Genomic DNA, 57,671 nt, shown 5'->3' with positions numbered 1-57,671 from the left:
GGAATTTAATAGTGGCAACATAAAATATATAATTTATGAAAGTGCCACAGACATTGGAATCAAAATTTATGTAAACGGAAAACTATCTGATTGGCAGGGAACTTCTAAAGAAGGAAGCTTGTCTGTCTTATCAAACAGTACTTTCAAAAATATGGTTAAAGAATAAAATTGCTTTAATAAAAAAGAGCTGCGTTTTGCAGCTCTTTCTTTTTTATATATTCTATGTTTCTTTAACCGTAATAATCTTCACTGGACAAGCTTTTGCAGCGAGTTCACAACTTTCTACAATGGCATGATTTGGAGATTTTAAAGTTAAAAATCCTTTTGCATTCTGCGAATGAAGCAATACCGATTTTCCGTCTTTTTTCGACATCTGGAAATGAACTGGATCCATTTCGACGCAATAATTACAACCAATGCATTTGTCTCTCTGTAAAGTAATAATAACCATTATGCCTCAACGATTTTATATAGCTTGTCCGACATTCTGATTCTAAACGGAAGCTTGAAAGTGCAATCGTCTCCTTTTGTTGCTTTTTCTGCTGTAAGATCGTTCACAAACATTTCATCGATAATCATTTCCTGAGCTCCTGTACTTGGTCCTGTTACCAAAATTTTATCTCCGACTTTAATATCGTAAGCTTCAATTTTGAATTGTCCAACTTCGGCTTTTGGGAAATAATGTGTTCCTTTTCCAACATAAACTTTCTTTTGAGTTGCCGCAGATCCAGGAGTATCGCTCCATTCTCCTAATTCTTGTCCCAAATAATATCCTGACCAAAAACCGCGATTGTAAACGGTATTCAAAGCTTCCATCCAAACTACCGTTTTCTCTTTTGAGAAAGTGCCTTCGTAATATGCATCGATAGCTTCACGATAGGTTTTAATGACCGTTGCCACATATTCTGGCGCACGACCTCGACCTTCGATTTTTAAAACCTGAATTCCAGAATCAATTACTTGATCTAAGAAATCCAAAGTACATAAATCTTTTGGCGACATCATGTATTCGTTATCCAATTCGATTTCGAAACCCGTTTCTTGATCGATAACTGTATATTTTTTTCGGCAATTTTGTTTGCAGGCACCACGATTGGCAGAGGAATTATGTGAATGTAAACTCAAATAACATTTTCCTGAAACTGCCATACACAAAGCTCCGTGACCAAAAATTTCGATTTCTACTAAATTTCCGTTTGGCCCTTTGATCTGATCCTTTTCTATTTGTTCTGTGATTTTCTTTACTTGACGTAAACTCAATTCACGACTTAAAACCATCGTATCTGCAAATAAACTATAGAATCTAATGGTTTCGATGTTCGTTACATTCAATTGGGTCGAAATATGAACTTCCATTCCAATCGATCTTGCCATTGCAATTACAGCTTGGTCTGATGCAATTACAGCAGTAATATTAGCATCTTTAGCTTTTGTCAATAATGTTTTTACGACAGATAGATCGTGATCGTAAATAATGGTATTTAAAGTAAGATAGCTTCGAACATTTTTTTCTTCACATCGATTAGCTATTTCTTTTAAATCTTCAATAGTAAAATTAACGGTCGATCTTGCACGCATGTTGAGTTGTTCAACACCAAAATATACAGAATCACATCCATTGTCTAAAGCAGCCTGAAGCGACTCAAAGTTCCCAGCGGGAGCCATGAGTTCAATTGTATTGTTAATCGTCATTTTTGATTTATTATTCAAATGACAAAAATAATGTGGGTATAGATTAGATTCCTATGATTTATATCATAGTCTATGTTTTAAAAATTATTCGTAACAGATGAATATAACCCACGATTGAAACCGTGGGCTATATTTAATATTGATTTTTGGTTGCCCAAATGGCACGAATCTATAATTTGGTAAAAATACGGCTACGACATTTTAAATTAGGATTTTAAAAATCGCTAATTTAAAATTTTATACAATTTATCCGACAAACGTATACGGAAAGGAACCTCAAAAGTAACCTTATCACCAACTTTAGCAGATTGAGTTTCTGCACCATTAACAATGATCCTATTCAAAACCAATTCCTGATCTCCTGTAGTTGGACCAGAAATAAGGATTTTATCACCAATGTTTAATTCGTGATTTTCTACTGTAAATTGTCCAACTTGTGCTTTTACATAATAATGTTCTGCTTTTCCAAGAAGTACTTTTTTTACTTTTACTTTCTGACGGATATCAGCTGGCTTTTGCGCTGTAGCCAAAGCAGTTTCTGGCAATTCGCCTGAATGTTTGAATTTCAGATTTTCAGATTTACCTTTTCGAAATACTTTGTTTCCAACTTGTTTACCTGTTCTTAAACGAACTTGGTCAACCAAAGGCATATGTATGATATCCAAGCATTCTGTTGAACAGCAGTTTTCCATTGCTGCTTTACAATCATCACATTGAATAAACAATAAATGACAACCATCATTTTCGCAATTCGTGTGGTTATCGCAAGGTTTTCCGCATTGATGGCATTGTGAAATGATATCATCAGTAATTCTTTCGCCTAGACGATTATCAAATACGAAGTTTTTACCAATGAACTTGCTCTCTAGACCTTCTTCTTTCAACTGTTTAGCGTAATTAATAATTCCGCCTTCTAATTGATAAACGTTTTTGAAACCTTGGTGTTTAAAGTAAGCACTTGCTTTTTCACAACGAATACCTCCCGTACAGTACATTACCAGATTTTTATCGTCTTTGTGATCTTTAAGCTGATCGTTGATAATTGGCAAACTCTCTCTAAAAGTTTCAACATCTGGTGTGATGGCGTTTTTAAAATGCCCTACTTCACTTTCGTAATGATTTCTAAAATCAACCACAATCGTATTCGGATCATCTAAAATCTCATTGAATTCTTTGGCTTTCAAGTGAACGCCTATATTGGTAACATCAAAAGTGTCGTCGTTTAAGCCGTCTGCAACGATTTTGTGACGCACTTTGATTGTTAATTTCAAAAACGAATGGTCATCATGCTCTACAGCTTCATTCAAACGAATGCCTTTCATGAAATCATAAACTTCAAGAGTGGTTCTAAAAGCTTCCAAATTTTCGGCAGGAATACTCATCTGAGCATTTATTCCTTCACTGGCAACATAAATTCGACCTAATGCATCTAGGGCATTCCAGGCTACGAATAAGTCATTACGAAATTTTTGTGGATCTTGAATTTTGGCATACGCATAGAAAGACAACGTTAGTCGTTGTTTACCTGCATCATCGATCATGATGGCTCTTTCTTCTGCGCTCAAAGTGTTATACAGTTGCATGCTATAAACAGTTTTAAGTTAAGAATATATGTATTTTTAGATTTTTCTCTAAATCTGCGGCAAATTTAGGGTTTATTTTGAGATTAAAAATGATCTTGCCCTAATTATCTGATTTTTTTAACATCAAAAACAGAATTCTGCTCCCAACAATCTTTCTTTTTATTTTCTATTATCCTGTATAGCATGCTGCACTAAATCATCTACAGATACAGAACGGCTAATGTGCCCAAACAGAATTTCGAGATTTTCTGCCCGAAGACTGTCGCGAACGTCAGAGCGGGCTTCGGCAATTTTTAGGGTAATATTCTTTTTTTGTAAATCGACAAATAAATTCTTTAAGAAACGTGCGCCAGCAATATCAATACGTGGAGACGAATTGAGATCTAGTATTACTATTTTTAAAGAATCCTGTTCGCTGTAGATTTTTTCCAAGATTCGTTCTTTTATATATTCTGCATTGAAATAAAATATGGAAGATTCAACTCTAACAATCAATATGTTTTCTATTATCTCATTATCAGGATGTCTCTTTAAATCGGTGTAAATTCTTGTTCCTGGAATTCTGCCCAAAAAAGCTACGTGCGGTTTTGATGCAGCTTTGAGTAATAACAGCAAGGTCACGATTGTAGCCAGTAAAACTCCTGCAAGAATTCCCCAAATAAGCACTCCCGCAAGTGCAACCATAACTACAGCAAATTCTTGTTTGTTTATTTTATAGAGATGTTTCATTTCTTTCCAATCAAAAAGTCCTCTAATGGCAACTAAAACGATAGCAGCCAGAATTACGGTTGGAAGATTCTGAAGATATCCTGTTAAAAACAAGAGACAGCAGGCAATTGCACCTGAAGCAAATAAAAGCGACAACGGTGTTTTGGCGCCTGCAGCATCGTTTACAGCTGATTGTGACAAACCTCCTGCAACAGGATAACCGTGTCCCAATGAAACAGCTGCATTAGCGACTCCAAGTGCCAGAAGTTCCTGACGCGGATCTATAACATACCCGTTTTTTTGTGCCAATGTCCGGCCAGCAGAAACACTTTCTATGTAAGACAATAAGAAACAAGCCATCGCGAGCGGCAAAACTCCTTCAACATCTCGAATTCGGAGCGAAGGCAGATGAAACTCAGGAAGCCCAGTCGGAATAATTCCAACCGTATTAAACTCGGCATATTTTAGTGAGGTAACCGAAATAAGGATGATAGATAAAATGACAATCAATATTGCAACAGGAAACTGTGGCGCTATTTTTTCTCCTATGATTAATATTGAAATAGCGATTATTCCAAAAATAAAAACAGTAGTATTCATATCAGGAATTTGATGAAATAGAGTGACAATTCGTTCTAAAAAATTATCTCCTCCTCCTTTAACTCCAAACAATTTGGGCAGTTGCGTTAAACCAATAGTGATAGCCGCACCTGCTTTGAAACCAACCAAAACCGTTTCGCTAATAAAATTAATAATTCCGCTTAACCTCAACAGATAGGCAACAATCGCCATTCCGGAGAATACTAATGCAGTAAGAGAAGCAATCTCAGCCCAACGTTCTACATTCCCATTTGCCATACTTGCAATAGTTGTGCCTACTAATAAAGAAATTGCAGATGTTGGACCTATGGCAAGCTGTCGGCTGGTTCCAAACAAAGCATAAAATATTCCACCAATGAGATAACCATAAACTCCATATTGAGGAGGCAATCCCGCAAGAGTGGCATAGGCAAGAGATACAGGAATTCCGTAAGCAGCAAGAGTTACGCCTGCCATAAAATCTCTTTTGAGATCCTGCTTTTTATAATTTTTAATCCAGTCTTCAGCGGGCAAAAGTTTAGAAATCATATTCAAAAGCTTATTCTTTCTCTTCTAGCAATGCTTTTTTAACCTCATTAAGTTCAGCAATTTTTTCTGCACTTACTTTAGGATATTCCAAATCCATTTCGTCTAACGCATGAATTATTGCAGAAGCAATTGCAATTCGAGCATACGATTTATCATCAGCAGGAATTACGTACCAAGGTGATTTTTTGGTAGATGTATTTTTAATTAATTCCTCATACGCATGCATATAATCATTCCAATAGCCTCTTTCTTTGGCATCGGCTGCACTAAATTTCCAATTTTTATCAGGATTGTCAACCCTTTCAATAAATCTTTTCTTTTGTTCTTCTTTAGAAAGGTTTAGAAAAAATTTAATAACAACCGTTCCGTTTCTATTAAGGTATTTTTCAAAGTTTCGAATATCTTCAAAACGATCTTCCCAGATGTCTTTAGTAATCAATTTTTCAGGAATCTTTTGACTTCTCAATATCTGTTCATGAACACGAACTACTAATACTTCTTCATAATAAGAGCGATTAAAAATTCCTATTCGGCCTCTTTCTGGAAGATGTTTCTGGCAGCGCCATAAATAATCATGGTCTAATTCTTCTGAACTTGGTCCTTTAAAAGAAGAAACCTGACAGCCTTGCGGATTTATACCCGACATGACATGTTTGATCGCGCCATCTTTTCCGGCTGCATCCATGGCTTGAAAAATAATAAGAACCGACCATTTATCTTGTGCGTACAAAATATCCTGCATGGCAGCTAGTGCTTTGACTCCCATTTTTAATATTTTTCTAACCTGTGTTTTATCTCCTTCCATAGAGTAAGAAGTTGGTTTGTCCTCTAATGTGAAGTTCTTATCATCTCCAACACAATATTGCTCAGAAAATTTTTTTGCCCGATGTAATAATTCCTTTTTATTTAATTTTTTCAAATCATCATCATCTTCTTTTTGATGTTTTTTCTTGTTATTTTTTGACATGATTACAAAAGTTTTTGAATTATTATTTCTTGTTCATTGAATAATCTATTCTTACAAAAATGCAGTTTATCGGCAATAAATGGCCTTTCATCCGACTTTGCATTATTAACTGATAAACAGATAGATGGAATTTTAACTAAAATTAACAAAATTCGCACAATATTTAACCACCTAACCAAAAAAACGCTAACTTAGCTAATGCACTTTACTGGTTTTTAATTAGTTGTATTTAATGAATTTTATCTAAAAGAATTTAACAATGAACAAAATCTACTCCTCAGCAATCTTACTAAGTCTTTTGATGTTTTCTTGCAAAAAAGAAACACCACCAAGCCCCAAACCGTTAGAAATTTCAGTTACAACAGTTTTACAGCAAGATGTAAATTTAGAATCTGAATATACGGGGCAGACTTTTGGTCAATCGGATATACAAATTAACCCACGAGTTGATGGTATTATTGAAAGTATGAATTTCAAAGAAGGAAGTTTTGTTAAGAAAGGACAAGTCCTTTATACAATTGATCCTTTGCCATATAAAGCAAAACTTAACGAAGCACAAGGAATTGCGGCAGAGTCGCAGGCAGGATTAGCTAAAACCAAATCAGATTTGGATATGATTACTCCTCTGGCCAAAATGAATGCAGTGAGCCAGCGAGAATTAGTTTCGGCAAAATCGGCATATTCTGCTTCATTAGCTCAAATAAAAGCTTCCGATGCTTCTGTACAAAATGCTAAAATCGAATTGGGTTATTGCCAAATTTTAGCCCCAATTTCAGGATTAATCGGTATTTCTAAAGTCCGCGTTGGTGATTATGTAAGACCTGGTGCTATGTCTATTTTAAACACCATTTCTGATCTTGGCGACGTAAGAGTACGCTTTACTATAAGCGAACAGGAATTTCTGCGCCTTTTTAGAGAATTTAGCAAACCAAATTCTGCCTTAAAAGGCTCTGGCGCGATTGTCACTATAAAATTATCTGACGGTTCTGCCTATCCAGAAAAAGGAAAAGTAAGTTTTGCCGACAGACAAATCGACCCTTCTACGGGAGCTATCACATTTGAAGCAGCATTTCCTAATCCTGATAAATTACTTCGTCCGGGTCAATATGTAAAAGTCTCTTTGCTTACCGATATTCGCAAAGAAGCCATTGTAATTCCGCAACGAGCTGTTATCGAAGTTCAAGGAATCTATCAGGTTTATGTAGTGGGCAATGATAATAAAGTTCAAATGCAGATTGTAAAACCAGGTCCTTCTGTTAAAAACGGTTATATTATTGAAGAAGGATTAAAACCAGGTGATAAGATAGCCATGGGAGGTACTTCTTTGTTGAAAAACGGAAGTGTTATTACTCCTAAAATTGTTCAATGGCAATTGGGCGATCCAGAAACTGTAGCTACAAAGTAATCTAAATCACATACTATTATGGGAGAATTTTTCGTCCGAAGACCAATTGTTGCCATTGTAATTAGTATTATTATTGTGATACTTGGATTACTGGCACTGCAAAAAACACCTATTTCGCAATATCCGGATATCAATCCGCCAGTTGTAAAAATCACTACTTCTTTTACAGGAGCAAATGCGCTCAATGTAGAACAGGCAGTTGCTACTCCTATCGAGCAAAAAGTGAATGGTGTTGAAAACATGTTGTACATGAAATCAGTTAATACTTCTGATGGTGCTTGTACCATTGAGGTAACTTTTGACGTAGGTACAAATTTGGACAATGCCAATATGCTAACGCAAAACAGACAAAACCAGTCTGCTCCGTTTATGCCTTCAAGCGTAAAACAGCAGGGTGTGGTGGTAAAAAAGTCCCTTTCATTCCCTATGATGTTATTTACCATTACATCCAATAATCCAAAATATGATGCCAAGTTTTTAAATAACTACGCCAGTATCAATGTTGTTGACCAGCTTGCTCGTATAAAAGGAGTTGGAGAGGTTGCTCTTTTTGGAGGAAGTGATTATTCTATGCGTATTTGGCTAAAGGCAGATATAATGAATAAACTCGGCGTAACGGTTGAAGATGTTAAAAATGCTCTGAATGCACAAAACATGATTAGCCCAGGAGGAAAATTTGGAGCTGAACCCGCACCTCCAAATACCGAATTTACATATGGTGTAACACTCCAAGACCGATTGGTAACCGAACAAGAATTTGGAAATATCGTAGTTCGAAGCAAAGAAGATGGAGCTCAGGTTTTATTGGCCGATATTGCCCGAATTGAATTAGGAACCGAAAACTACAGCTCAACAGCCAGAAGAAACAGTTCTCCAAGTGCGGTTATTGCCTTATATCAAATGCCCGGAAGTAATGCTCTTGATGTGGCAGAAATGGCAAAAACAACCATGAAACAATTGTCTGAAAGATTTCCGCAAGACATTGTTTATCAAGAATCTTTAGATACAACATTGGCTATTACTGCAGGAGTTGATGATATTGTGCACACTCTTTTTGAAGCTATTATACTAGTTATTTTGGTGGTTTTTATATTCCTTCAAAACTGGCGTGCCACTTTAATTCCGTTAATTACCGTTCCTGTTTCTTTAATTGGTACTATTGCCGTTTTTCCAATGTTAGGTTTTTCGATCAATACACTTTCGCTTTTAGGATTAGTATTAGCGATTGGTATCGTGGTCGATGATGCTATTGTGGTTGTAGAAGCCGTAATACATCATATCGAACATGGGAAAAATCCGCGGGAAGCAACTATTCAGGCCATGAAAGACGTTTCTGGACCTGTAATTGCAATTGCATTAATCCTCTGCGCCGTATTTATCCCCGTTGCTATGACACCCGGAATTACGGGACGTTTTTATCAACAGTTTGCCATAACCATTGCCGTCTCGGTCGCCTTTTCGGCATTTAGTGCTTTGTCTTTAAGTCCCGCACTTTGTGCCATGCTTTTAAAACCAACAAAACCAGTAGATCAGCAAAAAGGATGGCTAGCTAAATTCTTTTCTTGGTTTAATAGGGTTTTCGAAAATGTTACAGGAAAATATATTGGTGGAGCAACATTTTTTGCCAAAAAAGCAATTCGTATTGTTGTTTTGCTAGCTGTCATACTGGTTTCAATTGTCCTTTTAGGCAAAAAGATTCCGTTAGGATTTATTCCAGAAGAAGATCAAGGTTATGTTTTGGTAAATATTGCTTTACCTCCTGCATCATCTTTACAGCGCACCGATGAAATATCGAAAAAAGTTGATAGTTTCCTTAAAGAAGAAAAATCTATTTTATCTTATACTACGATAAACGGATTTAGTATGCTTACCAACTCTTATCAGCCCAACAACGCTTTCATTTTTATTTCCCTAAAACCTTGGGAAGACAGAGCTGAAACGGCTAAACAGTTTGTAGACAGATTCAATAAAAAACTGGCCACTCAAATTACAACTGCGACTTGTTTTTCATTTGGCCCACCCGCAATTCAAGGTCTTGGCGCCTCTGCAGGATTTAGTTTAATGTTACAAGACCGAGGAGGAAATACGCCTCAATATTTAGCAGAACAGACACAAAATTTTATTGCCGCAGCACAACAACGTCCTGAAATAAAACGAATTTACACCACTTTTAATGCGGGTACTCCACAAATTAAACTGGATATCGACAATGACAAAGCGATGAAATTAGGAATACCCGTTTCTAAAGTCACCGAAGCACTTGGGGCATTTTTAGGAGGAAGTTATGTAAATGACTTTAACCGTTTTGGACGTCAATATAAAGTTTATGTGCAAGGAGAAGCTGTCAATCGTGTCAAACCAGAAGATCTAAACATGATTTATGTGAAGAACAATAAAGGCGACATGCTCCCAGTCTCCACATTGGTTACAGCAACCAAAGTATCTGGACCTGATTTTACGAATCGTTTAAATTTATTCCGATCTGCTGAAATTGGAGGTAGCCCAAATGATGGTTACAGTAGTGCACAAGCTTTAACTGCATTAGAAGAAGTGGCCAAACAGACCTTGCCAGCAGATATGAGTTACGATTACATCAACTTGTCTTATCAGGAAAAACATTCGCCTGGAGGATCTTCCGTATTTATTATGGCATTAGTTTTTGTATTCTTAATCCTAGCCGCACAATACGAAAGCTGGAAACTGCCATTTAGTGTACTCCTTGGAGCTCCTTTCGCCGTATTTGGAGCATTTTTAGGACTGCTTTTGGCAAGATTTGGAAGTGATGCTTACGTCAATAACGTTTTTGCTCAAATCGGACTCGTTTTACTTATCGGATTAGTGGCAAAAAATGCCATTCTTATCGTTGAATTTGCGAAAGAAGAATATGAGAAAGGGAAACCGCTTTACGAATCGGCAATGTATGCCGCGAGACTTCGTTTTCGACCGATCCTGATGACTGCTTTTGCTTTCATCCTTGGAGTAGTTCCGTTACTGACCGCTACAGGTGCGGGTTCACAAGCTCGTATTGTAATGGGAATGGCCGTGTTTAGCGGCATGTTGATCGCCACCGTTTTGGGTGTATTAATTGTACCAGGTCTATTTGTTATGATTGAAAAAATTGGACACAAGAAAGAAGAAACAATCACAACAGGAGAAAACAATGTAGAATCAAATACTACAGACCATGAGTAAGAAATATAAGATAATCGTTATTGTATTGGTTCTTTCCTTATTTCCTGTAGGATGTATGGTCGGGCCAAAATATAAAAAACCTGAGCAGTTAAAATCAGATTCTTATAGAAACGAAAGAAATTTAGACAGTCTCGCTTCGGTAACCAATTTAAAATGGTTTGATCTGTTTAATGATGATGTTTTAAAAGGTCTTATACAAAAAGGTCTTGAGAATAATTATGATTTAAAAATTGCGGTTTCGAGAATTGAGCAGTTTCGTGCTGAATTGGGTTATACTAAAGCCGATTTATTTCCGTCTTTTCAATATGGAGCTACGATAAACAGCAACAAGAAATATATTACTCCATCGACCGCGGGTGCGACTATGTCTTGGGAACTTGATTTCTGGGGAAAATATCGTCATGAAAACAATGCTGTTAAAAATGAACTTCTTGCCACAGAGGAAGCTCGTAAAGTAATATTGTCTGATATTGTTGCCAATATTGCAATAGCGTACTTTCAGATGCGGAATTTTGATGATCAGCTGGAAATAACCAAACATACCCTTGAAACAAGAGAGAAGTACTATCAGATTATAACCGAAAGATTCGAAAAAGGATATATCTCTGAAGTAGACAAAGTACAGATTGAACAGCAGGTTGCCATTGCCGAAGCAGCAATTCCTAACATTGAAAGACAAATAACGTATCAAGAAAATGCAATTGCTTTGCTTACCGGTCAGCTTCCTTCTGAAATTCCTAGAGGAAAAAGCAATACCGAGTTGCAGATCGTCAGTAAGATTCCATTGTCAATTCCGTCTGCCCTATTAGAAAACAGACCTGATGTCAAAGCGGCCGAATTAAGATATGCGGCAGCAAACGAAAGAATTGGCGTAGCTCAAGCCATGCGTTTCCCGTCTATTAATCTAGCAGCCATTGCTGGATTTGCCAGTGCCGATCTGAGTAATCTATTTCTCGGAAGTTCTTATATGCAAAATGCTTCTGGTGGAATTGCAGGGCCAATATTTGCCTTCGGGAAAAACAAAAGAAGAGTTGAAATAAACAGACAACAAGCAGAACAGTTTAAGTTTCTTTATCAACAAACCTATATCGGCGCCGTTTCTGAAGTAGAACAATCGATACAAAACGTTAGAACTTATCAAGAAGAATGGAAAGCCCGCAACAGACAAGTTCAGGCGGCTTTAATAAATTTCAAACTCTCTCATGAAAGATATGATAGCGGTTACGTTTCTTACTTAGAAGTTTTAGATGTAGAAACAAATCTCTTCAATGCACAATTAAGTCTAGCACAATTATCAGAAAGACAATTAAGCTCTATGATTGAATTGTATAAAGCACTTGGAGGGGGATGGAATCTTTAAGGTTCTGAGATTCTGAGTTGCTGAGGCTCTAAGTTTTTTGACCCGAAAAGCATAAAAAAAAGCACTATTTTAATAGTGCTTTTTGTTTTTATGCTTTGTGCCTATGTTACTCTGTCACTTTGTATCTAAAACCTTAGAGCCTCAGCAACTCAGAACCTTAGTACCTTAAAAATTAACAAAACTCGTTAAACGCATCCTGTAAATTCTCAGCGATTAATTCAGCTGGGCGTCCTTCGATGTGGTGACGCTCTAACATGTGAACCAATTCTCCGTTTTTAAACAAAGCCATAGATGGCGAAGATGGAGGAAATGGAAACATATGTTGTCTCGCAGCATCAACAGCTTCTTTGTCTACACCTGCGAAAACAGTAATTAGATGATCTGGTTTTTTAGCATTATCCAAACTCATTTTTGCTCCCGGACGTGCATTTCTTGCAGCACACCCACAAACAGAGTTTACAACAACTAAAGTGGTACCTTCAGCTTTGATAGCATTCTCTACAGCTTCAGCACTATGTAAATCTTGAAAACCAGCTACTGTTAATTCAGCCTCCATTGGTTTTACCATATCTAGTGGATACATATTCTTTTGTTTTAAATTGTACTTTTTGAACTGCAAAGTTACAAAGTTTACTCGCAACTAGTTACTTTCAAGTATAAAGTTTTGTTATAGTTTAATATTAAATTTAATATAGTACGAGTTCTCACTTCTTACGGCAAAATTTCAGCAATAACTTAGCTTTCTTCTTTTGATTTTTTATGCGAGAACTGATAATTATATTTCTTCAAATGACTATTCTTGCCTCTTACTTTATGCTTAGTAGTTAGAACTGTTTCTTTATTCTCTTCAGAAATTTCAATTGTCAAAAGATAACTGCTACAATATTTTTTTAGGGCATTAATATTATCTACCCCAACAGAATAAATGGTCTTCTTGCCTTCATATTGTATCTGAACCAGATTTGCCTTTTTTAGCTCTAACAAATGCTTGGATATCGTTGATTGCGCTAGTGGAATTAATTCCACTATTTCACCACAAGTTCTTTGATCTCTTTTCCACAGAAGAGTCATAATCTGAACTCTCGTCGGATGTCCGAGTGCTTTACAAATTTCAGCTATTACTTCTGTTTCTTCATCAAATTTTAGAGGCTTGGCCATTCTTATTGATTTACAAATTCTTTCATCGTTAATTGTCTATCATAAGCGACATATTATGTCTTTAGACAATAAACAAATCTAAGTACAATGCAAATCTATAACTACCCCTGAAAGTCGTTAAAGTAAAAGAATAAGACAAATTATTCGCGCCAGCTTCTATTTTGCCATACTAAAAACCACGTACTTTGGGCTATCAACTATTTTTTACGATTATAAAATACTACTTGCCAAATTTCTTTTGATACGGATACGTCTCATAAATAGTATTGTCTTCGTTTATCGAAAATCCTTTTGCGGCATCTTCTCTTGCTATGCCAACCAATGCGATAACTTCATCTCGAGATTTACCTTGCTTGAGCCAGCAAATCGCTTTATAATATTTAGCATCTGAGAATTCTGGATATATTTTTAATGCTTTATCAAAAATAGCAATTGCTTCATCCCATTTTTTAAGTTCATACTTTGCAATTCCTTGATAAAAATAAGCCGTAGGATGCTCCAGCTGCTGCCTGTTTTTATAAATATCATTCACATAATCATCTAAAAGCTTTTCTGCTTTTTCGTATTCATTTAACTGAAGATAGCATAGCGCTTTATAAAAATTAAACGAATGGTCCATAACATAGCTGTTTCCGTATAATTTTATAGCTTCATCAAAATCAACAATGGCCGCTTTGTAATTATGTGAAAAAATGCATTTCATAAAGGCACGATAAGAAAGCCAGCGTTCTTTATCATAGAACACTGCTTTATCTAAATAAGGCATGCCAACTTCATACTTTTTGCATTTAAAATACGGCATTGCTTTCTGTTGCCATAAATAGGCAATTGTACTGTCTTTTTTCAAACCTTCGTCAATACAATTTTGCCATTCAGACATTTCAAAAACATAATTATGCTTATAAGCACAACTATCGAGATATTGAGTAACAATCTCATCTTGCGCTTTGTTTTTAGACACTTGTCCAAACGATAAAAGAGTAAAAAATAAACTGAATCCTAGAATAATGTTTTTCAATGGTTACGTTTTTTAGTTAGATTTATTTGAAAGAAAAATCACTCTAAATAACGCTTTAATAAATGGTATTTTTGGACACTTTAAAATAACTTTAACATCTTCAAAAAAACTCGTTTCTTCATCTAAAAATTTAAAAATCAATTTTGGATTTCCTTTTCGAAATAAGGAAGAGAAAATAGAACTTCCCTGTTCGTTATGACGATAGAGAATATCCAAAAGCAATAAATCGTAAAACCAAAACTTAGACTTTTTATGAAAGCTTTTCATTTCGAAATCTTTCTCTTGAATAAACTCCACCAAATCTGAAGATTTTTTATCTGCGTTTTTAAAAGTATAACCTGTACTGGCTTTTGTCCAGCCACCAGCCGTACCTATATTCAAAACCCGTTTGGTGTTTTTTTTCCAAAAAGGATAGCAAGTCATTGGGATACTTCCCTCCTCTTTTTCGAGAATTTCGTAGTTTTCTGTCCCTAGTTTTTTCAGATAAAGCTCAATTGCTTTTTCGTATTCTTCTTGCAGAAGGAGTTTTTCCGAAAATAAAGTATATTCAACCAAAGCCTCCGTTTTTGAAGTTGGCAAAACATACATAAATCGCGTATTTCCTTTTTGTTCAACAGAAAAATCCATGAAAGTGACTTCTTCTGGATTGAAAACTTCCTCTTTCGTTTTCACAAACCAACCCACAAAATGCTGTTGCAAAACGGGATATTTGTTTTGCCTTTCGGCGAAAGCCTTAGTATAAATGCTATTGAAAAGATAATCGCAAGTATATCGATTCTCTTCTGTTCCGACAAAAACGTGCGTTTCCAATTCGTTGATATCGGTCACTTTTTCGTTTAAAAAAGTAATATTCGGTTGTTTTGAGATGGTTTTGAAAACAAAATCATAAAAATCTAAACCCTTGATTTTATTATATGAATAAGGTCTAAGATCCAAATCGCGTTTGAAATTCTCATTGGCAAATAAGGCCGAATCCCATTTTTTTGAAATAACCGAATTCCAAACACTTTCTTCTTTCTCCCAAAAACACCAAGTTCTGTCATTGGTTTTCTTTGAATTCTTATCTAGCAATAAAATCGACTTATCGGAGAATTTTCCAGACAAAACCATTTTGTAAACCGTCATCAAAGATGCTAGTCCTGTTCCTGTAAATATGTAGTCGAAATGTGGGATTTGTGAAGAATTCATTCTCAAAAATAAGAAAATTTACTTTTCCAGATTTTCTAATAACACTTTAAAATCTTTTAGCGCCATATAATTGTTGTATTGAAAGATAATTTCATTCTTATCGTTCAAAACACATAAAACAGGATATGTTACTTGATTGTTTATCGTTCCAAGCTCCAAAGCCAATTCATGAACACCAACATTATTCCCCGAAGGTTTAAATTTAAAAGTGTGATTATTAAATCTAATATCTCGTTTTTCCTCTGCATTGAAATCAATGAAATAGAAATCGGAGTTTAGTTTTTCTATAATCTCGTGATTCTTGAAAGTTGTCGCTTTCATTCTTTGGCAAAACTGACACCAATCGGTATGGATGAAAACAATGATTTTTCGTTTTTGAATTTGTTGCAAGCTATCTATTTCTTCAAAAGTTCTGCTTTTTAATTGGCAAAATCCTGTTGAAGTTATCCCGAAGAAGAAAATAAATAGAAATAGCTTTTTCATTTTTTTGTTTTGTTTGCCACAGATTAAAATGATTAGAAAGGATTTTTATTCTCTAAGCTTTTTAATTATTTTTTTGTCACTTAGCGAAGTCGAAGGGCGTTCAATTAGACGTGGGTTTCGACTTCACTCAGCCTGACAAAAAGTATAATCCTCTTAATCTGTGTAATCTGTGGCCTATAAATTTACCTAAAAGTATATCGTAATCCCAAAAATCCGCGAATAGTTTGGTTCTGCCCATAAACATAAGTGGTGTCAAATGTCAAACCGTATGGATTGTCTGGTGTTACTAATACTTTTCCTGCCGAATCATATTGCACATTTTTATCAAATGGGTCGTTCGTTCTCGAAATCAAAAACGGATTATTTTGTTTTGGTGTAAAGTTCAACAGGTTTTTAATTCCTCCATAAACTTCAAAATCTTTCCATCCTGAATACGTAAACTGAATGTTCTGAATGCTATACCAAGGCGAATTTGGACTTCTCGGATCGGTTTCGCTCAACAAAGGCAATTTCATCGGACTGTAAACATTTCCTGTATAATCCATGGATAAATTCCAAGGTTGAATTTTGTATGAAACACTCCAAGTTCCGGTGAAATTCTCAGTCAAAAAGGGTCTTTCCGAAATTCCGTTTTCAACATTTTTGTTGTCTAAAACCGTTGCTCCAACAATAAATTTTAATCCAGAAGGAAAATTAAGATCGACATTTGTACTGATTCCTTGGCTTATTGCATAACCATCAATATTGTCGTAGATAATTTCGTTTGGATTAGTTTCGTAATCTGAAATAATCTTATTACTGAATCTCGTATAGAAAGCAGTCGTTTCAATTCCCATAAACGTTCCGTTTCCGAAATTGATTTTCTGAATGTAATTCAAATTAACATTTACAGATTGTTCGGGTTTCAAATCATTTTTAATAATAACGTCTCTTGAACCCGTCAACGCCGCATGATCTTCGGTAAACAAATTCACAACTCTAAAACCCGTTCCAGCATTTAATCTAAAAATGGTGTTTTCGCTTGCCTTAAATCTATAGGCAAATCTTGGTGTAAAAATAGATCCGTGAATAGAGTTATAATCATAACGCATTCCCAACAAAACCTGACTTTTTGGAGAAAATGTAATTTCGTCCTGAACAAAAATTCCTGGAAGCCAAGTATTTTCAGCTTCTTTGGTTGCAGTCGTGTTATCGTCATAATAGGTATATCGGCTTGCGATTCCTGCCAGCAAATCGTTTCGTCCAATTTTTTTATCCCAAGTCAATTGCAAAAATCCAATTTTCTGATTGGCGATATACGAAGTTGTTCCATAACGGCTGTCCTGATAATGAACATTTCCAGAGAAAGAAAGCATCAATTTTTCTTCAAACGGCAATTGGTAACTTCCAATTAATTCGGCTCTTTTGGTATAAATACTTTCCCCATAAATTTCATCGCCTCCACGGTATTTTTTTTCCCAACGAATGTCTCCGCCCCAACGATCTTCATACATTCCGCGCGCTGCAATGGTAAATAATCGATTATGATTTCGTTTAAAACTCCATTTATTAAAAACCGAAATACGTTCAGAAAGCGTAACATCGGTAAAATTATCTTTGTCTTTATCTATAACTTGATCGTAGTTGAAGTAATTAATTCCGATAAGCGAAGTCGCTTTTTTTCCAACATTAAATTTCGTTCCTAAATCAAGATTGCTTTCAAAATAGGAAGTTGTAAAATAATCAGCAGAAAAAGTTGGTGCATTCGTTGGATTTTTAGTGATAATATTAATCAAACCACCAACGGCTTCACTCCCATAAAGAGACGACGCTGGACCTTTTACAATCTCGATTCGTTCCACCAAAGAATTCGGAATTCCAGACAAACCATAAACTGTCGAAAGACTGCTTACAATTGGCATTCCGTCTATCATAACCAAAGTGTATGGCCCTTCCAATCCGTTTATGTGAATGTCTCCCGTATTACAAACGCCACAATTCAACTGCGGGCGGACACCATTTATGTTCTGAAGCGCATCGTAAATACTTGGGGTTGGGTTTTTCTTAAAGAAAGTTGGAGAATATACCTCAACGGGAACGGCACTTTCTAATCGTTTTACAGGTTTTAGAGTTCCTGAAACTACCACTTCGTTCAATTCATTTTGATCTTCTTCTAATTCAAAATCCAAGTTCAGATTTTCATTTTCTAAAACTGAAATTCTTTGCGTTATGGGTTTGAATCCTGTTGAGGTTACATTTATTTTATATGTTCCGCTAGGAATATTTTCTAATTTATAAAGTCCTAAAGAATCAGTTTGTGTTCTAAAGTTTGTATTTAATAAACGAATGGTAATTTCCTGACCAATAGGAAGTATACTTTCTACTTTTCCAGTAATATTTTGAGAGAAAATGCTTTGTGTTGAAATTATTAATATTGTCAAAAATAAATATTTCATTGTTATAAAATTAAATTTAGACAAAACTAAAAATTAAATTCGATAAACATTCATTCTTAAAACAAAAATTTCAAACTGATTGAGTTCAATCTGTTACATTTCCATTTTTAAGAATCGTAATTATTTTTATTTAATCTCGCAAAGACGCAGAGTCGCCAAGTTCTATAAAAAAAAGCTTTGCGACTCTGCGTCTTTGCGAGATAATTTTGCACATGCATTAAAACTCTTCGTCGATAAGTTCTCTATTAATTACCGCGCCAGCAAAAGAACCTGTAGAAACCGCAATAGCCACAGATCGCATTTGTGTTGTGCAATCTCCACTAGCAAAAATTCCAGTAATATTTGTTTTCTGCATGCCGTCTACTTTTAGCAAACCTTGTTCGCTACTATCGCATCCCAAAGTTTCAGGAATTGGACAATGCTGTTCAAAAGGCGGTCGGGCATAAATAGCTTTTACCTCCACTTTTTCTCCGTTCTTAAAAATGATCTTTTTAATATAACCCTCATTATGCTCAAAAGAATCTATTTCTTCTTCGAAAATCTGAACACCATGATTTTTAAGAATTTGTGTTTGTTCTAAACTCAATTTCGATTTTCCGTTGGTGCATAATCTCAAGTCTTTTGTCCAATTGGAGATTAGTTTAGCATATTCAAATCCCATTTCACCATTGGCTATAATTGCCGTTTTCTCGTTTTTAACTTCATAGCCGTGACAATACGGACAATGCAAAACCGAAATTCCCCAACAAGCTGCAAAACCTTCAATTTCAGGAAGCAAATCTTTAACTCCCGTCGCAAACAATACTTTTTTCGAAGTAAAAATAACTCCCGACTTCATTTCAATTTCGAAACCGCCTTCTGTTTTAAGTGCTTTTACTGCAAGTCCGTTGTAAAATTGAACAGTTTTATAAATGTCGACTTGTAATTTGGCTTTCGCCGAAATAACTGCTGGCTTCTCGCCGTCTTGAGTAATAAAATTATGGGAATGCGGTGTCTGTCTGTTGCAAGGCAAACCGCTGTCGATAACCAAAACCTGACGTAATGAACGTCCTAAACTCATTGCGGCAGATAATCCGCTGTAACTGCCGCCAATGATAATCACTTCAAAATGCTTCTGTTCCATATTTCTATTTTTAATGATTTTGTTTTCTATGTAATTTGTAATTAATTAAGTGCCCGATGATCATTCCAATTCCTCCAAAATAAATCAGATCAAGATGAATTTCGAAAAAGAGTTCTGTCAAAATACTAATCCAAATCAGCGCCATTGAAACAACCAAAATTGACGATACCAAGAGAGCTGATTTTTTTATAATTTTGAGAATTGCAAATAAACCTATCGAAGCAAATAGTAAATCTATAATTGGGTTGTGACTCAAGCCTAAAGGGAGAATCGTTAAAAGAGGAAAAATCAAACAATGCACCAGACAAATTGTCGCGCTAGAAATTCCTAAAATATCGTAAAAAGATGTGCTTATTTTCTTCATTATGTGTACTTTTGCTTAATGCAATTTTGTTGCAAATATATACAATTTTATTAATTGCAACATTGTTGCGTTTAAATTTTAATTCCGTAAAAAATGAAGACTACACGTAATACCGCAGCAAAGACGGCTGTTTTAGAGGTGTTTGAGAAATCTAAAACGGCTCTTTCGCATACCGAAATTCACAAACAATTAAATGATTTGTGCGATCGCGTAACCATTTACAGAATTTTGGATCGTTTGATTAATGAAGATGTAATTCATAAAATTTCAAATTTGGACGGGACGGTAAAGTATGCCAAATGCAATCATTCGCATCAGCGTGTGCACATTCATAATCATGCTCACTTTAGTTGCGAGAATTGCCATGAGATTACTTGTCTTGAAACAGTAAAGCCGAGTTACATTATGCCGCACAATTATAAAGTGAACGAAATCAATTTTACGTTATCAGGATTATGTCCGAATTGTTTAAATTCTAACATTTAACTTTTAGACTCGTCTAAAAATATTGTTTCGCGAATATAATTTTTCTCTATATTTGTGAAAACAATACTTTTACAATGACCAAATCTTTAGAAGAAGTCCACGAATCGGTTTCTACAGAAAACAAAAAAAAAGGTTTTAGAAAAATTTTAGCCTTCTTAGGCCCTGCATATTTAGTAAGCGTTGGCTATATGGATCCAGGAAACTGGGCGACTGACATTGCCGGCGGAAGCCAATTTGGATACACTTTGGTTTGGGTTTTATTAATGAGCAATTTAATGGCGTTGCTTTTACAGAGCTTAAGTGCGCGCCTCGGAATTGTAACGCAGCGCGACCTCGCACAAGCCTCTCGAGAAACCTATTCCAAATACATCAACTACATTTTATATTTTCTCGCAGAAATTGCCATTGCGGCCTGCGATCTGGCAGAAGTTCTTGGAATGGCAATCGGAATTAATCTGCTTTTCGGAATTCCGTTGCTTGAAGCCGTTCTAATTACCGTTTTAGACACCTTTTTATTGCTTTTCTTGATCAATAAAGGAATTCGCAAGATGGAAGCCTTCATTATTGCTTTGGTTGCCATAATTGGCTTCTCTTTCATTTTCGAAATGATTTTTGCCGAGCCAGAAATGGGCAAAGTTTTACAAGGACTTATTCCTTCGATTCCAAATTCAGCAGCTTTATATATTGCTATCGGAATTATCGGTGCCACTGTAATGCCACACAACTTGTACTTGCATTCGTCTTTAGTGCAAACCCGAAAATTTGATAGAACTCCAGCGGGAATCAAACAAGCTTTAAAATATAACTTTATAGATTCTACTATCGCCTTAAATCTTGCTTTCTTTGTAAATGCGGCTATTTTAATTCTGGCAGCAGCCACTTTCCATAAAAACGGAATGTATGAAGTGGCCGAAATTCAAGACGCGCACAAATTTTTAGAACCACTACTGGGAACAAAATGGGCCCCAGCTTTATTTGCTATTGCGCTAATCGCCGCTGGACAAAGTTCGACTGTAACGGGAACGCTCGCTGGGCAAATCGTAATGGAAGGTTATCTTCATTTTAGAATTCAGCCTTGGGTACGTAGAATTATAACACGTTTAATTGCTATTATACCAGCTGTAATCGTGATTTTGATTTATGGAGAAAGCGTGACTGGAAAACTGTTAATTCTAAGTCAAGTCATTTTGAGTTTGCAATTGGGTTTTGCGATTATCCCGCTTATACATTTTGTGAGTGATAAGTCGAAAATGAAAGGTTTTCACATTTCGAGAACTACTCAAGTCGTATCTTGGATTATCGCAGCGATTATTGTTTCTTTAAATGCCAAATTGGTTTATGACGAAATCACTTCTTGGCTAGCAAACTCAAACCATCCGATGATTCTTTGGTTTACAGTAGTTCCTTTAGCATTCGGTTTTTTAGGTTTATTGCTCTACATCATTTTCAATCCTTTTATTGCAAAAGCAAAAAACAAAAACATAAATCATTCGCCTCATAATCTTAAATTGAAGTTTTCGCCAAGAGAAAGCCAAAGCATCAAAAACATTGCAGTTTCTGTCGATTTCTCACATGCCGATGAAGCTGCTTTGAACAAAGCCTTTGAATTGGGTGGCATTGACACAGAATATACCCTCATTCACATTGTAGAAACGGTCGGAGCCTTAATGTATGGCGTTCATGTTCACGATCACGAAACCACAATCGATGAGAAATTATTGCTGAAATACAAGGACATGCTTTCAGACAAAGGATTCAAGATCAAAACAGAACTTGGTTTTGGAAAACCAAACAAGGTAATTCCGAAAATTATAAACGAAGGAAATTTTGACATTCTCGTCATGGGAACCCACGGCCACACTGGATTAAAAGATATTCTTTTCGGCACAACAGTAGATAAATTGAGACATAAAATTTCAATACCTTTGTTGATTGTTAAATAAAAGGTGCTGAGGTACTGAGTTGCTAAGGTTCTAAGGTTTCTCTCGAAAACTTTAAAACAAAACCTTAGAACCTCAGCCCCTTAGAACCTTAGAACCTCAAAAGAAATGACCTTTTCAGAAGAAAACTACTTAAAATCGATATACCATCTAACAGCGGCTTTAGAAACTGAAGTGAGCACCAATGCTATTGCAGAAATTATGGAAACGAAAGCTTCCTCTGTGACCGATATGCTTAAAAAGTTGGCAGAGAAAGATTTAGTAAATTATAAAAAATATCAAGGAGTTTCTTTAACCGAAAACGGAAAACTGGCTGCAAAAATGATTGTGAGAAAACATCGTCTTTGGGAAGTATTTTTGGTGGAGAAACTAAACTTTAGCTGGGATGAAGTCCACGATATTGCGGAACAGTTGGAACACATCAAATCGGAGCAATTGATTAACCGTCTGGACGATTTTCTTGGAAATCCAACCGAAGATCCGCACGGCGATCCAATTCCGGATGCAAATGGTCGAATCATTAAAATCGAAAAACACCTTTTATCAGAACTAGAAGAGAATCAAACCGGAGTTTGTGTCGGCGTAAAAGATACTTCGTCTGAGTTTTTGAAATATCTAGACAAACAAGGAATCGCTTTAGGATCAAAAATTGAATTGCTTTCTAAAGAATCCTTCGATCTATCGGTTAAAATTAAAGTGAATGATAGAGAATTGTCTATTTCTAATAAAATTGCTTCTAATTTGTTTGTGAAGTTGGTTTAAAGGTTATTTCGGAGAGATTCACAAAGAAGTTCACAGAGACACCCTTAAGAGTTTGAACAAGGTTTTTTCTGTCAGGCTGAGCGAAGTCGAAGCCCCGCAAAGTGATTCTGCAAACGTAGGCTTCGACTTCGCTCAGCCTGACAAATAAGTTCTATAGCGACCATAGCCACTTAAATTATTCTTTAAACAATCCCCTTTTCAATCATTTCCAGCATAACTGGCGAAGCATTTTTAAAAGTTGGTGCTTGCTCGATTATACTTCCAGCGTTCTTTTTATTTACTTTAAACGTAACATCATCATCAGTTGTAAAAAGCAATGCCGTCAAAAAAGGATTTTTGATATGTGAGCCTAAAACCAACAAGGCTTCATCTAAAGTATGAATGCTTTCTATTTCTTCTGTTTTATATCGAAAAGTCAGCGAAATTGAGAATGTATTATCTTCATTGAGAACCAATCGGAAATAAACATTTTTGAGTTCTGTATCGCCCATGGTTTTGGCCAAAGTCAGTTTGGCGAAAGTTCCTTTTTGGATGCTTTCTTTAACTCGTTCACAAAAAAGGGCAAATATTGGTTCGTAAGACATATTATTGTGTTTATTTAACCGCAAAGGTCGCAAAGATTTACGCAAGGTTCGCAAAGTTTTTTAATTTTCCTTGTGTGCTTTTCGTAATCCCTTGCGACCTTTGCGGTTAAGAAAAAATTACTTTCCTGTAAATTCAGCTTTACGTTTTTCTAAGAATGCTGTGGTTCCTTCTTTAAAATCCTCGGTTCCAAAACATTCTCCGAATGATTTTATTTCCGTATCAAAACCATTTTTACCGTCTTTAAAGTTGGCATTGATTGCTTTGATTGCTTTTCCAATTGCGAATGGTGCATTTTTGATAATTTTCTGAGCGATTACGTTTGTAAATGACAGAAGTTCTTCTTGAGGCACAACATGATTTACTAAACCGTAATCTTTTGCTTGTTCAGCAGTAATCATAGCTGCGGTCATGATCATTTCCATTGCACGGCCTTTTCCAACTAATTGCGGTAAACGCTGTGTTCCACCATAACCAGGAATTAATCCTAAAGTTACTTCTGGAAGTCCCATTTTTGCATTGTCTGAAGCAACTCTAAAATGACATGCCATTGCCAATTCTAATCCGCCGCCAAGAGCAAAACCATTAACGGCTGCAATAACTGGCTTTTTAAGGTTTTCGATGAAATCAAATAAAGACTCCTGTCCTTCAGCAGCTAGTTGTGCTCCTTCAACAGTGGTATAATTTGCAAATTCCGAAATATCTGCCCCAGCAACAAAGGCTTTCTCTCCGCTTCCGGTTAAAATAATAATACGAACATCATCATTTTTAGATAATGATTGAATCGCATTACTCAGATCACTAATGGTTGCTTTGTTTAAAGCATTTAATTTAGTTGGTCTGTTAATAGTGATGGTAGCAACTTTTTCTACAATTGAAATTAAGATATTTTCGTAATCCATGACGCTATATTTATGAGTTGGTGATAGGGAGAGAAACCGTAAATGTTGTTCCTTTTCCGTAAGTTGACTCAAAGGTAATTGTTCCTTTGTAATTTTCGATAATGTTTTTGATAATTCCGAGTCCAAGTCCCATACCGCTGGTTTTGGTAGTAAATTTTGGTTCGAAAATTCTTCCGATATCTTGTTTCTGAATACCGATTCCGTTGTCTTTTACAGCAATTTCAACATCGTTATTTCGCCTTTTTACCGAAACTACTATCGATTTCTGAAATTGACTTTCTGGAATAGCCTGAGTGGCATTTTTAACCAAGTTGGTAATCACACGAATCAATTGCGTACGATCCATTTTGGAAATGATTTCTTCTTCTTCTTTTTCAAAAGAAATATAATCTTCGTTGAAGATATCCAAAGCCAATTCGACAACCTCAACTACATTCAGCGTTTCGTTTTGCTGTGCTGGCATCGAAGCAAAGTTTGAAAATGCGGAAGCAACAGCTGTCATTGTATCTATCTGTTGAATTAAAGTTTCGGAGTAATCATTCATTTTCTGCTTCACATCTGGAGCAGCAGGATCGAATTTTCTTTGGAAACTCTGAACCGTCAAACGCATCGGCGTAAGCGGATTTTTAATTTCGTGCGCGACCTGTTTCGCCATTTCACGCCAAGCTTCTTCACGTTCGCTTTGCGCTAGTTTGATAGCACTGGTTTCCAATTTGTCTACCATTCCGTTGTAAGCTCTAATCAAGAAATTAACTTCTTTACTGTTGGCTTCCAGAACAATTTTTTCGTTCTTCTGATCCAGATTAGTCTCTTCTAGTCTCTCTGAAATCGTTTTTAATGATTTCGTGATATACGTTGAAAGGAAATACGCCAATGCAAAAGCAACAATCAGCATAAAAGAATAAACCTGACTCAGACGAATTAGGAAAGTATTCAACTCGTTATCATAATAACCATCGTCTTCTAAATAAGGAAGGTTCAGGATTCCAAGCGGTTTGAATTTTTCGTCTTTAATTAAACTGTATGAAGAGCGGTTTTTGACTCCATCGATAGTTTTAATATCCACAAAACGTTTTTCGATGGAAGAACGAACCAGTTTAAGAATATATTCTGGAATTGGAGGTGCAATTTTATCTACAGCGAAAGATTCTTTGGATGACTTTAAAAGTTTTCCATCCAAACTGTAAATGTTGATTTCAATTTTATGAATCTGCGCTAACTCGTGAATTTTATCTTTAAAGATTAAATCTAAATTCTGAGTTTTTAGCGGATAAGTTGTAGTTGCCAGAACATAATTAATATGTTCTTTTACCGCATTTTCTTTTCGTTCTAAACGTTCCTGATGGTATTCTTTGGCCTCAGTTTTAAACTGAATAATCGAAATCGAAGCCAATAAAAAAGATGCCACCACAATCAATACAATCATCGACAGGAAAATCCTGGTTCGAAGCGATAGCATTGTCATTTTGAAGTTTAGCATGTTTTTAGTGATTAGTGAATAGTAATTAGTGAATAGTAAAAGCTTGAAACTAATTACTATTCACTTTTTACTAATTACTTTTTTTCTCTTATTCTTTTATAAAATCGGAAACCCAGCATAATTAAAACGGAGAATAAAATAATTCCGATTACGCCGAAAATCCAGTTGATGGCACTTTTTAAAACTACTAAAAAGACAACCGCAAATAAAATAATGGTTGCACCTTCATTCCATAAACGCATAAAATTATTGGTATATTTTACCTCATCGTTTTGCAGTTGTTTAAAAATCTGATGACATTTTCCGTGATATAAATATAAAAGAAAAACGAAACATAATTTTACGTGCATCCATGGCATTTTGATCCAAACGCTTCCTGCATCTGTAAAAAACAACATCCAAAAAGCAAAAATACTCGCCAAAACCGCCGATGGCCAAGTAATAATGTACCACAAACGATAGGCCATTATTTTGTATTGCGCCTGCAGAATTTCTTTTTCTGGCGAAGGTTTTTCATTGGCTTCAATTTGATAAACAAACAAACGCACAATATAAAACAAACCCGCAAACCAAGTAATTACAAAAATAAGATGCAGTGATTTTAAGTAATTATAGTATTCCATTATTTTCGGTTTAAAGTTTCAGGTTTAAAGTTTCAAGTTATCAACTTTGAGAAAAACTTGAAACCTGAAACTTGAAACTAAATATTATTTCGCCCAATCATTAATCCAGTTAGAAACCGTCTTACACCATTCGTCATCGTCATTCAAACATGGAATTGCTAAGAACTCTTCTCCTCCATTTGCTTCAAAATCCTCTTTGGCGCGCATGGCAATTTCTTCTAAAGTTTCTAAACAATCTGAAACGAAAGCCGGTGTAACAACTGCCAATTTCTTGATTCCTTTTGCTGGCATGTTATCAATTTCAACATCGGTATAAGGTTCCAACCATTTATCTCCCGCTAAACGTGATTGAAATGTCAGACTGTATTTATCTTCAGGAAGCCCTAATAATTTTACAACTTGTCTTGTTGTTTCGTAACATTGGTGACGATAACAAAACTCGTGCGCTGGTGAAGGCGTATTGCAACAAGAACCGTCAATTTTACAATGCGATTTAGTTACATCCGTTTTGCGAATATGACGCTCTGGAATTCCGTGGTAAGAAAACAATAAATGATCGTAATCAAAACCAACTAAATGTTTCTGAATTGAATCGGCTAAATTCTTGATATAATCAGGTTTATTGTAAAATGCCGGAACATCTGTAAACTTCATGTGTGGGAATTTCTTCTTACGGATTTCCTCTGCTTTTACTAAAATAGTCAAAGTTGAAGCCATTGCATATTGTGGATATAAAGGAAAAAGCATTACATCTGTAACTCCTTTATCGCTCAATTCTTGAAGTCCTTTTTCGATTGTCATACTTCCGTAACGCATTGCTAAAGAAACAGGAACATTTACAAGAGGCTGAACCTTTTTCTGCATTCTTTCTGAAAGAACAACTAATGGAGAACCTTCTTCCCACCAAATTTTTGCATAAGCATGCGCAGATTCTTCTGGTCTTTTTCTTAAAATAATACCGCGAACTAATAATGCTCTTAATAAATACGGAACATCGATCACGTATTTATCCATTAAAAATTCATCTAAATAAGGTTTAACATCTTTTGGAGTTGGACTTTCTGGAGATCCAAGATTTACTAATAATACGCCTTTCATTATTGTTTTTTTGCATTAGGCTTTAAGCATTAGGCTTTAAGCTTTTATTTGTTTTTAAAAATTTCGTCAAAAGTAGAACTTGCTACTTTTGGGAAATATGATAATTATTACTTTTTAATTATGTCTTTATTTATAAAATTGATTTCTCTCGCAGATTCGGGAAATTTAGCAACTATTTATTTTGTGCAAATTCGTGAATTAGTGGCGAACAAAAACTTACACATTCGCATTAATCGACATCAAATATTTTTTTGGAGTCGTGGCAAACTTTTTCTTAAATGCCGCAATAAAGTGACTTCCTGTACTGTAACCGATTTTCAAACCAACTTCATTTACATTATATGATCCGCTGTCTAAAAGTTTTCGGGCGAAATCCATTTTGTAATCGAAAAGGAAACCGTATACCGTGTCGCCGTAAATTTGTTTGAAACCCATTTTAAGTTTCTTTAAATTCAAACCAATTTCGTCTGCCAATTCTTGCAATCCTGGCGGTTCGGCCATATTAGCGATAATAATTTCTTTAGCTTTTCTGATTTTCAGAACGTTATCTTCATCTATTAAAAACGGACATTGTTCTGCATTTGGATCTTCAGTTCTGTTGAAATACAAACTCAACAATTCGTATCCTTTTCCTTTATAATAAAGGTTTTTTATGGATGGGTGAAGATTGTAATGAAACAACTGACTCAGCACAATCGCCATTGACGGACTGATATTTCCTTCGTTATAATACTTTTTGTCCTTATTGTCTGGACTCAAAAAAGTAATATAATCGGCTTCGGCAGAAAACAACGCGTGAAATTTTTTAATCGATACAATTACCGAAATCGCCCAAGAGTTTGGAGCCAATTCTAAATTTAGCGGTAATTCTTTCTGCGGATTGTATAAAAGCAGCGATTTTTCTTCTTTCAATTCTAGAGCATAATTGCCTTGATTGAATAAGAATTTTGCATTTCCTTTTATCCCGAAGTGAAACTGTATCAGGCCAGTACCTATTATTTCATGCTGTGCATAAAATGGCTCCAGACCGTCATTTTGAAAACGGATCAGCGTAAAGTCGTCTTCAATTTTTATAATTTCTTGAGAACCCATAGCGATATTTTTTTGAAACAAAAATCGAAACAAACTCAAAATGTTATTTAGAACGACTCTAAACTAATCACTTCAAATGAGTTGATTTTGCTACAAAAGTAGTCCTTTTTACTCAAAAACACCTATTTAGGTTCAAAAAAACATACAGCGACATAAAAAGTACTTTTAGCGTTATTTTTATCGATGGTATAGTAATAATTTTGTTGCACTTTTATGAAAGTGAATTTATGGAAAACAATAACGTACCGAAACACCTTTATTTTTACTCAGTTGGTCTGAGTTATAAAAAAGCTGATGCTGAGGTTAGAGGTCAATTTAGTTTGGATGCCGTTGCGAAAACACGTTTACTGGAACAAGCTAAAAACGATGGAATAGAAAGTTTACTGGTTACTTCAACTTGCAACAGAACCGAAATCTACGGTTTTGCCGAACACCCATTTCAATTAATAAAACTTATCTGCGACAACAGCAACGGTTCTGTCGATGCTTTTCAAAAAGTTGGTTTCGTTTACAAAAATCAAGAAGCAATTAATCATATGTTTCGCGTAGGAACTGGTTTAGACAGTCAGATCTTAGGCGATTTCGAAATTATATCTCAAATAAAAACCAGTTTTACACATTCAAAATCAATGGGATTAGCCAATGCTTTTATGGAAAGATTGGTCAATGCGGTAATTCAGGCAAGCAAAAGAATTAAAACGGAAACAGAAATTAGTTCTGGTGCTACTTCAGTTTCTTTTGCATCTGTACAATATATTTTGAAGAATGTTGAAGATATCAGCAACAAAAACATTTTACTTTTTGGAACTGGAAAAATCGGGAGAAACACGTGTGAGAATTTAGTAAAACATACCAAAAACGAACACATTACTTTAATCAACCGTACTAAAGATAAAGCAGAAAAATTAGCAGGAAAATTAAATCTAATTGTTAAAGATTACTCTGAATTACATTTAGAACTTCAAAAAGCCGATGTTGTGGTTGTTGCAACTGGCGCTCAAAACCCAACGGTTGACAAAGCGATTTTGAATCTTAAAAAACCTTTGTTGATTCTGGATTTGTCGATTCCGAAAAACGTAAATGAAAACGTAGAAGAATTAGAAGGTGTAACTTTAATCCACATGGATTATCTGTCTCAATTGACAGATGAAACTTTGGAAAACAGAAAATTACACATTCCGGCAGCTGAAGCAATCATCGAAGAAATCAAAGAAGAATTTGTTACTTGGATGAAAGGCAGAAAATTTGCTCCGACAATCAATGCTTTAAAAGAAAAATTAAACGCTATTAAAGCTTCAGAACTAGATTTTCAAAGCAAAAAAATTGCCGATTTTAATGAAGAGCAAGCTGAAATCATCAGTAACAGAATCATTCAAAAAATCACTACACATTTCGCAAATCATTTAAAAGACGACGATACCATGGTCGATGAAAGCATCGAATGGATCGAGAAAGTCTTCAAAATAAAAGCATCTTAAATACAGTTTAAACCATACAAGTTATCTAAGTTCATTTAAAAACTGTGTTTTACCCAAACCGCTTAAATTTACTTATATAACTTATATAGTTTAAAAAAACAAAAAGTTATATCACACTATTTAAACTGTGTTTTACTCAAACCGCTTAAATTTACTTATATAACTTATATGGTTTAAAAAACAAAACATGGCTGAAAAAACAATCAGAATTGGAACGCGTGACAGCGAATTAGCACTTTGGCAAGCACATACTGTCGAGAAAAAACTAAACGACTTAGGTTATAAAACCTCGATTGTTGCGGTTAAATCTCAAGGCGATATTATTCTGGATAAACCTCTTTACGAATTAGGGATTACTGGAATTTTTACCAAAACGCTTGATATTGCTATGATCAATGGCGATGTTGATATTGCAGTGCATTCTATGAAAGATGTTCCAACGGCTTTACCAAAAGGTATCGTTCAAGGTGCTGTTTTATCAAGAGCCAATGTTCTGGACATTTTAGTTCATAAAGGAAATCCTGACTTTACAAATCCAAGTACCATTGCAACTGGAAGTTTGCGTCGCCAGGCACAATGGTTCAATAAATACCCAAATCATACTGTTGTAGATTTACGTGGGAACGTAAATACGCGTATGCAAAAACTTCAGGACAATAATTGGGATGGAGCTGTTTTTGCAGCTGCAGGTTTAGAGCGCATCAACTTAAAACCTGAAAATTATATCAATTTAGATTGGATGATTCCTGCTCCAGCACAAGGCGCAATGCTTGTCGTGGGAATGGAAAATGACAATTATACACTGGATGCCCTTTCGCAGTTAAATGATATCGAAACTGAAATTTGCACCTATATCGAACGTCAGTTTTTGAGAACGCTTGAAGGTGGATGTACTGCCCCAATTGGAGCTCTAGTAACATATAATGAAGATGAAGATACTTTGCATTTTCAAGGTGTTTTACTTTCTATTGACGGAAAACAAAAACTAGAAATCAACAAAACGGTTGATATTTCAGAATGGAAAAAATTAGGTTTCAATTCTGCTCAGGAGATTTTGAATAATGGTGGAACAGAATTAATGCAGAAAATTAAAGAATCTTTGAAGAAATAATGGCAAACGCAGTTCAAATACTATCTACTAAAATATTATCTCCTCTTCATAAACAAGAGCTGATGAAATATGGCGTAGAATTAATAGAAGCCGATTTCATTAAAACCGAAAACAAACCCTTCGAATTAAAAGACATTAACGAAAGCCTGATTTTTACAAGTCAGAATGCTGTTCACAGTGTTTTATCAGACCCAAAATCCGAAGAACTAAAAAAGAAAAACGTGTACTGCGTGGGTCTTAAGACCAAAACGCTTTTAAGCGATAATGGTTTTAATGTAGTGGCTTATACCGGTTATGCATCAGATTTAGCCGAAATTATTACTCTGATTTATGCGAATGAGAGCTACACTTTTTTTAGCGGAAATCTTAGAAGAGACACTTTGCCTGAAGCTTTCAAAGAAAACGGAATTAAATTCAATGAAATTCAGGTTTACGAAACCACACTTCAGCCACAGAAAATAAAAGCAAATCCTGAAGCGATTTTGTTTTTTAGTCCGTCTGGAGTCAAAAGTTATCTGAAACATAATACCATCAATAAACAAATCTGCTTTTGCATTGGTGATACTACCGCAGAAGCTTTATCAAAAATCACAAAGAATATCATCATCGCAGATCAGCCCACAATTGAAGACGTGATCGAAGATGTAATTCACGAATACAAATAAATTAAAGCAATAAGCTTTAGGCAGTAAGCCGTAAGCAAAAAAATCATAGTTAAAAACAAGCTTAAAGCCTAAAGCTTAAAGCCTAAAGCAAGAAAAAATGTTAAAAAACGACCTATTTTTAAGAGCATTAAAAGGAGAAACTGTGCAACGTCCGCCGGTATGGATGATGCGTCAGGCAGGAAGATATTTACCTGAATTTAGAGAACTTCGTGATAAATATGATTTTTTTACGCGTTGTGAAACTCCAGAATTAGCTGCTGAAATTACAGTTCAACCTATCCGAAGAATCGCTCCAGATGCTGCGATTTTATTTTCGGATATTTTAGTAGTTCCACGTGCAATGGGAATTCATGTAGAATTAAAAGACAATTTGGGACCAATAATTCCAAACCCGATTCGTTCTCTATCAGATGTTCATAAAGTGTACGTTCCAGATGTAAATGAGACTTTAGGCTACGTTTTTGACGCAGTAAAATTGACTAAGGAAATGCTGAATGATGAAGTTCCGTTAATTGGTTTCGCAGGTTCGCCTTGGACTATTTTCTGCTACGCTGTTGAAGGAAAAGGTTCTAAAAGTTTTGATACTGCAAAAGGATTCTGTTTCTCAAACCCAGCTGCAGCACATACTTTATTGCAAAAAATTACCGATACGACTATTTTATATTTAAAAGAAAAAGTAAAGTCGGGAGTAAATGCCGTTCAGATTTTTGACTCTTGGGGAGGAATGCTTTCTCCTGTTGATTATCAGGAATTTTCATGGAAATACATCAACCAGATTGTTGACGCTTTAGCTGATATTACTCCTGTTATTGTTTTCGGAAAAGGATGCTGGTTTGCTCTTGGCGAAATGGGTAAAAGTAAAGCTTCTGCATTAGGAGTTGACTGGACTTGTTCGGCTAGAAATGCTCGTTATTTGTCTGGTGGAAATATTACTTTACAAGGGAATTTTGATCCGTCAAGATTACTTTCTCCAATTCCGACTATCAAGAAAATGGTTCATGAAATGATCGATGAGTTCGGAAAAGATAAATATATCGTAAATTTAGGTCACGGAATTTTACCAAATATACCTGTAGATCACGCCAAAGCGTTTATTGACGCTGTGAAGGAATACGGAAACTAGTATTCAGTTTTAAGTCGCAGTTTTCAGATTTTACTGCGACTTAAAACTGCGACTTAAAACTAGAAAAATGCTAAACAAAGGTTTAAGAGACGAAGAAAAAATCAGAATTGACAATGTTCTAAAGACATTGCGAACACTCATTTCTGTGCCTTATCCTTTGAGTCATTTACAAAAATCAGATATCGAAAATCATTTAAAAGAGTTTGGACTAAATATCCAAACATTAATCGATTACTCCAACGAAGAATTAATTACCTTATTAGCCCGTCTTCATTTTGACTGGGAACAATTAGAACAATTTGGTGATATTTTAATAGAATTCTCAAAAGAAGAAAACCATAATTTTACAGCTAAAGCTTTGGCAGTTTATCAATATATTCAGCAGGAAAGCAAGGTTTTTTCTTTTGGGATAAACAATAAAATCGCTTTCTTAAAATTTAAATGAGTTATCTAGAAAAAATTTTAAACGATATTGCTGATTTTAATTTTGAAAAATTGAATCCATTATATCAAGGTTTTTTTGTAATGGTGTTTTTTGCGGTATTTGCTAGTACTTGTTCTTATTTTTCAAATGAAGCCAAAATTAGTAAAGACGCATATAAAGAAATGTTTCATGAAAATTTTTCTGGGTTAATTGTGAAAAAATTTTTAGATAAACATAACCATATGTCTCAAAAATTTATTCTGAGAGATTCGACTCCAATATATGTTTATCCTGTTCTTTGGGAAAAAGCTGAAATAGGAGATTCGATATTTAAAAAATTAAATTCAAGATTTGTAAAAATCTTTAAAAAAGATACTACAATAGTAATTGATATGAATGCTGCATTCAAGTATCATGATACTATACCAGAAAATGAAAATTAGGACATGAAAGACAAATTTTACGCATACATACAAAATTTACAAGACCAGATCTGTGCTGGATTAGAAGCTGTTGACGGAACTACAAAATTCCGTGAAGACTTATGGAAACGTCCTGAAGGCGGAGGCGGGAGAACGCGCGTTATAGAAAACGGAGATGTTTTTGAAAAAGGCGGTGTAAACATTTCTGCTGTTCATGGAAAACTTCCTGAAACCATGCAAAAAATGTTTGGCGTTGGCGAAGCCGATTTCTTTGCCTGCGGATTAAGTTTAGTTATTCACCCGAAAAACCCGATGGTTCCTACCGTGCACGCCAATTGGCGATATTTCGAAATGTATGACGAAAACGGAAATGTAATCGAACAATGGTTTGGTGGCGGACAGGATTTAACGCCTTATTATTTGTTTGAAGAAGATGCAATTCACTTTCATCAAACATGCAAAACTGCTTGTGACAAACACAATCCAGAGTTTTATTCAAAATATAAAAAACAGTGCGATTCGTATTTCTGGAATGCACACCGAAATGAAGCCCGCGGACTTGGCGGTTTGTTCTTTGATTATTGCAAAGCAAGTGAAGCAATGTCAATGGAAAACTGGTACGATTTTGTAACCGAAGTTGGAAATAGTTTTCTTGAAGCTTATGTACCAATTGTAGAAAGAAGAAAGAATTTAGAATATACTCCAGAAAACAGAAACTGGCAGGAAATCCGTCGCGGTCGTTATGTGGAGTTTAATCTAGTACACGATAAAGGAACTTTATTCGGATTAAAAACCAACGGAAGAATTGAAAGTATTTTAATGAGTTTGCCTCCGCATGTTCAATGGGTTTACGATCATCATCCAGAAGCGGGAAGCGAAGAGGAGAAATTGATAAATATATTGCAGAACCCGATTGAGTGGATTTCTTAATCTAAAAATTTATTTAACACATAGAAACATAGATTTAAAGACCTATCTTAGGGCTAATTTTTAGAAAATTATATTTTTTCACATAGTCTGATTGTTCGGAATGAAACTTCTTTTAAAATTATCTAAAACTATGTTTCTATGCGTTTGAAACTGATTTATATCACATTTTTTATCAGCTTTTTTGGATGTTTTGCCCAAAACGATTCCCTGCACAATTCGTATTTTAAATCTTATAACGATAAAATCACAGCCAGCGTTTATTATTTGGACACTTCCAATAGTTTTCAAATTGCTTCAGGTCAGGATTCGCAAACGTATGTGAATCTAATTCCAAATCGAAGAGAACAGATCGGTTTTACCTTAAATTATAAGATCGTTGATATCACGATTGGTTTTGCACCCAAATTTCTAAGTCAGAATAAGGGCGATTCTCATTCCAAAAACTTTAATTTCAACACCCGTTTTTACTATAAAAAATGGATGCAGTCTTTTACTTTTATCAACCAAAAAGGATTTTACATTAGCGATGACAATATCATTGCACAGCTGCCAAACATGCGAACAACAAAAATTGGCGGATCGACAGCTTACATTTTTAATGATAAATTCTCTTTTAAAACATTGGTAAGCCAGAACGAATGGCAAACCAAAAGTTCCGGAAGTTTTATTCCGACTTTCTCTTTTTATTACACCAATTTAGATTTAAATACTCCTGATTCTTCTCCTGGCGATATTTATGTTATAACGCTTGCGCCCTCTTATTTTTACAATTTCGTAATCAGTGATCGCGTTTTAATTGGTGCAGGACTTGCTTTGGGTGGTGGGTTAAATGTTATTGATAAAGAAACCTCAGCTTTATACCAAGCCGATTTTAATTTAAAACTGGCTTATAACAAAGACCGTTTTTTTGGTTTTGCAAGTCTTAACACGATAGGTTTTGCACAAGATGATAAGGTAGACCCAAGATTGAACGATAATATTTCTACTCTAAAACTGTCTGTTGGTTACCGATTTGATCCTCCAAAAAAAGTAAAAGAAGTCTACGACAATGTCAATAAAAAAATAGGTTTGTAAGAAATCTTAACCCGAAATAAGCATACAGCCCAATTAAAATGCTTAAATTACAGAGATTTATAAAAACTAAAATTCATTGTTATGAAGGGTATAAACAGCGAACAGTTAAATCTCATGCATTCTGGAAAAGGTTTTATTGCAGCATTAGATCAAAGTGGCGGCAGTACACCGAAGGCATTATCGCAATATGGCGTTGAAGAAAGTCAATACACAAATGATGAAGAAATGTACACTCTTGTACATGAAATGAGAACCAGAATTATCAAAAGTCCCGTTTTTGACAGCCACTATATTCTTGGTGCTATTTTGTTTGAAAACACAATGGATCGAAAAATTGACGGACAGTGGACAGCAGATTATCTTTGGGAGAAAAAACATATTATTCCGTTTCTAAAAGTAGACAAAGGTCTTGCCGATCTTGCCAATGGTGTTCAGTTAATGAAACCGATTTCTAATTTAAACGAATTGCTTGATCGCGCTGTAGAGCGAAAGATTTTTGGAACCAAAATGCGTTCTGTTATAAAAGAAGCAAATCCAAAAGGAATTCAGGAAGTGGTGAAACAGCAATTTGAAGTTGGTCTGCAGATATTTAAGAAAGGACTTGTTCCGATAATTGAACCTGAAGTTGATATTTACAGTCCTGATAAAGAAAAATCAGAGCAGATTTTGAAAGATGAAATTCAAAAACAGCTAAATTCTTTAGACCAAGACGTGAAAGTTATGCTGAAACTTTCTATCCCGACTATAAATAATTTTTACAGCGATTTAATGACTGATCCTCATGTGGTTCGTGTTGTAGCGCTTTCTGGCGGATATTCTCGAGAAGATGCCAATCAGAAACTAGCAGAAAATCATGGACTGATTGCGAGTTTTTCAAGAGCTTTATCAGAAGGGCTTAGCGCTGGGCAATCTGAAGCCGAATTTAATTCGCAACTAGGAAATTCAATTAAAGAGATTTACGAAGCTTCAATTCAATAAAATCATAAAAAAATCCCTGAAGAGTTTCAGGGATTTTTTTTTCAATTATTTAGAAGTCATTTCTGCGGCCATGTCTAAAGTCTGTAAAATGATATTTTTATCAGACTTGAAAGAATTCAGTTTAAAAACAAATTTCAATTTATTATCAATTAACTTTTTAGGCGATTCTATAGCAATATCCGAAAACTGAGAAGAAATTTTAGTCATTCGATCCAATTCAGAGTCTTTTGCGTTTTTACCAAATGTTTTAACTGTTTGCGCAATATTCAGTTTTCCAGAAATATAGTTTTTGCTCAAATCTTTCTTGGTGTCTTTTGTAAAAGATCCGTTTCCTGCGCCAAAATACTCTTTTGTATTGGCAACAATTACTACGTCTTTATCTTTCAGAATAAATATATTATCATATTCCTGAGTTCCAGCAATCGTGTAGAAATTTCCATTCTGAACTAATATTTTTTTGCGAACACCCAATTGCAACAATTTATCTCCAAATGTTGGATGCGTAGAAGTAAAAATTACAGAAAAAAGCGGAATATCTTTTTTCACTTTTTCTTCTGTTATTGTTTCTTCATAATTCTCGTCATAACCGTATTTTTTGCTCAATACCTCAACTTCTTTCACATCATATAAAAACGCGCTTAAATCGCCATCAAAAAGCTTTGCTGTAGCTTCTTCATCTACAATGGTCGAAATTAAATCTGTAATAAGTGTAATATCTTCTTTGGCGAATTTCGGATTTTGAAATAATTCTGTCATTAATGAAGGAAAGTTTTCTAACGCCGCTTTTGTATTGGCATGATACGAAATATAACCCAAAGGCTTCTGAGCAGGGAAATAATTAAAGATATTTTTATTGATTTTTCTATTGCTGATTTTACTAACAACATTGGCAATCTCTGGAGAATATTCTACCTCTTCTTCGATTCGGGCATTATCATTATCAAAATAAAAATCCAAATTGATGCCCTTTATAAAATTCCCAAAATTATTCTGCATTGGCAAATATTTATCGTAACCGCCAAATAACGAAAGCGGATAATTATACATGGAATACAAACTAGACATCATTCCGCCATAATTTACCCAAGAAGAAATATCGGCAGCAACATTTATTCTTGGAGAAATCGGCGCTGTAAATCCGTTTTCGAATAATGCTTTTATGATTTCTCGCTGTTTTTCAGCTAATTTTTTATCAAATTCTGCTTGTTCAACAGTGTATTCTTCATACGGATTTCCATCATACAGATAATCATTCTCTGCTGGTTCTTCCAATATTATTGAGTCGGTACTTCTTTCTGCAGGTACCGGAATCGCTGGCGGATAAACTGGCGCTTCAATTACAGTAGTCTCTTCATAAGGCTCAGATATTGAAACAGAATCTGTTGCTACAGAAGTTTCTGCAACATCATAAAATTTAGAAGGAAGTCGTTTTGTCAATTCAATAACAACCAAATAATTGTCGTTCCAGACAAACGATCTTTTTACTCCATTTGGTGTATAAACTTCGTATTTTCCAAAATCTTCAATTGAACTGTTTGTTCCGTTTGCTCCCTGCTTTTCGATTAAATATTTTCTAACCGCTTCTTTGCTTTTTACCGGAATCGTAACTTGGTAAAACGGAACAGAATCTAAGAAGTTCCCGTGAATGGTAATTTTTTCATTCAATTTAATAATAGCAGCATATTTACGAAGATCAAAATCAGGTTTTTTACTGATGTATTTGGTTAAAATTGGATGATTTAAAACCTCATCGATGCTAACTTTTTTAGAAAGCTGACTTCCGTTAAACTGTACAAAATAATCGTATTTTTCTGGAACGGTCTGTCCAAAAGAGAAATACGTGGCGAATAGAAAAATGAGTGTGTAAAAATGCTTCATAAAATCAAGGCGTTAATTGGATGGTATTATTCATTAATGTCGATTTTTTAAAAACGCTGTACATACTTTGTTTTAAAAAAACCGTCTTTTTGTTTTTGGAAATTTTGCTGTTTGCATTGTCTGCAGACAGAATATCTTTATCGAAAGTATAAATAGAAATAATGCTGGCTTCTTCGAGATCTTTCTTTTTCTTTGGGTCGTTTACCACTTTTTCTGGAACGGGATATGACGCAATTCTTTCAAAAGTTTTGCCGCTTCCGCTAAAGTGAATCTGATCGCGCTGATTATTGATTGTATTTACAACGGCGTTCAGTGCTTTTAGATTGGCGTAGTTGAGTTTGATAATGAAAACGTAATTCTGAAAATCTGTTTTGGTGCTAACGTTGGAAATTCCGTTAATCTTTAAAGCCTTATCTTTAAAATCATTGAGTTTTGCTGTAATTTCCTGTTCATTCGGAATTTTTACGCCATCGACTTCTTCGAGCCAAATAGCCGATTTGGTTTTAAACCAAGATTTAGAAAAGTCCACAATTAGAGTATATTCACCACTTTGGTCATCGTGATGTTTGATTCTTTCTGTTATCTCAAAACAACTCGTTAAGAGCAAACAGCAAAATAAAGCGAGAATTTTCTTCATTAGACAAATTTAGATGGAATATTCTGAAAAACCATGATATGTCTAAATTCTTAGTTCGCTAGCGCGGATTTAAATTGAATTAATAAAATTTTCTCTTATCGATTTTAAACCTATAATTCTTTCGCTTATAAAAGCTTTATAACTTTCTTGCGTAAATTCTTTTGGCCAAACATGTTGGCAAAAAAAGTCATTTGATATACTATCAATTATTCTTTGAATAACTTTCAAGCAATAATAAATAATTAATTTTGGATAATACGAATCATCTGAATAATCTTCTATCACATTACTAATTAATCTTTTCATTTTTAAAAAAGATTCTTCACTCCATTCAGCATGAATTCTAATGTAATATTCCAACTCATCATCAGAATCGTTATAATCTATAAATTCTTTTAAACTTTCTTTCATTTCATTTCTATTTTACTTTCATCGTGATGGTTCGCAACTTCGCTACCGCGGATTTACAATCAGTGCACGCAACAGTGAGATTCAACCTAATGCCTCAAAACAAAAAATCAATCTTTGCGGGCACGGATTGCAAATCCGCGCTATCGAGTTTAAACAATATCTCCAACTTCTAAAAAAACAACATTTGTATATCTTTTCTTCTCACAAAATTCTTTTACTTTCTCTGTACATAAAAGAAATCCTGTGTTGAGCGGTTTAAAAAAATCATATCCATTTACATCATTTTTATTAAAGAAAAAGCCTTTTCCCTCTTCTCTTGGAATAATTATATCTCCTCTTAATTCTGAAATACCATAAATTTCTTCGATATGTTTTTCTCCGCTTTCATCTTCTTCAAATTCTACTGTGCTTAGAGGCAACAATTTAATTTCTATTGAAGTGTAGATAAACTTTAAATTAGGATTTTCTTTTGGAAGATGTTTAAGTCTAGTTAAATTTCCAGTCTTTTCTTTTTCTGTTTTTTTAACATCGAATTTAAAACTAGACAATCCTATAAATTCTTTTTCAAGTTCATCTGCAATTGATTCTAAACAAGTTTTAGATCTGTTTGAAGCTATAAAATCCTTTATTTCATTTCCTGTTACTCCCCAATCTTCCCACCAAACATCAATCTCTTTTGTAAATTCTTGATCTGGAGAAACAAGAAGTTGCGCATAATTGTGATTTCGTGGAATTTGTAAACTATAAACTTTCATGGCAATGTTAAAAATAAGATTTTTCCTAATTTTACAAATCTACTTCAAATAAAAACATCAAACCAAATTTTTAGATAATATTAACTCATTCTACAACAAGCTAAACGCCTTATTTTGTTCCTTTTTCTTTAACTTTGCGCCACTCATTAAAAATTGAGATAAACTTCAAAAAAAATAAAAACAACTGCAGTTTTAGAAATAGATTCTCAGTCTGAGTTTCAGAGAAATCAACTAAAAATCTAAAATCTAAAATCTAAAATCTAAAATTATATGTTCCCATTACAAAGAGGCAGAAGATTAAGAGTAAATGAATCCATTCGTTCTTTAGTTCGTGAAACCAGTTTAAGTCCATCGGATTTTATGTTTCCAATGTTTATTGCTGAAGGCGAAAATGTAAAAGTCGAAATTCCGTCAATGCCGGGAATCTTCAGAAGATCTATAGATTTAACAGTTGAAGAAGTAAAAGAACTTTTTGATTTAGGAATTCGCGCCGTAAATATTTATGTAAAAGTTAGTGAAAACCTAAAAGACAATACTGGAAAAGAAGCTTGGAATTCTAACGGATTAATGCAGCATGCTATTCGTGCTATAAAAGCAGCTTGTCCAGAAATGATCGTTATGCCAGATGTGGCTTTAGACCCTTATTCTATTTATGGTCATGACGGAATTATAAAAAATGGCGATGTAGAAAACGACAGCACAGTTGATGCTTTAGTAAAAATGGCCGTTTCTCACGCAGAAGCTGGTGCCGATTTTGTTGCGCCAAGCGATATGATGGACGGACGTGTTTTACGTCTGCGCGAAGGTTTAGATGCTGCCGGATTTCAGAATGTTGGCATCATGAGTTATTCTGCTAAATATGCTTCAGCTTTTTACGGGCCTTTTAGAGATGCTTTAGATTCGGCTCCAAAAGAAGCTGATGTCGTGGTTCCAAAAGATAAAAAAACATACCAAATGGATTATGCAAACCGTATAGAGGCGATTAAAGAAGCGCTGTCTGACGTTGAAGAAGGTGCTGATATGGTTATGGTAAAACCAGGAATTGCTTATTTGGATATTGTTCGCGAAATAAAAAATACGGTACATGTTCCTGTAACTGTTTATCAAGTTTCTGGTGAATATGCCATGATTAAAGCGGCATCTGAAAGAGGCTGGCTAGATCATGACAAGATTATGATGGAACAATTAATGTGCATTAAACGTTCGGGTGCTAATCTTATTTCTACTTATTTTGCTAAAGAAGCAGCAATACTTTTAAATAAATAAGATGAAAAAGGTTTTATTCTTAGCTGCTGTTTTAGCCTTTGCTTCTTGTAAAAAAGAAAATGCTGAATCAACAAATACAGTAACAGAATCGGTTTCTGAAGGCGAATCGGCGAAAGCCAAAACCCCAGAAGACCTAGGAAAACAACTTTTTGAAAGCAGCGGAAATTGTTTTGCCTGTCATCAGCCTGATCAAAAAGTGATTGGCCCAAGCATTAAAGAAATTGCCAAAATTTATAAAGACAAAAACGGCAATATCGTTACTTTCTTAAAAGGAAATGCAGAACCAATTGTTGACCCAAGTCAGTTTGAGGTTATGAAAACCAATTTTGCTATTACTCAGGCCATGTCTGATGATGAATTAAAGGCAATTGAAGCATATATCTACAGTCATTTAAAATAATCACAGACCAGATTATGTTCCGTAGGAACATTTCATCGGTAGAAAAATTATGTTATTAGCCATTTACGTTCCGTAGGAACGTTTAATGTGCTAGATGATTAAAATTTATATCAAAATCAAACGTTCCTACGGAACGTAAAAAATGGTGCGCCAATATTTTTTTCTACCAATCAAATGTTCCTACGGAACATCGTTTGATTATCTCAAAATAGTAAAGGGCGGTTCCGAAATTCGGAACCGCCCTTTTTTGAATTATTAAAATTGATTACCAGATTTTAACTCGTTTTTCTGGTTCAACATACATTTTATCACCTTTCTTGATATCGAAAGCTTTGTAAAAAGCATCAACATTCTGAATTGGAACATAAGCTCTGTACATTCCTGGAGAGTGCGGATCTGTTTTCACTTGATTTTTAATCGCTTCGTCTCTAGTTTTTGTTCTCCAAACCGTAGCCCAAGAAATAAAGAAACGCTGCTCCGGTGTAAATCCGTCGATTAAACCTGGGTTTCCATGAGCTTTCAAATACAATTGCAAACCATCATAAGCAGCATTGATTCCGCCTAAGTCACCAATGTTCTCACCTAAAGTAAAATTACCATCAACGTGAATTCCTGGCAACGGCTCAAGAGCGCTGTACTGATTTGCCAAATCTGTTCCAAGAGCAGTAAATTGTTTCAAATCATCTTCTGTCCACCAGTCAACTAAATTACCTTCTGCGTTGTAACGCGCACCAGAATCATCAAATCCGTGAGAAATCTCGTGACCAATTACAGCACCAATTCCACCATAATTAACTGCTTCGTCAGCTTGATAATTGTAGAAAGGTGGCTGTAGGATTGCAGCTGGGAATACAATTTCGTTATAAGATGGATTGTAGTAAGCATTTACCGTTTGAGGCGACATGTGCCATTCTGTTTTATCAACTGGTTTAGACAATTTATCGACGCTTTTCTTAAATCTCCATAACGCTAAGTTTTTAGAATTCTCAAAATAGCTTCCTCCTTCTGCAATACTTTTAATTTCCAAAGCCGAATAGTCTTTCCATTTATCAGGATATCCAACTTTAATCGTTATTTTATTCAGCTTTTCGATTGCTTTTGCCTTAGTATCTTTAGACATCCAAGTTAAATTGTTAATACGGTTTTGGTAAGCCGTGATAACATTATGAATCATATCAATCGCTTTAGTTTTAGCCTCAGCTGGAAAAACCTTCTCTACATAAAGTTTTCCAAGAGCTTCACCAACATTTCCATTAACAACATTCAGTGCTCTTTCTTCAGACGGAAGCTGTTTAATTGCACCTCTTAATGTTTTGCTGTAAAAATCGAAATTAGCATTATCAATTGCTGTTGTCAGTTTACCTGCAGCACTGTTAATCAAATCCCATTTTAGGTATTCTTTCCATTGTGCTACTTTATTTTCTTTGAAAACAGTTTCTAAAGCAGTCATATATTTAGGCTCAGAAACAATTACATTCTGTAAATTAGTAATTCCTAAACCAGCAAAATATTCGTTCCATTTAATAGCAGGAGTCAATTTTTGAAGTTCAGCAACTGTCATTGGGTTGTATTGCAAACGACTGTCTCTTCTTTCTACTCTGTTTAATCTTGGTTTTGACAATTCTGTTTCAAGAGCTAAAACCTCAGCAGCACTTTGTTTTGCTTTTTCTGGAGATTCTCCAATAAACTGAAGCATTCTCGCAACATGCAATTCATATTTTACACGTTTTTCTTTTGAATCTTTATCTTCAGAAGTGTAGTAATCTTTATCAGGAAGTCCTAATTGGTTTGGTCCTAAATTTACAGAGTTTTTAGAACTGTCTTTATCATCAGCTCCAATGTAAATTCCGAAAAATCCAGCATTTCCTTCTTTTTCCATTTCAACCAAATATTTCTGAACATCGGCAATGTTTTTAATTGCATCAATTTTTTTCAGATATGGTTTTAATGGTTCGATTCCTTTTTTATTTCTTCCAATAGAATCTAAGTAAGTATTATACAGATTCACCGCTTTTCCTTGATCTGTATTTGATTTGTACTTTGGATTCTTTGCAGCCTCCTGCAAAACTGCCATAACATCTTTGTCAGTTTTCTTAATCAGTTCATTAAAACTTCCCCATGTCGTACGATCACTCGGGATTTCTGTTTTTTCTAGCCAAGTACCGTTTACATATTTGAAAAAATCCTGACTTGGGCTAATATTCGTATTCATGTACGAAACATTAATACCTGGTTCCTTTGGAGCATTTTGAGCTTGGGCTGCGGTAATTGCAAACATTGCAGATATCACACCAAACACAGGTTTAGCAAATTGTTTTTTCATAAAAAATTATAGTTTAAGGGAAAATACAAACATATTGTTATTATTTCAAAAATTATGTTAAAATTCTAACTGTACAATCAAAAAGACGGATAAATTTCACAAATAGAACTTAAACATTGAGGTATATGTCTACAGATACTGATAAAAGTTACAAAAGGCTGTTAAAAAAATAATCCAGTAAAGTTTTTAGAATCTGCTTTTTGTATTTTTGCGCCAAATTATTTTTATGAAATCGCTTTTATATAAATACCGCAAATTCTTCATTGTTCTAATAGTATTTTCGGTTGTTACGATATCCTTGTTTTACTCGGCTTTAAAACCTAAAAAAACGCTTCCGATTTACAATCCAGCCGATGTAAATCCTGAATTGGTAGATAGTACAGTTCAATATAAAAGCAAATACCACACTATTGCCGATTTTTCTTTTATCAATCAAAATGGTGATACCATTACCCAGAAAAATTACGAAGGGAAAATTTATGTTGCCGATTTCTTCTTTACCACTTGCGGATCGATCTGCCCAAAAATGTCAACCAATCTTGTTGAGGTTCAAAAAGCAGTTTTAAACAATCCTAAAGTAATGTTGCTTTCTCATACGGTTTTTCCTGAAGTTGACAGTGTTTCGGTTTTAAAAGCTTATGCCATTAAATATGGTGTTGTGGACAGCAAATGGAACTTGGTTACTGGAGATAAAAAAGAAATCTACACTATGGCCAGAAAATCGTATTTGGCTGTGAAATTGGGTAGACCAGATCAGCTTTATGATATGGTTCATACAGAAAATTTTGTTTTGGTCGATCAAAAGCGCCGCGTTAGAGGTTTTTATGACGGAACAAATAAAGAAGATGTAAAACGTCTTTTAGAAGACATCGAATTCCTTTCTCAAGAGTAAAAACCCTTATTTTTAGAAACATTTAGCATTTGTGGAAGTGTTAAATGCCTTGAAATAAAGAATAATTGCCTACTTTTGCAATCTAAATTCAATCTAAATAAGCTTGCAAAATACAATACACACTCTGAAAAAAGGCGAAAAAGCCATTATCAAAGATTTTGATATCGATCTTATTCCACTTAAATTATTAGAAATGGGTTGTCTGCCTGGTAGCTTAGTTGAATTGCTACAGGTTGCTCCTTTTGGCGATCCTTTATATTTAGATATTAACGGTTCTCATGTTGCCATTCGTATTGAAACAGCTCGTGAAATTGAAGTTGAACTTATCAAAACCAATTTGTAATGAGTGTTCAGAATATAAATGTTGCCCTTATCGGAAATCCCAATACCGGAAAAACCTCTGTCTTCAATCAATTAACAGGTCTGAACCAACAAGTTGGAAATTATCCTGGAATCACGGTTGAGAAGAAAATAGGATTTTGCAAATTACCTAATAACGTAAAAGCCAATATTCTAGATTTACCTGGAACGTACAGTTTGAATGCGAGTTCGATGGACGAAAGTGTTGTAATCGAGCTTTTGCTAAACAAAAACGATAAACTATATCCAGATGTAGCGGTTGTTGTAACAGATGTTGAAAATCTGAAACGAAATCTACTCATCTACACCCAAATAAAAGATCTAGAAATTCCGACGATTTTGGTTATCAATATGTCTGATCGTATGGAGCGTAAAGGAATTTCTTTGGATATTCCGTATTTAGAAGAGAAACTAAAAACAAAAATTGCATTAGTAAGTTCTCGCAAAGGTTTAGGAATTGAAGAATTAAAAGAACTGATTGTTTCTTATAAAACACTTCCGCACGAACCGTGTTTGAATGCTTCTGTAATTGATCCTGAATATTTTGAAAAATTACAAAAAGCATTTCCAAACCAATTGATGTATAAATTGTGGTTGGTCATTACGCAAGATGTCAATTTCTTGAATTTAGATCGAAATGAAATCCGAAGCACTTTTACCAAATCACATTCAGAATTAAAGCGTTTACAGCAGAAAGAAACCATCAAAAGATATCAATTTATCAATGATGTTTTAAAAGAAGGTTTAAAGATTGATGCTTCGACCGCGAAAGATATCCGAGCAAAATTGGATCGCGTTTTAACGCACAAAGTTTGGGGTTACTTTATTTTCTTTGCCATTTTATTCTTGATTTTCCAATCAATTTTCAGCTGGTCAACTATTCCAATGGATTTCATTGATAGCACTTTTGCTTCTTTAAGCAGCTGGGTTGCAGAAGAACTGCCAAGCGGTATTTTAACCGATTTACTTTCGCAGGGAATTATTCCAGGAATTGGTGGAGTTATTATTTTCATTCCGCAGATTGCTTTCTTGTTTTTATTCATTTCGATTTTAGAAGAAAGCGGTTATATGAGCCGTGTTGTATTCTTAATGGATAAAATCATGCGCAAGTTTGGACTTTCGGGAAAAAGCGTTGTGCCTTTAATTTCTGGAACTGCCTGTGCCATTCCCGCGATTATGGCGACTCGAAATATCGAAAACTGGAAAGAACGCCTTATTACGATCTTAGTAACGCCATTCACCACTTGTTCGGCAAGGTTACCTGTTTATGCCATTATTATTTCACTTGTAATTCCGAGCAAACGCCTTTTTGGAGTTTTAAATCTTCAGGGATTAACGCTTATGGCGCTTTATGTTTTAGGATTTTTTACAGCTATTTTATCGGCCTATATCTTGAATAAAGTATTAAAGTTAGATTCTAAAACGTATTTCGTTGTGGAAATGCCAAGTTATAAAATGCCTCTTTTAAAGAATGTTGGAATCAACGTTGTAGAAAAAACAAAAGCTTTTGTTGTTGGAGCAGGTAAAATTATCTTGGCGATCTCTGTTATTCTTTGGTTTTTGGCCTCATACGGACCTGGAAAAGAATTCAACGAAGCCGAAACTATCGTAAAAGAAAGATTTGCCAATACAGCTTTGGATGAAACTCAGTTTGAAAATGAAGTTAATTCTCAAAAATTAGAGAATTCTTATATCGGATTAATGGGAAGAGCAATCGAACCAGCAATTAAGCCTTTGGGTTACGATTGGAAAATCGGAATTGCTTTAATCAGTTCTTTTGCTGCCCGCGAAGTTTTCGTAGGAACGCTGGCAACCATCTACAGTGTTGGCGATACTGATAACGAATCGACTATAAAAAGCAAAATGCAGGCAGAAGTTTGGCCAGATACCGGAAAAAAAATATTTGATTTTGCTACCGGAATTTCTTTATTGCTATTTTATGCTTTTGCTATGCAATGCGCCAGTACATTGGCGATTACCAAAAAAGAAACCAATTCATGGAAATGGCCTGCAATGCAACTGTTTTTAATGAGTGGTCTCGCTTATTTTACCGCATTAATTGCGTATCAACTTTTAAAATAAAAAGTTATGTTTCAGGAAATAATAGCCTTTGCCATATTAGGAATTGCCGTTGCTTTTTTGATTAAAAAGTTCTTCTTTAAATCCAAAAAGAAAAAAGACTGCGGTAGCGGAACCGATTGTGGATGTTCTTAAAAAGGTACAAAGTAAAAAAAAGCTGTTCATTTGAATGGCTTTTTTTATGAGTTAAAAATGTCTTATTCTGTTGTTTTAAAAACCTATAATAGCTTATTAGTATATTTTCTACAACTATTTTTGTCTTCTAAATTTATTAAAAAATGACACCAGAAGACAGAATGGAAGTAATACGAGACAACAGAGTTGCTCGATTACTGTGGTTTGCAATAGGTTTTTTCTGTGCAACAATAATCACTTATTTGATAATGAAACATCATCATTAGTTTTTTCTCAATTTTATCTAATTAAGAATATAGAATAAAGAATATAGACTGTAACTCTGACTGAGACTGAGAACTGAGATTAAAAAATGTCTTATTATAATGGTTTAAAAGCTTTTCAAGGCACCATCATACCTTAAGTCAAATTATTTTTGAATTATTAAAAATACATTTAAAATGACAAGGTTTGAAAAAAGGGAAATGATTCGAAATATCAACATAACTAGGATACTATGGTTTTCAATTGGTTTTTTATGTGCTTTTGTAATAATGTGCTTTTTAAAATCCCGATTATAATCCTTTAAAGCTTCTGATATACATTATCTCAAAATAAAAAAAAACTCTAGATTAGAGCCTTTTTTATGTTTATAATCTGAATGTAATTTCTATTTCAACCCTTCCCATTCGGCATAAAACTGAGCTAGAAAAGTTTCCATAAAACGATGTCTTTCTGTCGCAATTTCTTTTCCTTTTTCGGTATTCATTTTGTCCTTAAGCAGTAAAAGCTTTTCGTAGAAATGATTAATGGTTGGAGCGCTATTCTTTTTATACTCCTCTTTTGTCATATTGGTTATCGGCTCAATTTCTGGATTATATAAAGCTCTGTTCTTAAATCCTCCATAGTTAAATGCTCTTGCAACACCAATTGCACCAATTGCGTCAAGACGATCAGCATCTTGAACGATATCCAATTCGACAGAAGAGAACTTTCTTTCGAAATTTCCGCCTTTATAAGAGATATTTTCAATGATATTGACAACATGGGCAATAGTGTTCTCAGATACATTTTCTTTCTCTAAAAACGCTCTTGCTGTTTTTGGCCCGATTGTTTCGTCTCCGTTGTGAAATTTACTATCGGCAATATCATGCAATAAAGCACCCAATTGTACAACTGTAAGATTGCACTCTGTTTCTTTGGCTATCAAAAGAGCATTTTTGTAAACGCGTTCTATATGAAACCAATCGTGTCCGCCTTCGGCATCGTTTAGTTTTTCTTTAACAAAAGCAATGGTTTTAATAATCAGTTGTGAATCGCTCATACAGAAGTTTTTACGGTTTATAAAAAATGTTGATTGTCAAAGATTTTGAATCTCCAACAACCAACAAATATATTTTAAAGCAACAATGTTGCGTCTTTTTGAAATTCCAATTTTTTAAACTCCAAATTCCAATCTAAAATCTAAAATTTAAAATTTAAAGTCTCGCTGGTTCAACCCATTTGAAAATATGTGATTCTTGTGGAATAACGATTCTTTCAGAGATTTTGGCCATACGACCTGGCAATTTCATTAAGTAATCACGAGCTTTTTCTGCTTCATCAGTCAAATTAGAAATCTTATCAATTTCCCATTTATTGATTAATTTCTGCATGATTTCAACATAATCGTTTGCTGTATAAACTCCAATACGCTGTGCTGAATCTGAGAATTGTTCGAAAGCTGTACTAATTTTTTGGCCAGATTCTCTCAAGAAGTGAGCCGGCATAACGATTTTCTGCTTCATCATGTATTGAAACGCCAACATCATTTCGCTTGGATCAACTTGAAAAATTCTAGTAACAAATTCGCTATAGGCGTGGTGGTGACGCATTTCATCACCTGCAATCATTTTACACATTTTAGACAACTTGTTATCACCAAATTTCTTAGCTATCTGAGCTACTCTATTGTGCGAAACATAAGTTGCTAATTCCTGAAAACTAGTGTATACAAAGTTTTTGTATGGGTCAGTTCCAGTTCCAATATCAAAACCGTCGTTGATCAAATGCTGTGTTGTCATTTCGATTTCACGCATGTTTACACGACCAGACAAATACAAGTATTTATTTAAAAGATCTCCATGACGGTTTTCTTCTCCAGTCCATTGTTTTACCCACTTAGCCCAACCGTTTCCTTGATTTCCTTCTTGCTGATCTATTCCTTCAACATCCATCAACCATGACTCGTATGTAGGCAAAGCTTCTTCTGTGATGGTATCACCAACAAGCGTAACCCAGAAATCATACGGAAGTTCTTTAGCAATCTCGCGTAATTCTTTTACCTCTTCAAAAAAGTTTTCTCCTTGAGAATCTGGTAAGAAATCCGACGGCTGCCAAATTTTTTCCACTGGAATTAAATACTGTTCAACGAAGCTATCCACGTTTTTCTCCAAAAACTGCATTACTTCTAATCTAATGTTTTTTATAGACATTACTTATTATAGATTTGAGTTGTACGTTCTAGCTCGGACTAAAACTTAAACTTGTTTATATTCATTTATTCCTTCTTTAACTGCTTTTTCAGTAATCTCCATCAGCTCTTCAAACTTGTAATCTTTAACAGCCATAGCTTTATGAGCTGTAAACTTCAGATGATTTCCTAAACCAACAGGAAAAAAACCAAATTTTACCATTTTCCAAGAATTATTGATACTTACAGGTACAACGTATGCAGATGGTGCATATTTGCATAAAATTTTTAAACCGCTTTGCGCAAATTCTTTTGGTACTCCCGTTTTACTTCTTGTCCCTTCTGGAAAAATAACGGCAGATCTTGTGTTTTTTTCGATATATTCAGACAAGCTTTTAATAACGGGTATCGCTTGTTTAGGGTCTTTACGGTCAATTAAGACAGATCCTCCGTATTTCAAATTATAAGAAACACTCGGAATTCCGCTGCCTAACTCCTTCTTACTTACAAATTTACAATGAAAACGTCTAAAATACCAAATCATTGCCACGATATCGTACATACTTTGGTGATTTGCCACAAAAATAATTGGCACACCCTTCGGAACCGTGTCTACTCCTTCGATTGTATATCTTGTTCCAACAAGATTGGTACATTTTAAAAGGCAGAAATTTAAATAATCAACACTTTTTTTGTGAGCCTGGTAACCAAAAACATTTAAACAAATCCACTGAATTGGATGAAAAACAGCCAAACATAAACCAAATAATAAATAGTAAATTACCGATATTGGATAAGATATAATTTTTTCCATGCTTCAAAAATTAATGCGCAAAAGTAGTAAATATATTTTTAGACTTATTAAAATTGAAAACAATAACTGTTTTTATGGTTTAATTGTACCTTTGCAGTAGAATTTGCAAATTTTTTCTGAATTAAATGAACTTTACTTACCCTAAAAACGAGCGTTTAAAAAGCAAAACGACAATTGGTTTACTGTTTTCTGAAGGAAAATCGGTGTCCAAATATCCGCTTCGTTTAGTTTACCGTCAAACGGAAGCAAATTCAGAAGAACAAACCAAGATTGGCGTTTCGGTTTCTAAGAAATATTTCAAGAAAGCCGTTGATCGAAATTACTTTAAAAGAGTTCTGAGAGAAACCTATCGTTTGAACAAACATTTACTTTTAGATAACTTGGATCAGCCTTATTCGATTATGCTTTTTTATCAGACAAAAGACCGTTTATCTTACGAAGAAATCAACACCAAAATGATTCAATTGTTTGAGAAATTTGCAGCTCAAATCAACAAACCTCAAGATTCTGATACGAAAACAGAAGCGTAAATTTCAAAACGTAAGATTATTATTCAAGTTAGACAAAAAAATCGTAGTTTTAGCTCTAAATTGAAATTTTATGCGACATATTTTCTTTTTATGTTTTTTGTTTTTGATTCTTTCCGGTTGCAGTAAATCTGAAGCTGAGAGTAATGATGTTGCAGTAAGCGCCGTTATGGTTCCGCCACCGCCACCTGCTGGAGCAAGTGAGTCTAATAGAAAAGATCAAGATTTAAATGAATCTTCAACAACTAAGATTCCGCAGAAAATAATCAAACAGGGATCGCTTCGATTTGAAACAGATAATTTAGAAAACACTTACAATCAAATTCAAAAAGCGGTTTCAGACAACAAGGCAAGAATCATAAACGATTCTGAAGGGAAAGATTACAACAGTGTTTACAGAAGCCTTACAGTAAAAGTACCAAGCCAGAATTTTGATCGTTTTATAAATAATGTTTCAAAAGGAGTTTCTTATTTTGAAGTTAAAAATATATCTGCAGAAGATGTAACAGAACAATTTATTGATTTAACTTCTAGATTAAATACGAAGAAAAAACTAGAAGAACGCTATCTACAAATCTTACAGAAAGCGACTAAAGTCAGCGAGATTTTAGAAATTGAAAAACAGATTTCAGCAATCCGCGAAGAAATAGAATCAAAAGAAGGTCAACTGAAATACTTAGAAAGTCGTGTCTCTGAAAGCACAATTACAATAGAATTTTACAAAACAATTGCCGAAAAAGAAGGCGTTAAAATATCATACGGTTCAAAACTTTGGACTGCTGTTAAATCTGGATTTTTCAGTTTATCCGATTTTTTAATTTCACTTATCAGCATTTGGCCGTTTATTATCATATTTTGTGTATTAGCCTATTTTATTAGAAAAAGATTAAAAAGAAGAAAAAAAGAATAATCATGTATCCGTATTTCAAAAAGAAATTTATTATACCAGTCGCTGCGGCGGGAATGTTGTTTGTTGGAACCAGTTTTAGAGAAGATTTTTTTGAAATTGCCAAACAGATCGAAATTTTTACGACTTTGTTTAAAGCCGTAAACACCAATTATGTAGACGAAACAAATCCTGGCGATTTGATGGATAAAGCAATCAAAAGCATGTTGGGAAGTCTAGACCCGTACACGGTTTATTTTAACGAACAGGATGTTGTAAACTTCAAAATCAATAATACTGGAGAATATACTGGAATTGGCGCTTTGATCTCTAGAAAAAAAGACCGCTTAATTGTGCGTGAACCTTATAAAAACTATCCTGCTGACAAAGCCGGATTAAAAGCGGGTGACGAAATTATCCAAATCGGTGATGTTTTAATTGCTGATTTTAAAGATGATGCTTCACAATTATTAAAAGGAACAAAAAATACTAAAATCAACATTAAATATCTTCGTCAGGGAAAACCAAGTACTACGGTTTTAGTTTTGGATGAAGTTGATATTAAATCGGTTCCTTTTTACGGAAAAATTGATGATAAAACAGGTTATATTGTTTTAGCGCATTTTAGCAGAAAAGCTTCTGCAGAAGTTAAAGACGCTCTTGAAAAACTAAAAGCTGACGGTGCGAAACAAATTGTTTTGGATTTAAGAGGAAATCCTGGAGGTTTGTTAAACGAAGCCATTGATATCTGTAATTTGTTTGTTCCGAAGAATGAGGTAATTGTTACGACTAAATCTAGAATTGAAAAACACAACAACACATATAAAACACAGAAAGAACCTGTTGATACTGAAATTCCGCTAGCAATTTTAGTGAACGGAAGAAGTGCTTCGGCTTCTGAAATTGTTTCGGGTGCATTGCAAGATTTGGATCGCGCTGTTGTTTTAGGGAGCAGAAGTTTCGGAAAAGGTTTGGTACAGCGTTCTGTTGATCTTACTTATGGAACTCAATTAAAGGTAACTATTTCAAGATATTATACTCCTTCTGGAAGATGTATTCAAGCTTTGGATTACACGCATAAAGACAAAAATGGCGTGGCTCAGAAAACTGATGCTAAAAATTTTAATGCTTTTAAAACCAGAAAAGGAAGAACGGTTTATGATGGCGGAGGGGTTTTGCCAGATATCGAATTGGAAGAAACCAAAACAAGTGCCATTGCAACTGCTTTAATTAAAAACGATGGTGTTTTTGATTATGCAACAACGTATTATTACAAAAATCCAAATTTAGGAGACAAGATTCCGACTTTGACTGATGCAGATTATACTGCTTTCAAACAATATCTGAAAGCTAACAAAATCACTTTTGATACAGAAACCGAAGTGGCTTTGAAAAATACTTTAGCTGCCGCTAAAAAAGAAAAAATTGACGAGACCATTACTGCCGAATATCAGCAATTGCTGAATGCTTTAGAAAAAAGCGAAACTACTTTACTGGACAAAAACCAAAAAGAAATTAAAAACATGATTTTGGAAGAACTGATCAAAAGATATCAGTATCAGGAAGGTTTATATCAGTATTATCTAAAAAACAATTCAGAAATTAAAAGAGCAGTTAGCGTATTAAATAACCAGACAGAATATAAGACGATTTTAAAAATGTAGTGAATGAAGATAACTCTAGCCCTGATTCTTTTTTCATTTTATACAGTAAACGCACAACAAAAACCTGTTGAAACAATTTATTTTGAGTTTGACAAATATGATTTGACAGAAAAACAAATCAGTGTGGTTTCTAACTTTATAAAAAACATAGACACTTCTAAAGTTGAGTCTATACAGATTTATGGCTATTGTGATGATCGTGGAAACGATGAGTATAACTTTAGATTGTCTAATAATCGGGCCAATACGATTCAGGATCTGTTGATCAGAAAAGGGTTCAATCAAAGTAAAATTGTAATTCTGGAAGGAAAAGGACGTGTTGTCGTAAAAGCAGATACGATAGAAAATCTGTACGAAACACGTCTCCGAAATCGGCGGGTTGACTTAATTGTGGTTAAAAAGAATAGTTTCGGAAAAGGAATTCACACTTCTTTTAAAGACAAATTAAAAGTAGGCGATAAAGTTTGTCTGGAATCTATTTTATTTGAAATTGGAAGTGCCAAACTAACTCCTAATTCTAAAAAAGAACTGGATAAAATTGCGGTAACGCTTCAAGATCATCGAAACTTAAATTTTGAAATACGCGGACACGTTTGCTGTACACCCGAAATCTACAGCGACGGAATTGATAGAGATACTAAAGAAAGGAGACTTTCTTGGAATCGCGCCAAAACTGTTTTTCATTATCTAATGTCCAAAAAAGTATCCAAAAGCCGCATGACCTATATGGGATGCGGCAATAGATATCCTTTAGGCCGAGGCGATAATTACGATCGGCGGGTGGAGTTTGTGATTACTAAAATTTAGTTTTTCTAAGATTCTAAGATACTGAGGTGCTAAGATTCTAAGTTTTTTTTACTTATGCTAAAAATCCTTGCAGATTTACTTCATTTTTAATCATTCTCGAATCATCTCGATATGCGGAATATCATCTTCCAAATACATTTCGCTTGTTTGAACAAAACCGTGGCTTTCGTAGAATTTCTTCAAATACAATTGTGCTCCTATAGTAATTTTATCTTTTCCAAAATTGGATTGAATTTGGGCTATGGCTTCTTGCATTAATTCGTGTCCCCATTTTCTGTCTCTGTAATTTTGATCTACAACGACTCTTCCGATCGAAGCGTTATCGAAACTAATCCCCGCATCAAATAAGCGCGAATAGGCCACTATTTTGCCTTCAAATTCACCCAAAAGGTGCAATGCTTTCTTGTCTTTGCCATCAAGGTCCAAATAAACGCAATTTTGCTCGACTACAAAGATTTCACTTCGCAATCTGAGCAAATCATATAACTCATGAACAGTTAATGCCTCAAAAGGCTTTATTTTCCAATTTAATTCCATTCTTCTTTGTTTTTGCCACAAAGGCGCGAAGGCGCTAAGTTATATATTTTTTTAGCTGTGCTAAAGTTTCTTATAGAAATCGCAAAGACACAAAGTTATATTTCCTAGAATAAATCTTTGTGTCTTTGCGCCTTTGTTTCTTTGTAACTGACTAGAAAATCACTTTTTCGTCATTACGATTTCCATGCTTTTATATTCAGTTCCGTTTTTTGTATCGTACATTTCCATTTTTCTGGTTTTAGCATCTACGATGGTGTAAACTTCTCTGTACTTTGTATTTTTTGCTGTTACGGGATCGGCCATTTCTCCGTCGTAATCTATACTCTTAGTACTTTCATTATACTTTCCTCTGCCAATCATCATTCCAGTTCCCATATTATCAATAAATGTGGAGACGTATTCTTTGCTGGCGTTATTATAGCCTACTGTTCCTTTTCCATCAAATGGCTGTCCCATCATAGTTCCTTTATAAGTTGCTTCTTGAAAGCGTCCGCCTAAGATCATTTTGATTTCGGCTACACAAGTTTCTTTTTCAGGTTTTGCATTGGCATCCGACCAAAATGTCATATCACAATTCCATGTTCCAACTTCATCAGCCAGTATTTTATGCGGATTTCCTGGTGTTGCATATTCTTGCCAAGCTTTCATCTGCGCTGCAGAATCTAATGGTGCTTCAGCAACTGGTTCTTCCGTTTTAACAGAATCTGTCGCTGTTGTAGGTGTCGCTTCTTCTTTCACTTCTTTTTTACAAGAAATAAAGCACAAGGTTATTATTGCTAAGGTTGTGGTTAATTTTTTCATAACTAATTGTTTTTATGTTTGTTATGAATAAAAGTACGAAATTTTTTGGTTCATGTTTGAAGTTTCAGGTTTCACGTTGACAAACTGAACGAATTGAACCGCAAAGAAACTTCAAACATGAACCAAAACACCTATCGCTTGTCTATTCTGACTGTTTTAATAATGGCTTCAAGTTCTAGCATTAGATCGCGTTCTTGATGTGAGGGTGAATAAGAGAATCCTTCAATAACCAAAACACGATTAAAGGTTGGATCTATAATGGCATAATTGATAAATGGTCCAGTCATGAAATCATTTTTCAATTCCCATGTCCCTTTTGTTTCGAAGGCTTCTTTATTGTTCAACATTATTTTTGAGAAATAGGGCGCGTAAGCTTCACTGGTAATCATTTGTGTATTGGGTTCACGGCCCTGAATGTATTTACCGATTGAATCACGCATTTTGACAATAGCATTTACAACGTCTTTTTTCTTCTTGAAATTATAGAGCGGAATCTGGTAAATTAACAAACTGGTATTACCACTTATAATTTCCTTCTTAAGCCAGATGAATTTCTTTTTATGCAACATATATTCATATCCTGTCGGGATTTGAATATTGATGTGGAATTTGTTTTTTATGATAGCTTTATTCAACAGTGAAGCACTGTTGTCTTCTTGAATTTTCTGAATTTCGGCATCGTGAATAATTTTGATTATTTGCGGCGCGTTCAATTCAAGACTGCATATAATATCGTCTACCGATTTTCCGTAAATGCGAAAAGTATTGTGAGGAAGGGTTGTGCTTCGAATGATTTCAAATTTCTCTGCGTTTGTTTTTTTGACTACAATGATGCTTCGGCTGTCGGTAACAAAGCCTTCTAGCAATCTCGCAGGATATTGATTAATGGTAAAAAGCGGTTCTTCTTGGGTAAGTCCAAGAACCGGTGAGGCAAATTTATTTCTAATACTATCGCCTACTTCTCCGTACCACAACTGATCATCAATAATGACCGATATGGTATTGGTTTTTCCAGAAACTGTTTCGCTTTGTTTTTCAGTTTTGAAACAAGCAGTCAGGAAAAATGGAACTAATAGCAATAAAAAATGGGTTTT

56 protein-coding genes (2 of these 56 cut by a window edge) are annotated in these 57,671 nt (G+C 34.7%); 26 read left to right on the top strand and 30 right to left on the bottom strand.

The features are described from left to right. Positions 1-166 carry the 3' portion of a hypothetical protein gene (locus tag BSF41_RS23985; RefSeq protein WP_253251834.1) on the top strand. It extends 122 nt beyond the left edge of the window, so the window shows 166 of its 288 coding nt (coding positions 123-288); its start codon lies off the left edge, out of view; the stop codon is at positions 164-166. 54 nt (positions 167-220) lie between these two features. Here BSF41_RS23985 and BSF41_RS14615 read toward each other — a convergent pair whose 3' ends face one another. The 5 genes from BSF41_RS14615 to BSF41_RS14595 all read right to left on the bottom strand — a co-directional run bounded on the left by BSF41_RS14615 (position 221) and on the right by BSF41_RS14595 (position 6,078). Then, positions 221-451: a ferredoxin gene (locus BSF41_RS14615; protein ID WP_095930242.1), complete on the bottom strand. Its 231-nt coding sequence runs from the start codon at positions 449-451 to the stop codon at positions 221-223. After that, a complete protein-coding gene (locus BSF41_RS14610) occupies positions 451-1,692 on the bottom strand; it encodes a peptidase U32 family protein (RefSeq protein ID WP_095930241.1) in 1,242 nt (413 codons plus the stop codon). Before BSF41_RS14610 ends, BSF41_RS14615 begins: the two co-directional genes overlap by 1 nt. Before the next feature lie 224 nt (positions 1,693-1,916). Continuing rightward, positions 1,917-3,275 carry a rhodanese-related sulfurtransferase gene (locus tag BSF41_RS14605; RefSeq protein ID WP_095930240.1) on the bottom strand — a complete coding sequence of 453 codons (1,359 nt, stop codon included), beginning with the start codon at positions 3,273-3,275 and terminating at the stop codon, positions 1,917-1,919. A 159-nt stretch (positions 3,276-3,434) separates the two neighbouring features. Further along, complete coding sequence (locus BSF41_RS14600; RefSeq protein WP_095930239.1) at positions 3,435-5,111, bottom strand: SulP family inorganic anion transporter; 1,677 nt, start codon at positions 5,109-5,111, stop codon at positions 3,435-3,437. A gap of 10 nt (positions 5,112-5,121) precedes the next feature. Next, on the bottom strand, positions 5,122-6,078 hold the full coding sequence (locus BSF41_RS14595) for a polyphosphate kinase 2 family protein (protein ID WP_172426913.1): 957 nt from the start codon (positions 6,076-6,078) through the stop codon (positions 5,122-5,124). 259 nt (positions 6,079-6,337) lie between these two features. Between BSF41_RS14595 and BSF41_RS14590 the strand changes: the two genes are divergently transcribed. From BSF41_RS14590 to BSF41_RS14580, 3 genes are read left to right on the top strand one after another with little or no spacing between them, the layout of a single operon-like run. After that, a complete protein-coding gene (locus BSF41_RS14590) occupies positions 6,338-7,483 on the top strand; it encodes an efflux RND transporter periplasmic adaptor subunit (protein ID WP_095930238.1) in 1,146 nt (381 codons plus the stop codon). Between the two features lie 18 nt (positions 7,484-7,501). Then, positions 7,502-10,675 carry an efflux RND transporter permease subunit gene (locus BSF41_RS14585; RefSeq protein ID WP_095930237.1) on the top strand — a complete coding sequence of 1,058 codons (3,174 nt, stop codon included), beginning with the start codon at positions 7,502-7,504 and terminating at the stop codon, positions 10,673-10,675. Continuing rightward, the gene (locus tag BSF41_RS14580; protein WP_095930236.1) at positions 10,668-12,035 is read left to right on the top strand and encodes an efflux transporter outer membrane subunit; all 1,368 of its coding nucleotides are present in this window, start codon (positions 10,668-10,670) and stop codon (positions 12,033-12,035) included. The genes BSF41_RS14585 and BSF41_RS14580 overlap by 8 nt, the downstream gene beginning before the upstream one ends. 172 nt (positions 12,036-12,207) lie before the next feature. Here BSF41_RS14580 and BSF41_RS14575 read toward each other — a convergent pair whose 3' ends face one another. The 8 genes from BSF41_RS14575 to BSF41_RS14540 all read right to left on the bottom strand — a co-directional run bounded on the left by BSF41_RS14575 (position 12,208) and on the right by BSF41_RS14540 (position 19,804). After that, entirely contained in the window at positions 12,208-12,618 is a 411-nt protein-coding gene (locus BSF41_RS14575) for a BrxA/BrxB family bacilliredoxin (protein WP_095930235.1), read from the bottom strand. A gap of 152 nt (positions 12,619-12,770) precedes the next feature. Next, positions 12,771-13,193 (bottom strand): helix-turn-helix transcriptional regulator, encoded by a 423-nt coding sequence (locus tag BSF41_RS14570; RefSeq protein WP_095930234.1) that lies wholly within the window; start codon positions 13,191-13,193, stop codon positions 12,771-12,773. A gap of 220 nt (positions 13,194-13,413) precedes the next feature. After that, the gene (locus BSF41_RS14565) at positions 13,414-14,211 is read right to left on the bottom strand and encodes a M48 family metallopeptidase (RefSeq protein WP_095930233.1); all 798 of its coding nucleotides are present in this window, start codon (positions 14,209-14,211) and stop codon (positions 13,414-13,416) included. Between the two features lie 12 nt (positions 14,212-14,223). After that, the gene (locus tag BSF41_RS14560; protein ID WP_095930232.1) at positions 14,224-15,399 is read right to left on the bottom strand and encodes a lycopene cyclase family protein; all 1,176 of its coding nucleotides are present in this window, start codon (positions 15,397-15,399) and stop codon (positions 14,224-14,226) included. 18 nt (positions 15,400-15,417) lie between these two features. After that, a complete protein-coding gene (locus BSF41_RS14555) occupies positions 15,418-15,882 on the bottom strand; it encodes a thioredoxin fold domain-containing protein (protein ID WP_095930231.1) in 465 nt (154 codons plus the stop codon). Positions 15,883-16,064: 182 nt separating this feature from the next. Next, positions 16,065-18,317 (bottom strand): TonB-dependent receptor, encoded by a 2,253-nt coding sequence (locus BSF41_RS14550; RefSeq protein ID WP_095930230.1) that lies wholly within the window; start codon positions 18,315-18,317, stop codon positions 16,065-16,067. Positions 18,318-18,534: 217 nt separating this feature from the next. Continuing rightward, positions 18,535-19,440 carry an NAD(P)/FAD-dependent oxidoreductase gene (locus BSF41_RS14545; RefSeq protein ID WP_095930229.1) on the bottom strand — a complete coding sequence of 302 codons (906 nt, stop codon included), beginning with the start codon at positions 19,438-19,440 and terminating at the stop codon, positions 18,535-18,537. A gap of 10 nt (positions 19,441-19,450) precedes the next feature. Beyond that, complete coding sequence (locus BSF41_RS14540; RefSeq protein ID WP_095930228.1) at positions 19,451-19,804, bottom strand: MerC domain-containing protein; 354 nt, start codon at positions 19,802-19,804, stop codon at positions 19,451-19,453. A 93-nt stretch (positions 19,805-19,897) separates the two neighbouring features. On the opposite strand from BSF41_RS14540, the gene BSF41_RS14535 reads away from it, so the two are divergent. The 3 genes from BSF41_RS14535 (at position 19,898) to BSF41_RS14525 (ending at position 22,992) form a co-directional block, all read left to right on the top strand. Next, positions 19,898-20,290 (top strand): Fur family transcriptional regulator, encoded by a 393-nt coding sequence (locus BSF41_RS14535; protein ID WP_095930227.1) that lies wholly within the window; start codon positions 19,898-19,900, stop codon positions 20,288-20,290. Positions 20,291-20,364: 74 nt separating this feature from the next. Further along, entirely contained in the window at positions 20,365-22,233 is a 1,869-nt protein-coding gene (locus BSF41_RS14530; RefSeq protein ID WP_095930226.1) for an Nramp family divalent metal transporter, read from the top strand. A gap of 105 nt (positions 22,234-22,338) precedes the next feature. Beyond that, positions 22,339-22,992 carry a metal-dependent transcriptional regulator gene (locus BSF41_RS14525; RefSeq protein ID WP_095930225.1) on the top strand — a complete coding sequence of 218 codons (654 nt, stop codon included), beginning with the start codon at positions 22,339-22,341 and terminating at the stop codon, positions 22,990-22,992. A 182-nt stretch (positions 22,993-23,174) separates the two neighbouring features. Here BSF41_RS14525 and BSF41_RS14520 read toward each other — a convergent pair whose 3' ends face one another. From BSF41_RS14520 to BSF41_RS14495, 6 genes are all read right to left on the bottom strand, one after another. Beyond that, positions 23,175-23,576 carry a hypothetical protein gene (locus BSF41_RS14520; protein WP_095930224.1) on the bottom strand — a complete coding sequence of 134 codons (402 nt, stop codon included), beginning with the start codon at positions 23,574-23,576 and terminating at the stop codon, positions 23,175-23,177. 117 nt (positions 23,577-23,693) lie between these two features. Further along, positions 23,694-24,476, bottom strand: coding sequence for an enoyl-CoA hydratase/isomerase family protein (locus tag BSF41_RS14515; protein WP_095930223.1), 783 nt, complete (start codon positions 24,474-24,476; stop codon positions 23,694-23,696). Between the two features lie 10 nt (positions 24,477-24,486). Continuing rightward, positions 24,487-25,902: a HAMP domain-containing sensor histidine kinase gene (locus tag BSF41_RS14510; protein WP_095930222.1), complete on the bottom strand. Its 1,416-nt coding sequence runs from the start codon at positions 25,900-25,902 to the stop codon at positions 24,487-24,489. 128 nt (positions 25,903-26,030) lie between these two features. Next, the gene (locus tag BSF41_RS14505; protein WP_095930221.1) at positions 26,031-26,579 is read right to left on the bottom strand and encodes a CopD family protein; all 549 of its coding nucleotides are present in this window, start codon (positions 26,577-26,579) and stop codon (positions 26,031-26,033) included. Between the two features lie 84 nt (positions 26,580-26,663). After that, positions 26,664-27,677 carry a ferrochelatase gene (gene hemH, locus BSF41_RS14500; RefSeq protein WP_095930220.1) on the bottom strand — a complete coding sequence of 338 codons (1,014 nt, stop codon included), beginning with the start codon at positions 27,675-27,677 and terminating at the stop codon, positions 26,664-26,666. Between the two features lie 216 nt (positions 27,678-27,893). After that, positions 27,894-28,769, bottom strand: coding sequence for an AraC family transcriptional regulator (locus BSF41_RS14495; RefSeq protein WP_095930219.1), 876 nt, complete (start codon positions 28,767-28,769; stop codon positions 27,894-27,896). 227 nt (positions 28,770-28,996) lie between these two features. Between BSF41_RS14495 and hemA the strand changes: the two genes are divergently transcribed. The 9 genes from hemA to BSF41_RS14450 all read left to right on the top strand — a co-directional run bounded on the left by hemA (position 28,997) and on the right by BSF41_RS14450 (position 36,974). After that, complete coding sequence (gene hemA, locus BSF41_RS14490; RefSeq protein WP_012023029.1) at positions 28,997-30,247, top strand: glutamyl-tRNA reductase; 1,251 nt, start codon at positions 28,997-28,999, stop codon at positions 30,245-30,247. A gap of 187 nt (positions 30,248-30,434) precedes the next feature. After that, complete coding sequence (hemC, locus tag BSF41_RS14485) at positions 30,435-31,358, top strand: hydroxymethylbilane synthase (protein WP_095930218.1); 924 nt, start codon at positions 30,435-30,437, stop codon at positions 31,356-31,358. After that, positions 31,358-32,023, top strand: coding sequence for a uroporphyrinogen-III synthase (locus BSF41_RS14480; protein WP_095930217.1), 666 nt, complete (start codon positions 31,358-31,360; stop codon positions 32,021-32,023). Before hemC ends, BSF41_RS14480 begins: the two co-directional genes overlap by 1 nt. 97 nt (positions 32,024-32,120) lie before the next feature. Next, complete coding sequence (gene hemE, locus BSF41_RS14475; RefSeq protein ID WP_095930216.1) at positions 32,121-33,146, top strand: uroporphyrinogen decarboxylase; 1,026 nt, start codon at positions 32,121-32,123, stop codon at positions 33,144-33,146. A gap of 67 nt (positions 33,147-33,213) precedes the next feature. Next, complete coding sequence (locus tag BSF41_RS14470) at positions 33,214-33,591, top strand: hypothetical protein (protein ID WP_095930215.1); 378 nt, start codon at positions 33,214-33,216, stop codon at positions 33,589-33,591. Continuing rightward, the gene (locus BSF41_RS14465; protein WP_095930214.1) at positions 33,588-34,013 is read left to right on the top strand and encodes a hypothetical protein; all 426 of its coding nucleotides are present in this window, start codon (positions 33,588-33,590) and stop codon (positions 34,011-34,013) included. Before BSF41_RS14470 ends, BSF41_RS14465 begins: the two co-directional genes overlap by 4 nt. Positions 34,014-34,016: 3 nt before the next feature. Continuing rightward, the gene (gene hemF / locus BSF41_RS14460; protein ID WP_095930213.1) at positions 34,017-34,922 is read left to right on the top strand and encodes an oxygen-dependent coproporphyrinogen oxidase; all 906 of its coding nucleotides are present in this window, start codon (positions 34,017-34,019) and stop codon (positions 34,920-34,922) included. A gap of 138 nt (positions 34,923-35,060) precedes the next feature. Next, positions 35,061-35,996, top strand: coding sequence for a DUF4421 family protein (locus BSF41_RS14455; RefSeq protein WP_095930212.1), 936 nt, complete (start codon positions 35,061-35,063; stop codon positions 35,994-35,996). Positions 35,997-36,086: 90 nt separating this feature from the next. Further along, entirely contained in the window at positions 36,087-36,974 is an 888-nt protein-coding gene (locus BSF41_RS14450) for a fructose bisphosphate aldolase (protein WP_095930319.1), read from the top strand. Positions 36,975-37,019: 45 nt separating this feature from the next. Here the strand turns inward: BSF41_RS14450 and BSF41_RS14445 are convergent, their stop codons facing one another. The 4 genes from BSF41_RS14445 to BSF41_RS14430 all read right to left on the bottom strand — a co-directional run bounded on the left by BSF41_RS14445 (position 37,020) and on the right by BSF41_RS14430 (position 40,655). Next, on the bottom strand, positions 37,020-38,852 hold the full coding sequence (locus tag BSF41_RS14445) for a hypothetical protein (protein ID WP_095930211.1): 1,833 nt from the start codon (positions 38,850-38,852) through the stop codon (positions 37,020-37,022). Positions 38,853-38,856: 4 nt separating this feature from the next. Further along, the gene (locus tag BSF41_RS14440) at positions 38,857-39,489 is read right to left on the bottom strand and encodes a hypothetical protein (protein WP_095930210.1); all 633 of its coding nucleotides are present in this window, start codon (positions 39,487-39,489) and stop codon (positions 38,857-38,859) included. 69 nt (positions 39,490-39,558) lie between these two features. Then, complete coding sequence (locus BSF41_RS14435) at positions 39,559-39,900, bottom strand: hypothetical protein (RefSeq protein WP_095930209.1); 342 nt, start codon at positions 39,898-39,900, stop codon at positions 39,559-39,561. 149 nt (positions 39,901-40,049) lie between these two features. Continuing rightward, positions 40,050-40,655, bottom strand: coding sequence for a hypothetical protein (locus tag BSF41_RS14430; protein WP_095930208.1), 606 nt, complete (start codon positions 40,653-40,655; stop codon positions 40,050-40,052). A gap of 270 nt (positions 40,656-40,925) precedes the next feature. Here BSF41_RS14430 and hemB point away from each other — a divergent pair, with 270 nt between their 5' ends. Continuing rightward, positions 40,926-41,921, top strand: a complete 996-nt coding sequence (hemB, locus tag BSF41_RS14425; RefSeq protein WP_095930207.1) for a porphobilinogen synthase — start codon at positions 40,926-40,928, stop codon at positions 41,919-41,921. Between the two features lies 1 nt (position 41,922). Further along, positions 41,923-42,321 carry a c-type cytochrome gene (locus BSF41_RS14420; protein ID WP_095930206.1) on the top strand — a complete coding sequence of 133 codons (399 nt, stop codon included), beginning with the start codon at positions 41,923-41,925 and terminating at the stop codon, positions 42,319-42,321. A gap of 265 nt (positions 42,322-42,586) precedes the next feature. Here BSF41_RS14420 and BSF41_RS14415 read toward each other — a convergent pair whose 3' ends face one another. Then, the gene (locus BSF41_RS14415; RefSeq protein ID WP_095930205.1) at positions 42,587-44,644 is read right to left on the bottom strand and encodes a M13 family metallopeptidase; all 2,058 of its coding nucleotides are present in this window, start codon (positions 44,642-44,644) and stop codon (positions 42,587-42,589) included. 226 nt (positions 44,645-44,870) lie between these two features. On the opposite strand from BSF41_RS14415, the gene BSF41_RS14410 reads away from it, so the two are divergent. From BSF41_RS14410 to BSF41_RS14395, 4 genes are all read left to right on the top strand, one after another. After that, entirely contained in the window at positions 44,871-45,536 is a 666-nt protein-coding gene (locus BSF41_RS14410; protein WP_095930204.1) for an SCO family protein, read from the top strand. Positions 45,537-45,639: 103 nt separating this feature from the next. Further along, complete coding sequence (locus BSF41_RS14405; RefSeq protein ID WP_008465698.1) at positions 45,640-45,879, top strand: FeoA family protein; 240 nt, start codon at positions 45,640-45,642, stop codon at positions 45,877-45,879. After that, positions 45,879-47,978, top strand: a complete 2,100-nt coding sequence (feoB, locus tag BSF41_RS14400; protein ID WP_095930203.1) for a ferrous iron transport protein B — start codon at positions 45,879-45,881, stop codon at positions 47,976-47,978. Before BSF41_RS14405 ends, feoB begins: the two co-directional genes overlap by 1 nt. 6 nt (positions 47,979-47,984) lie before the next feature. After that, positions 47,985-48,110: a FeoB-associated Cys-rich membrane protein gene (locus tag BSF41_RS14395; RefSeq protein WP_095930202.1), complete on the top strand. Its 126-nt coding sequence runs from the start codon at positions 47,985-47,987 to the stop codon at positions 48,108-48,110. Between the two features lie 649 nt (positions 48,111-48,759). Here the strand turns inward: BSF41_RS14395 and BSF41_RS14390 are convergent. The 3 genes from BSF41_RS14390 to BSF41_RS14380 form a co-directional block, all read right to left on the bottom strand. Continuing rightward, positions 48,760-49,413: an HD domain-containing protein gene (locus BSF41_RS14390; RefSeq protein ID WP_095930201.1), complete on the bottom strand. Its 654-nt coding sequence runs from the start codon at positions 49,411-49,413 to the stop codon at positions 48,760-48,762. 154 nt (positions 49,414-49,567) lie between these two features. Continuing rightward, complete coding sequence (locus BSF41_RS14385; RefSeq protein ID WP_095930200.1) at positions 49,568-50,563, bottom strand: acyl-ACP desaturase; 996 nt, start codon at positions 50,561-50,563, stop codon at positions 49,568-49,570. Positions 50,564-50,608: 45 nt separating this feature from the next. Continuing rightward, positions 50,609-51,355 (bottom strand): 1-acyl-sn-glycerol-3-phosphate acyltransferase, encoded by a 747-nt coding sequence (locus BSF41_RS14380; RefSeq protein ID WP_095930199.1) that lies wholly within the window; start codon positions 51,353-51,355, stop codon positions 50,609-50,611. Between the two features lie 125 nt (positions 51,356-51,480). Here BSF41_RS14380 and rnpA point away from each other — a divergent pair, with 125 nt between their 5' ends. The 4 genes from rnpA (at position 51,481) to BSF41_RS14360 (ending at position 55,239) form a co-directional block, all read left to right on the top strand. Then, positions 51,481-51,885: a ribonuclease P protein component gene (gene rnpA / locus BSF41_RS14375; protein ID WP_095930198.1), complete on the top strand. Its 405-nt coding sequence runs from the start codon at positions 51,481-51,483 to the stop codon at positions 51,883-51,885. A 70-nt stretch (positions 51,886-51,955) separates the two neighbouring features. Continuing rightward, the gene (locus tag BSF41_RS14370) at positions 51,956-52,792 is read left to right on the top strand and encodes a DUF4349 domain-containing protein (RefSeq protein ID WP_095930197.1); all 837 of its coding nucleotides are present in this window, start codon (positions 51,956-51,958) and stop codon (positions 52,790-52,792) included. A 2-nt stretch (positions 52,793-52,794) separates the two neighbouring features. Further along, a complete protein-coding gene (locus BSF41_RS14365; protein ID WP_095930196.1) occupies positions 52,795-54,432 on the top strand; it encodes a S41 family peptidase in 1,638 nt (545 codons plus the stop codon). Between the two features lie 3 nt (positions 54,433-54,435). After that, on the top strand, positions 54,436-55,239 hold the full coding sequence (locus BSF41_RS14360) for an OmpA family protein (RefSeq protein WP_095930195.1): 804 nt from the start codon (positions 54,436-54,438) through the stop codon (positions 55,237-55,239). A 90-nt stretch (positions 55,240-55,329) separates the two neighbouring features. Here BSF41_RS14360 and BSF41_RS14355 read toward each other — a convergent pair whose 3' ends face one another. The 3 genes from BSF41_RS14355 to BSF41_RS14345 all read right to left on the bottom strand — a co-directional run. Then, positions 55,330-55,776: a GNAT family N-acetyltransferase gene (locus tag BSF41_RS14355; protein WP_095930194.1), complete on the bottom strand. Its 447-nt coding sequence runs from the start codon at positions 55,774-55,776 to the stop codon at positions 55,330-55,332. A 159-nt stretch (positions 55,777-55,935) separates the two neighbouring features. Next, the gene (locus BSF41_RS14350) at positions 55,936-56,577 is read right to left on the bottom strand and encodes a DUF1579 domain-containing protein (RefSeq protein ID WP_095930193.1); all 642 of its coding nucleotides are present in this window, start codon (positions 56,575-56,577) and stop codon (positions 55,936-55,938) included. Between the two features lie 131 nt (positions 56,578-56,708). Continuing rightward, on the bottom strand, positions 56,709-57,671 hold the 3' portion of the coding sequence (locus BSF41_RS14345) for a DUF4837 family protein (protein ID WP_095930192.1). Its footprint extends 6 nt past the window's final position; 963 of the gene's 969 nt are visible here — the last part of the coding sequence; its start codon lies off the right edge, out of view; the stop codon is at positions 56,709-56,711.

Origin of the sequence: Flavobacterium sp. ACN2, assembly GCF_002303885.1 — a bacterium.
GTDB lineage: Bacteria > Bacteroidota > Bacteroidia > Flavobacteriales > Flavobacteriaceae > Flavobacterium.
The sequence above is the reverse complement of the archived record's forward strand: the minus strand, read 5'-3'. Positions and strand labels throughout refer to the sequence as shown.

Bases quoted from the DNA above. Each gene is read 5' to 3' on its own strand.
- BSF41_RS14615 (WP_095930242.1), bottom strand. From the start codon at position 451: ATGGTTATTATTACTTTACAGAGAGACAAATGCATTGGTTGTAATTAT.
- BSF41_RS14610 (WP_095930241.1), bottom strand. From the start codon at position 1,692: ATGACGATTAACAATACAATTGAACTCATGGCTCCCGCTGGGAACTTT.
- BSF41_RS14605 (WP_095930240.1), bottom strand. From the start codon at position 3,275: ATGCAACTGTATAACACTTTGAGCGCAGAAGAAAGAGCCATCATGATC.
- BSF41_RS14600 (WP_095930239.1), bottom strand. From the start codon at position 5,111: ATGATTTCTAAACTTTTGCCCGCTGAAGACTGGATTAAAAATTATAAA.
- BSF41_RS14595 (WP_172426913.1), bottom strand. From the start codon at position 6,078: ATGTCAAAAAATAACAAGAAAAAACATCAAAAAGAAGATGATGATGAT.
- BSF41_RS14590 (WP_095930238.1), top strand. From the start codon at position 6,338: ATGAACAAAATCTACTCCTCAGCAATCTTACTAAGTCTTTTGATGTTT.
- BSF41_RS14585 (WP_095930237.1), top strand. From the start codon at position 7,502: ATGGGAGAATTTTTCGTCCGAAGACCAATTGTTGCCATTGTAATTAGT.
- BSF41_RS14580 (WP_095930236.1), top strand. From the start codon at position 10,668: ATGAGTAAGAAATATAAGATAATCGTTATTGTATTGGTTCTTTCCTTA.
- BSF41_RS14575 (WP_095930235.1), bottom strand. From the start codon at position 12,618: ATGTATCCACTAGATATGGTAAAACCAATGGAGGCTGAATTAACAGTA.
- BSF41_RS14570 (WP_095930234.1), bottom strand. From the start codon at position 13,193: ATGGCCAAGCCTCTAAAATTTGATGAAGAAACAGAAGTAATAGCTGAA.
- BSF41_RS14560 (WP_095930232.1), bottom strand. From the start codon at position 15,399: ATGAATTCTTCACAAATCCCACATTTCGACTACATATTTACAGGAACA.
- BSF41_RS14555 (WP_095930231.1), bottom strand. From the start codon at position 15,882: ATGAAAAAGCTATTTCTATTTATTTTCTTCTTCGGGATAACTTCAACA.
- BSF41_RS14550 (WP_095930230.1), bottom strand. From the start codon at position 18,317: ATGAAATATTTATTTTTGACAATATTAATAATTTCAACACAAAGCATT.
- BSF41_RS14545 (WP_095930229.1), bottom strand. From the start codon at position 19,440: ATGGAACAGAAGCATTTTGAAGTGATTATCATTGGCGGCAGTTACAGC.
- BSF41_RS14540 (WP_095930228.1), bottom strand. From the start codon at position 19,804: ATGAAGAAAATAAGCACATCTTTTTACGATATTTTAGGAATTTCTAGC.
- BSF41_RS14535 (WP_095930227.1), top strand. From the start codon at position 19,898: ATGAAGACTACACGTAATACCGCAGCAAAGACGGCTGTTTTAGAGGTG.
- BSF41_RS14530 (WP_095930226.1), top strand. From the start codon at position 20,365: ATGACCAAATCTTTAGAAGAAGTCCACGAATCGGTTTCTACAGAAAAC.
- BSF41_RS14525 (WP_095930225.1), top strand. From the start codon at position 22,339: ATGACCTTTTCAGAAGAAAACTACTTAAAATCGATATACCATCTAACA.
- BSF41_RS14520 (WP_095930224.1), bottom strand. From the start codon at position 23,576: ATGTCTTACGAACCAATATTTGCCCTTTTTTGTGAACGAGTTAAAGAA.
- BSF41_RS14515 (WP_095930223.1), bottom strand. From the start codon at position 24,476: ATGGATTACGAAAATATCTTAATTTCAATTGTAGAAAAAGTTGCTACC.
- BSF41_RS14510 (WP_095930222.1), bottom strand. From the start codon at position 25,902: ATGATTGTATTGATTGTGGTGGCATCTTTTTTATTGGCTTCGATTTCG.
- BSF41_RS14505 (WP_095930221.1), bottom strand. From the start codon at position 26,579: ATGGAATACTATAATTACTTAAAATCACTGCATCTTATTTTTGTAATT.
- hemH (WP_095930220.1), bottom strand. From the start codon at position 27,677: ATGAAAGGCGTATTATTAGTAAATCTTGGATCTCCAGAAAGTCCAACT.
- BSF41_RS14495 (WP_095930219.1), bottom strand. From the start codon at position 28,769: ATGGGTTCTCAAGAAATTATAAAAATTGAAGACGACTTTACGCTGATC.
- hemA (WP_012023029.1), top strand. From the start codon at position 28,997: ATGGAAAACAATAACGTACCGAAACACCTTTATTTTTACTCAGTTGGT.
- hemC (WP_095930218.1), top strand. From the start codon at position 30,435: ATGGCTGAAAAAACAATCAGAATTGGAACGCGTGACAGCGAATTAGCA.
- BSF41_RS14480 (WP_095930217.1), top strand. From the start codon at position 31,358: ATGGCAAACGCAGTTCAAATACTATCTACTAAAATATTATCTCCTCTT.
- hemE (WP_095930216.1), top strand. From the start codon at position 32,121: ATGTTAAAAAACGACCTATTTTTAAGAGCATTAAAAGGAGAAACTGTG.
- BSF41_RS14470 (WP_095930215.1), top strand. From the start codon at position 33,214: ATGCTAAACAAAGGTTTAAGAGACGAAGAAAAAATCAGAATTGACAAT.
- BSF41_RS14465 (WP_095930214.1), top strand. From the start codon at position 33,588: ATGAGTTATCTAGAAAAAATTTTAAACGATATTGCTGATTTTAATTTT.
- hemF (WP_095930213.1), top strand. From the start codon at position 34,017: ATGAAAGACAAATTTTACGCATACATACAAAATTTACAAGACCAGATC.
- BSF41_RS14455 (WP_095930212.1), top strand. From the start codon at position 35,061: ATGCGTTTGAAACTGATTTATATCACATTTTTTATCAGCTTTTTTGGA.
- BSF41_RS14445 (WP_095930211.1), bottom strand. From the start codon at position 38,852: ATGAAGCATTTTTACACACTCATTTTTCTATTCGCCACGTATTTCTCT.
- BSF41_RS14440 (WP_095930210.1), bottom strand. From the start codon at position 39,489: ATGAAGAAAATTCTCGCTTTATTTTGCTGTTTGCTCTTAACGAGTTGT.
- BSF41_RS14435 (WP_095930209.1), bottom strand. From the start codon at position 39,900: ATGAAAGAAAGTTTAAAAGAATTTATAGATTATAACGATTCTGATGAT.
- BSF41_RS14430 (WP_095930208.1), bottom strand. From the start codon at position 40,655: ATGAAAGTTTATAGTTTACAAATTCCACGAAATCACAATTATGCGCAA.
- hemB (WP_095930207.1), top strand. From the start codon at position 40,926: ATGTTCCCATTACAAAGAGGCAGAAGATTAAGAGTAAATGAATCCATT.
- BSF41_RS14420 (WP_095930206.1), top strand. From the start codon at position 41,923: ATGAAAAAGGTTTTATTCTTAGCTGCTGTTTTAGCCTTTGCTTCTTGT.
- BSF41_RS14415 (WP_095930205.1), bottom strand. From the start codon at position 44,644: ATGAAAAAACAATTTGCTAAACCTGTGTTTGGTGTGATATCTGCAATG.
- BSF41_RS14410 (WP_095930204.1), top strand. From the start codon at position 44,871: ATGAAATCGCTTTTATATAAATACCGCAAATTCTTCATTGTTCTAATA.
- feoB (WP_095930203.1), top strand. From the start codon at position 45,879: ATGAGTGTTCAGAATATAAATGTTGCCCTTATCGGAAATCCCAATACC.
- BSF41_RS14395 (WP_095930202.1), top strand. From the start codon at position 47,985: ATGTTTCAGGAAATAATAGCCTTTGCCATATTAGGAATTGCCGTTGCT.
- BSF41_RS14390 (WP_095930201.1), bottom strand. From the start codon at position 49,413: ATGAGCGATTCACAACTGATTATTAAAACCATTGCTTTTGTTAAAGAA.
- BSF41_RS14385 (WP_095930200.1), bottom strand. From the start codon at position 50,563: ATGTCTATAAAAAACATTAGATTAGAAGTAATGCAGTTTTTGGAGAAA.
- BSF41_RS14380 (WP_095930199.1), bottom strand. From the start codon at position 51,355: ATGGAAAAAATTATATCTTATCCAATATCGGTAATTTACTATTTATTA.
- rnpA (WP_095930198.1), top strand. From the start codon at position 51,481: ATGAACTTTACTTACCCTAAAAACGAGCGTTTAAAAAGCAAAACGACA.
- BSF41_RS14370 (WP_095930197.1), top strand. From the start codon at position 51,956: ATGCGACATATTTTCTTTTTATGTTTTTTGTTTTTGATTCTTTCCGGT.
- BSF41_RS14365 (WP_095930196.1), top strand. From the start codon at position 52,795: ATGTATCCGTATTTCAAAAAGAAATTTATTATACCAGTCGCTGCGGCG.
- BSF41_RS14360 (WP_095930195.1), top strand. From the start codon at position 54,436: ATGAAGATAACTCTAGCCCTGATTCTTTTTTCATTTTATACAGTAAAC.
- BSF41_RS14355 (WP_095930194.1), bottom strand. From the start codon at position 55,776: ATGGAATTAAATTGGAAAATAAAGCCTTTTGAGGCATTAACTGTTCAT.
- BSF41_RS14350 (WP_095930193.1), bottom strand. From the start codon at position 56,577: ATGAAAAAATTAACCACAACCTTAGCAATAATAACCTTGTGCTTTATT.